We start from the raw sequence: 56,583 nt of genomic DNA, 5'->3' as shown, positions 1-56,583 counted from the left end.
CGCTGACCCTCACCGGCGGCTGCGGCGGCATGGGCGGCGCCCAGCCGCTCGCCGTCACCCTGAACGACGGCGCCTGCCTGATTGTCGACGTCGACGAGACCCGGCTGCGCCGCCGGGAAAGCAAGCGCTACCTCGACGAGGTCGAAACCGACCTCGACGCCGCCATCGCCAAGGTCCTGAAGGCGAAGGAGGAGCGCCGCGGCTGGTCCGTCGGGTACGTCGGCAACGCCGCCACCGTGTTCCCGGAGATCCTGCGCCGCCACAAGGCCGGCGAGCTGACCGTGGACATCGTCACGGACCAGACCTCCGCCCACGACCCGCTGTCCTACCTGCCCGAGGGCATCACCGTCGCCGAATGGCAGGCCGAGGCCGCGGCGGACCCGGAAGGCTTCACCAAGAAGGCCCAGGCCTCGATGGCCAGGCACGTCCAGGCCATGGTGGAGTTCCAGGACGCCGGCGCCGAGGTGTTCGACTACGGCAACTCCATCCGCGACGAGGCCCGCAAGGGCGGCTACGACCGCGCGTTCGAGTTCCCCGGCTTCGTCCCGGCCTACATCCGGCCGCTGTTCTGCGAGGGCCTTGGCCCGTTCCGCTGGGTGGCGCTCTCCGGGGACCCCGAGGACATCGCCGTCACGGATGCGGCGATCAAGGAGCTGTTCCCGGAGAACAAGCACCTGCACCGCTGGATCGACGCCGCCGGGGAGCGCGTCGAGTTCGAGGGCCTGCCGGCGCGGATCTGCTGGCTGGGCTACGGCGAACGGGCCAAGGCCGGCCTGCTGTTCAACCGGCTCGTCGCCGAGGGCAAGGTCAAGGCGCCCATCGTGATCGGCCGCGACCACCTGGACTCCGGCTCCGTCGCCTCCCCGTACCGCCGTGACGCGGCGACGTTGATCTCACCTGGGTCTCGATCCACCACGGCGGCGGGGTCGGCATCGGCCGGTCCATCCACGCCGGCCAGGTCTCCGTCGCCGACGGCACCGAGCTCGCCGCGCAGAAACTCGAGCGGCTGCTCACCAACGACCCCGGCATGGGCGTGATCCGCCACGCCGACGCCGGCTACGACCGCGCCGTCGAGGTCGCCAAGGAACGCGGCGTCCGCATCCCGATGCAGGAGACAAACTAACTAACCACCATCGCGACCGTGCCCAACCAGATCCCCTACCCAACTAGGTCGCAGTAGGTGTCGTTATGGGACGCGAAAACGACATCAACTGCGACCTAGTTGGGGAGGGCGGGTTCGGCAGGCTCGATCGCCAGCAGAACCGGTTCGCTGGGCATTTCGAAGGAAGCACAATTGATTGAAATTGATGGCACCAACCTCAGCCTGGTCGACATAGCCGCTGTCGCCTCCGGGGCCGAGGAGGTTCGGCTTGCTCCCGAGGCGCGGAGCAGAATGGAAGCTTCCCGGCAAGCTGCCCGGGAGACTGCGCGTAGGCGGCCGGTCTACGGGCGGTCGACCGGCGTCGGCGCCAACCGTTCAATCGTCCTTCCACAGAACCGCACCGGCGGGCAGGCGAGTCCACACGGACTTAACCTGCTCCGCAGCCATGCCGCGGATGCCGGAGCAACACTCGGGCGGGAAGTTGTTCGGGGCATGCTGGTGGTCCGGCTCTCACAGCTGGCGGCGGGAGCCGCCGGCATCGACCCGGCCATAGCTGAAGCGCTGGTGCATATGCTCAACGACGACACTATTCCCGAGGTCCGGGAGTTCGGCGGCATCGGCACGGCGGACCTCCCGGCGCTGGCCGGAACTGCCCTGACTCTGCTGGGGGAGCGGCGCCCCATGGGGGGAAAGCAGCTCCGTACAAGGCTCAGCGACTGGGACACCGCGGACGCCCTGCCCTTCATCAGTTCCAATGCCCTGACCATCGCGCGGGCCGCACTGTCCCATCAGGTGCTTGAACGGCTGCTGCATAACGCCGCAACGATCAGCGCGATGTCGTTCACGGCATTGTCCGGAAACCCTGAGGCTTTCAGCCCGGCCGTGGCCGCCGCGGCCGACACGGAAGCAGTCTCCGAAGCAGCGGACACACTGCGGTCCCTCGTGGAGGGACACGGCACCCCAGCACGAATCCAGGACCCCTACTGCCTGCGGACACTGCCCCAGGTGCTCGGTTCCCAGTCCGAGGAGCTGTCATTGCTGGGGAAACTCCTTGCCCGGCTCGTCGTGTCCGGGCACGAGAACCCGATGGTCCACCGATCCCCGGCAGACGGCACCAGCGACGTGTCGCATCACGGTCTGTTTCAGATGACTAATCTGGCGCGGCGACTGGATGCACTCGAGCTGGCCCTCGGTTCGGCCTGCGCAACCAATCTCCGCCGGATAGATCTCCTCTGCGACCCGGTTTATACAGGACTGAACAGGTTTCTTGCCGCCGACGATGCCGGACAATCGGGCGTCATGATGCTCGAATACGTCGCCGCAGCAGCCGCCAGCCGCATCCGGGCCAATTCACATCCCTCGAGTCTGCAGACCGTCGTTCTTTCCCTGGGCGCCGAGGAGGACGCCAGCTTTGCCAGCGAGGCTGCCGCCCGGCTTGAGTCCACTGTGCAGGCGCTCCCGACAATCCTCGCAGTTGAGCTCATCTGCGCCGTGCGTGCCCTCCGGCTGCAAGGGCACAACGCGGAAGACTTCAAAAGCCTGCGACTCCGCCGGATGATGGCCGCGGGGAGCGAACTGGACAGCGATACCGGTGACCGTGACCTTCGTGACGATCTCGACCTCGGCAGTGAAATCACCCTCAGAGATTTCACTGGCTGACATCTTTCGGTGAGCTCGTCGCGGAGAACAGGGCCATTAGCCAAGCTCGGGGATAAGTTCTGCTTCCTCATTTTTGGTGAGACCGGCACGGCGCGGCTTCTCGATGCCCGTGCTTTCTTCCCATTCCAGCGTGTCACGAAGTGTTTCTTCGAGCGGGCGCAGCACCAGCCCTGCGCCCTTCGCCCGCATGTTCGAGCGCGCGTTCATGCCCTGCCACTCCGGATCACTCAGCCACAGGGGCAGGGACTTCGGGCCGGCCCATTCCTGGACACCATGCCGATGAAGCCACTCAGCGTCGGCTACGGCGAGCTGTCCTTGGTGGCCGGCCACTTCCCGGGCCGCAGCTATGTGCTCGGCGAAGGAGTGTTTCTCTCCGGTGGCGTTGTAGACGCCGCTCAGCTGCCCTTCGCAGTTCTGAACAAGCCAGGCAGCGAGGTCCCGGACATCAATGACCTGCACGGGAAGCGACGGTGCATTAGGCACGAGCACCGTTCCGTCTTCAACCGAGGGGTTGGCAAACCGCATCGGCCAGTACCCGGTGCGGCCGAAGATGTCTCCAGGGCCCCCGATGAGTCCCACCCGGGCGATCATGCACCGCTCGGCACCGAGTCCCTCGAGGACGGCTTTCTCGCACGCAGCCTTCGCCTCACCGTACGTCTCCATGGTCTCCATGACCTCGGACTCGAGGGGAGGCAACAGCGGGGCATCCTCGTCCTGTCCCAGCGGGCCGTGGTTCGCGTAGACGCTCACCGAGGACACGAACACGTAGTAGTCAGCTGACCGCAGGTCCCGCACCGCACGCTTCACGTGGCCAGGTTGGCGGGACACGTCCAAAACCGCGTCCCAGTGCACGGCGGACACGGCCTCGAGGCCGTGGTCGGCGTCCCGGTCCGACTGAATATGCGACGCACCGTCAGGAATCGGCCCTGACAGTCCTCTGGTCACGCACGTCACTTGATGGCCGCGTCCGACCGCCTGGCGGGCAACCTCGTGACCAAGCCAGGCCGTGCCTCCGAGGACGAGAAGTTTCATACCGACATAGAACCAAAGAACCGCTCCCGAACACAGGCATTCCCCGCAGAGCGGATCCGTAAACCTCCGAACGGCGGACGGTGTCACGGATGTCCAAGGTGCCGACGGTCTCCGTCAGGACCCAGAGGGCCGTTTGTGCCCGGGCCCGGCGATGGGCACTAGACTTGATCTGATGTCTGAGCAGCCCGCCCCCAGCCCCACTTCCGGTTCACCCCTTCCTGCCGAAATAGCCTCGGCCCTCAAGAGGGACGGCGCCGGACTGGTCGCCGCCATCGTGCAGCAGTTCGACACCCATGAGGTGCTCATGCTGGGCTGGATGGACGACGAAGCCCTAAACCGCACCATGACCAGCGGACGGGTCACCTTTTACTCCCGCTCCCGCCAGGAGTACTGGCGCAAGGGGGACACGTCCGGCCACGTGCAGTGGGTGAAGTCCGTGGCTCTCGACTGCGACGGCGACGCCCTCCTGGTGCGGGTCGACCAGGTCGGCGCGGCCTGCCACACCGGAACGCGAACATGCTTCGACGGCAGGGCCCTGGACGTCGTGGCCGGACCGGCAGAATAGCCCGGGTGGCGGAGGCCACCAAGGCGGACGGGGAGCACCGGGCCGGCCCCCGCCGCCAATGATCAGGCACCCCGCCTGCGAACCCAGGAACCATCCCAGAACAGACGGAGAACCAATAGCCATGCAGGACCTAGGAATCATCAGCCCAGGCCTCGAAGAATTCCGTGAACTCGCCGGGCACAGCCGTGTCATCCCCGTCAGGCTCAAAGTGCTGGCGGACGCCGAAACGCCGATCGGCCTGTACCGGAAACTGGCGCAGGGCCAGCCGGGCACGTTCCTCATGGAGTCCGCGGCAGTCGGCGGCGCCTGGTCCCGGTATTCCTTCATTGGTTCCCGTTCCCGGGCCACGCTGACCACCAAAGACGGCCAGGCCCACTGGCTCGGCGAGCCGCCTGCGGGCGTTCCGGTTGACGGAAACCCGGTGGATGCCATCCGCGACACGATCGATGCCCTGCGCACCGACCGGTTCGACGACCTGCCGCCCTTCACGTCCGGCCTCGTTGGCTTCCTCGGCTGGGAAACAGTCCGCCACTGGGAGAAACTCACCAGCCCGCCCGAGGACGACCTGCAGCTTCCCGAAATGGCACTGAACCTCGTCACGGACATGGCCGTCCACGACAACATGGACGGCACCGTCCTGCTCATCGCCAACGCCATCAACTTCGACAACAGCTCCGAGCGGGTGGATGACGCCTGGCATGACGCTGTCCGCCGCGTCAAGGAACTCCTCGCGCGCATCAGCACTCCCGTGACCCAGCCGGTGTCCGTGCTGGAACCTGCCGCCCTTGATTTTGCCGCCAGCGTTCAGGAACGGTGGGATGAAACCGACTACCTGGCTGCCCTCGACCGGGGCAAGGAAGCGATCGTGGACGGGGAAGTCTTCCAGGTGGTCATTTCCCGCCGCTTCGAGATGGAGTGCGGCGCCTCCCCGCTGGACGTCTACCGGGTGCTCCGCAACACCAACCCGAGCCCGTATATGTACATCTTCAGCCTGGAAGATGCGGCCGGGCGCGAATACTCGATCGTCGGATCGTCACCCGAGGCCCTCGTAACCGTCACAGGCGAGGACGTCATCACCCACCCCATCGCCGGCTCCCGGCCCCGCGGCAAGACCGTGGATGCGGACAAGGCCCTCGCCGAAGAACTCCTCGCGGACCAGAAGGAACGCGCCGAACACCTGATGCTGGTGGACCTGTCGCGGAACGATCTTTCCAAGGTTTGCGTGGCGGGCTCCGTTGACGTCACACAGTTCATGGAGGTCGAGCGGTTCAGCCACATCATGCACCTCGTGTCCACGGTGGTGGGCCGCCTGGCCCCCTCGGCGAAGGCCTACGACGTCCTGAAGGCCACCTTCCCGGCAGGAACGCTGTCCGGCGCGCCGAAACCCCGCGCGCTGCGCCTCCTCGACGAGCTCGAGCCGCACCGCCGCGGAATCTACGGCGGCGTGGTGGGCTACCTGGACTTCGCCGGTGACATGGACATGGCCATCGCCATCCGCTCCGCGCTGCTGCGGGAAGGACGGGCCTACGTCCAGGCCGGCGGCGGCATAGTGGCGGACTCGGTCAAAACCGCTGAGGCGCAGGAAACCGTCAACAAGGCGGCGGCACCGCTCCGGGCCGTCCACACCGCGGGCTCGCTGCACAACATCACACCGGAGTCCGTCACCGAGGCCGGATCAACCGGGACAGCATCAACCGGGACAGGGCCAACCGGGACAGCACCCGCCGGGGCAGAATCCTGATGGCGGTTCCAGCAAGTTCCGGCGCGCAGGCCAAGGCCCGCAGCGCCCCGGCCTGGGCCCGCAAGTCTACGCTGGTCCTGCTCATCGCCGTGATGGCGCTGGCGGTCTTCGGCACCACCACCCAGACCTGGATGACCGTCAACCTGGACCCCCAGCAGCTGGGCCAGGCCGCCACGGGCCAGGGCGGACTCCAAGTCCAGGGCAGCAAGGCCGCCACCACGGTAACTGCCCTGGCCCTCGTTGCCCTCGCCGGCGGCCTCGCCGCGTCCATCGCCGGCAAGATTGCGCGCTGGATCATCACGGCCATCATCGTTCTGGCGGCAGCGGGCATCATCACCGCCGCCGCGACCGTCCTCGCGGATCCGCTGGCGGCCGCGCAGGGATCCATCGCCGCGGCCACCGGGATCACCGGGAGCAGCGCTGACGTGAGTGTCACGGCGTTTCCGGTCCTCGCCGTCGTCGCCGGTTCCTTGCTGGCCCTTTGCGGACTGCTGGTGATCCCGGCGGGACGGTACTGGAAGACCCGGACCAAGTACGACGCCGTCGCGCACGGGGGCGCTGCCGCGCAGTCCGGCCCCGTGGACGAGATCGACAGCTGGGACCGGCTCTCCCGCGGCGACGACCCCACCTGAGCAGTAGCGTCACGGAGGCGCGCGCCTGCCGGCGATGCCGAAGGCCGCGCCAAAAAATGGCAGAATGTAAGCAGTATTGATCCTGAGGAGATTCACATGAGCAAAGCCACTGTTTCCGGTACCAAGCCCGCGGCGGCCCCCAAGACCCACCACGGCATCGACCACAGCATCGACCTGGGCCACGGCAACAGCCCGGCGGCCTGGACCTGCGTGATCGTCATGCTGATCGGCGCCCTCATCGCCTCCATCGCCTTCGTCATCGCCAACACCCCCATCTTCGTGGCAGGCGCGGCTGTCATGGTTCTCGGCCTGCTGGCCGGCTACATCATGCGCAAAGCAGGCTACGGCGTGGGCGGCAGCAAGCTGAAGAACGTCGGCCATTAACCGTGACGGTGCTCGATGACATCAATGCCGGTGTCAGGGAGGACATGGAGGCCCGGAAGCGTCTCGTGTCCCTCGCGGAACTGAAGGACCGCGCGCTGGCAGCGGCTCCGGCCCGTGACGCCTGGGCTGCCCTCGACGGCCCGTCCACCACGCGCGAGCACCTCAAGGTCATCGCCGAGATCAAGCGTCGCAGCCCGTCCAAGGGCGACCTCGCGAACATCGTTGACCCGGCCTCGCTGGCCCAGCAGTACGCCGACGGCGGCGCCGCCGTCATCAGCGTGCTCACGGAGCAGCGCCGCTTCAACGGTTCGCTCGCTGACCTGGACGCGGTCCGGGCCCGGGTGGACGTCCCGCTGCTCCGCAAGGATTTCACGCTGGATGACTACCAGATCTGGGAAGCCCGCGCCCACGGCGCGGACCTCATCCTGCTGATCGTGGCGGCCCTGTCCGACCAGCAGCTGCGCGAATTCAGTGCCCTCAGCCGAGAACTCGGCATGAACGTGCTTGTGGAGACGCACACGCCGGAAGAAGTAGAGCGTGCCGTGGCTGCCGAAGCCCGGATCATCGGCGTCAACGTGCGCAACCTCAAGACGCTCGACGTCGACCGCTCCGTTTTTGACTCACTCGCCGGAAGCATTCCGGCCGGCGCAGTTGTGGTGGCCGAGTCCGGCGTCAGGGGAGCCGACGACGTCGCGCACTACGCGGCGCACGGCGCCAACGCCATCCTCGTGGGGGAGGCGCTCGTCAGCGACGCCACGCCGCGGGAACGCATTGCGGAATTCACCGCGGCCGGGGCGGCAGCGATCGCCGCCCGGGTCTGAGCTCCGCCCAACCGTGGCACCATCCCCTCCGCATAGATTCGCGGCGGGATGGTGCATGACATCAATTAGTGAAAAGTGAACAGGATGGTGAGACTGATGGCCGAAGCGCCAACAGCCGGCTCTGACGAAGGTTCGGTGGATGCATTCCTGCAGGGAGGCACATCGCTGCGCCACGCTCCGGGACCCTACTTCGGCTCCTACGGGGGCCGATGGATGCCTGAATCACTGATCGCGGCCCTGGACGAGCTCGAAGACACCTTTGAAAAAGCCAAGGCCGATCCCGAGTTCATCGCGCAGATCGCCGATCTCAACAAGAACTACTCCGGCAGGCCCTCGCTCCTGACCGAGGCGAAGCGTTTCGCCGAGTACGCCGGGGGAGTCCGGGTCTTCCTCAAGCGTGAAGACCTCAACCACACCGGCTCGCACAAGATCAACAACGTGCTGGGCCAGGCCCTCCTGGCCAAGCGCATGGGCAAGACGCGTGTCATCGCCGAAACCGGCGCCGGCCAGCACGGCGTGGCAAGCGCCACCGCGGCCGCACTGCTCGGACTCGAATGCGTCGTCTACATGGGCGCCGAAGACTGCCGCCGCCAGGCCCTGAACGTGGCCCGGATGGAGCTGCTGGGGGCAACCGTCGTGCCGGTGACCAACGGCTCGCAGACCCTTAAAGACGCCATCAACGAGGCGCTCCGCGACTGGGTGGCGAACGTCGGAAACACCCATTACCTGCTGGGCACGGCCGCCGGCGCGCACCCCTTCCCGGCCATGGTCCGCTACTTCCACGAGGTCATTGGCGAGGAAGCCCGCGAGCAGATCCTCGAGCAGACCGGCCGCCTGCCGGACGCTGTCTGTGCGTGCATCGGCGGCGGCTCCAACGCCATCGGCATCTTCCACGGCTTCCTCGATGACCCCTCGGTCAGGATCTACGGCTTCGAGGCCGGCGGCGACGGCGTGGACACCGGCCGCCACGCGGCCACCATCACGCTCGGCAAGCCCGGCGTGCTGCACGGCGCCCGCTCGTACCTCATGCAGGACGACGACGGCCAGACCATCGAATCCCACTCCATCTCGGCAGGGCTGGACTACCCCGGCGTCGGGCCGGAGCACTCCTACCTCGCCGACATCGGACGGGTCAGCTACGAGCCCATCACGGACAGCGAAGCCATGGAGGCCTTCCGGCTCCTGTGCCGCACCGAGGGCATCATTCCGGCCATCGAGTCCTCCCACGCCCTCGCTGGCGCGATCAAGGTGGGGCACCGGCTGGCGGCCGAAGCGGGCGCCGAAGGCAAGGCATCGGACAAGATCGTGATCGTCAACCTCTCCGGCCGTGGCGACAAGGACGTGGCAACAGCCGCCGAGTGGTTTGACCTCCTGGACAAGGACTCCGCCGAGGCAGCCATCGGCAAGGAAGGGGAACAGCTGTGAGCACCGCGCAGATGACCAGCAAATCGGCCATTGCCATTGAAAAGGCCCGTGCAGAGGGGCGTGCGGCCCTGATCGGCTACCTGCCCGCCGGATACCCCAGCGTAGAGGACACCATCGCCGCGGGCATCGCCCTCGCGCGCAACGGTGCGGACCTCATCGAGATCGGCATTCCCTACTCTGACCCGGTCATGGACGGTCCGGTCATCCAGGCCGCCACCACCGAGGCGCTGGCAAAGGGCTTCTCCGTCCGCCAGGTCTTCGACGTCGTTGCCGGAATAACGGCCGAGACAGACGCCGCCGTCCTGGTCATGACCTACTGGAACCCCGTGATCCGGATGGGCGTGGATGAATTCTCGCGGCGCCTGGCCGAAGCCGGGGGAGCAGGCCTCATCACCCCCGACCTCATTCCGGATGAGGCCGCCGAGTGGATGGACGCGTCGGATAAGTACGGGCTGGACCGGGTGTTCCTCGTGGCGCCGTCATCATCGCCCGAGCGCATGCGGCGGACCGTCGAGGCCAGCCGCGGCTTTGTGTATGCCGTCTCCATCATGGGCGTCACCGGCGCCCGCTCCACGGTGAGCGCGGCGGCCAAGGGCGTGGTGGCAGCGGCCAAGGACGCCGGCGCGGAGCGTGTGTGCGTGGGCCTCGGAGTGTCCAACGCGGACCAGGTGGCGGAAATCGCCGCCTACGCCGACGGCGTGATCGTGGGAACCGCCCTCGTGTCCGCCATACGGGACGGCGGAGTGGACGCCGTGGCCAGCCTCACCAAAGACCTCAGTGCCGGACTGACCAGGAAGTAACCTCCAACATGCAGACGTTCCTCACCGCGGCCGCCATGGTCCCCGCGAGCATTCCGAGCCCGGACTGGTCCGGCTTCGACATTCCGCTGCCGTGGGGTTCGCTGCGCATCCATGCCTATGCCCTGTGCATTCTTGCCGGGATCGTCGTCGGCCTTTGGCTGACGTCGGTCCGCTGGGCCAAGCGCGGAACACCGGAGGGCAGCGTCTGGGACATCGTCATCTGGGCCATCCCGTTCGGCATCATCGGCGGCCGGCTCTACCACGTGTTTTCCTCCCCGGACGCGTACTTTGGTCCGGGATTCGACGGCACAGGCGACCTGTCCCTGATCCCGCAGATCCAGCGCGGCGGCCTCGGAATCTGGGGTGCCGTGGTGCTCGGTGCCTTCGGCGCCTGGATCGGCTGCCGGCGCGCAGGCGTCAAACTCACGGCTTTCCTGGACGCCGCGGCGCCCGGACTGCTGCTCGCCCAGGCGGTGGGCCGCTGGGGGAACTACTTCAACCAGGAACTGTTCGGCGGCCCCACCACCCTGCCCTGGGGGCTTCAGGTGGACGCCGACAACGCGAACTTCCCCCAAGGCTTCCCGGCCGACACGCTGTTCCACCCCACGTTCCTGTACGAATCCCTGTGGAACCTCGTGGGCGTGCTCATCCTGCTGGCCCTGGACCGCAGGTTCCACTTCCGCCGCGGCCGGCTCTTCTGCGTCTACGCGATGTACTACACGCTGGGCCGGGTGTGGATCGAGGCCATGCGCATCGACGACGCGGAGCAGATCAGCCTCTTCGGCATCACCACGCGCCTCAACGTCTGGACCAGCATTTTCGTGTTCGTCGGGGCTTTGGCCGTGTTCATCGTGCTGGGCCGCCGCAAGGGCGGCAATCCGGAGGACCCCTACCTCCCGGGCCGCGCGCCGGCTGCCGAGGCTGAGCCCGCCGCCGCCGCTGCCGCCGTTGCCGCCGTCGACAAGGACAAAACGGCCGACGACGGCGACAAGGCACCTGCCGCCGTCGGCGACGCCTCCCCGTCGAAGGGCGACGCTGACCGGGATGCCCTGCCGGCCGGCACTGCACAAGACACCGCAAAAGCCGGCACCGCACAGGACACCGCAACGGACACCGCAGAAGACATCAAGGAATCCGACGCCGGCGCGCCCGTCCCGGCCGGACGGCGCGCGGCCCGCGCCGCGGCTGTTCCGGCTGCCGCTCCTGCCGACGAACCCGTCCGTGATGCGGACCCTGTTGTCTCAGATAGTGAATCGCGTGATAATCTGCCTGATAACCAAAGCGGTTCCAGGCGCTCTTCTGCCCCAACGGAAGCAGTGCCGGCATCCACCGGCGGCACCGCGTCCGCCATGGAAGCGGACACCGGAAAATCCGGTACCAAAGCCACCGGAACCGCGCCGGAGGCTGACGGCACACGCTAGCTCAGCACCGGCAACCAGGGCAGCCAGAGCCACCGCTTGGAGCGCCCAACACCACAGCGTCGTGGCACAAGGGCCAACACCGGGCAGCATAGAGCTGCTGTCCGGTCAAGCCTGGGCCGGGAGCCTGCGTAACTGTTAGTTCAGCAGGCCTCCCTGCCCTACAATTTCCACTAAGTAACACTTTGTTGTGCCCATCACAGCGGCGCTCTGAGTGGGGCCAACGTTGTCCCTTCCATACGCACGATCAGGAGGAAGGACGTCTCCCATGACCCAAACTCTTCACAGCCCCAGCTGGTCCGAACCGAACCAGCCGGACGCCGCCATGTCACCGTTCAAGCGGTTCGCGGCGCTCCCCGAGGCAGCCGGGCTCTACAACCCGGAGCAGGAGAAGGACGCCTGCGGTCTTGCGATCATCGCCACCCTGCGCGGCGAACCCGGGTACGACATTGTCGATGCCGCCCTCACCGCCCTGCGCAACCTCGAGCACCGCGGTGCCGTGGGTGCCGACGAGGGAACGGGCGACGGCGCCGGCCTGCTGATGCAGGTGCCGGACGAGTTCTTCCGTGCCGTCACCGAATTCGAACTCCCGGCGCCCGGGCAGTACGTTGTGGGCACCGCCTTCCTCCCCGCCGAGCAGCGTGAAGCCGATGCCGCGAAGGCAGGCATCGAAGGCCTCGCCGCCGACGAGGGCCTCACCGTCCTCGGCTGGCGCGAGGTGCCCGTCGTGGCCGACCTCGTCGGTGCCATGGCCCGCGCCTGCATGCCGTACTTCTCGCAGCCGTTCTTTGCCTCGTCCACCGGAGAGCAGCTGGAACGCAACGAGCTCGACTCCCGGGCCTGGCGGATCCGCAAGCGCGCGCAGAACAAGTACGGCGTCTACTTCCCGTCGCTGTCGTCGAGGACCATCGTCTACAAGGGCATGCTGACCACGGCCCAGCTGGAGCCGTTCTACCCGGACCTCTCCGACAAGCGCTTCAAGACCAAGCTGGCGATCGTCCACTCGCGCTTCTCCACCAACACCTTCCCGTCCTGGCCCCTGGCGCAGCCGTTCCGCACCATCGCCCACAACGGCGAAATCAACACGGTCAAGGGCAACCGGAACTGGATGCGCGCCCGCCAGTCACAGCTCGCCAACCCGCTACTGGGCGATTCCCCCGAGGAGCTGTACCCCATCTGCACCCCGGGCGCTTCCGATTCGGCGTCCTTCGATGAAGTTGCCGAACTGCTCTGGCTGTCCGGCCGCCCCATCACGCACTCGATCATGATGATGATCCCCGAGGCCTGGGAAAACCACGCCACGATGGATCCTGCCCGCAAGGCATTCTACGAATACCACTCCCTGCTGATGGAACCGTGGGACGGCCCTGCGGCCGTGTCGTTCACCGACGGCAGCCTGGTCGGCGCCACCCTGGACCGTAACGGTCTGCGCCCGGGTCGCTACTGGATCACCGAAGACGGCCTCGTCGTCTTCGCCTCCGAGGTGGGCGTCATCGACGTCGAACCCTCCAAGGTGGTCAAGAAAGGCCGTGTGTCGCCCGGCAAGATGTTCCTCGTGGACACCGAGGCGGGCCGGATCATCGACGACGAAGAGGTCAAGGCCGAGGTCGCCGCGGCGAACCCATGGGCCGAGTGGCTCAAGGACAACCTGATCGACCTCAACGAGCTGCCGGAACGCGAGCACGTGGTGCACACGGCCGCGTCCGTGAACATCCGCCAGCGGACCTTCGGCTACACCACCGAGGAACTCAAGATCCTGCTGGGCCCGATGGCCCGCACCGGTGCCGAGCCGCTGGGCGCCATGGGCTCCGACACCCCGGTGGCCGTGCTGTCCAAACGCCCGCGGCTGCTCTTTGACTACTTTGTGCAGTCCTTCGCGCAGGTGACCAACCCGCCGCTGGATGCCATCCGCGAAGAGCTGGTCACATCCCTGATGTGTGCGATCGGCCCCAACGGAAACCTGCTTGACACCAAGCAGGTCCGGCAGCCGCAGATTTCGCTGCCGTTCCCGGTGATCAACAACGACCAGCTGGCGAAGATCGCCAACATCGAGGACGCCGACGGCACCAGGGTGGCCATGAAGGTCCGCGGCCTCTACCGCCCCGAAGGCGGCGAGAACGCCCTCCGCGCCCGGCTGACCGAGATCTGCGAGCAGGTTTCCGGCGCCATCAACCGCGGCGTGCAGTATGTTGTGCTGTCCGACCGCGACTCCAACGCCCAGTGGGCGCCCATTCCTTCGCTGCTGCTGGTCAGCGCCGTGCACCACCACCTGCTGCGCAGCGCCAACCGCACCAAGACCGCCCTCGTGGTCGAGGCCGGGGATGTCCGCGAGACGCACCACGTGGCCGTCCTGATCGGCTACGGCGCGTCCGCCGTCAACCCCTACCTGGCCATGGAATCCGTGGAGCAGCTCATCGCCGCCGGCGATGTCGTCGGCGTCACCCCGCAGGACGGCGTCTACAACCTGATCAAGGGCCTCGGCAAGGGCGTCCTGAAGATCATGTCCAAGATGGGCATCTCCACCGTGGCGTCCTACACCGGCGCGCAGACCTTCGAAGCGCTTGGCCTCGGCCAGGAGCTCGTGGATGAATTCTTCGCCGGCACGCACTCCCAGCTGGGCGGCGTGGGGCTGGACGTCATAGCGGCCGAAGTTTCTGCCCGGCACCAGATGGCCTACCCCGAAGGCGGCATCGAACAGCCGCACCGCCCGCTCCTGGGCGGCGGCGAGTACCAGTGGCGCCGCGACGGCGAGCCGCACCTCTTCAACCCGGAGACTGTCTTCCGGCTGCAGCACGCCACGCGTGAGCGCCGTTACGACATCTTCAAGGCCTACACCAAGGGCGTGGACGACCAGTCCGAGAACCTGATGACCCTGCGCGGGCTCCTCAGGTTCAAGGACGGCCTGCGTCCCGCCGTGCCGCTCGAGGAAGTGGAGCCGGTCTCCAGCATCGTCAAGCGGTTCTCCACGGGGGCCATGAGCTACGGCTCCATCTCCAAGGAAGCCCACGAGACGCTCGCGATCGCCATGAACCGGCTGGGCGGCAAGTCCAACACCGGTGAGGGCGGCGAGGACGTGGACCGCCTCCTGGATCCGGAGCGCCGTTCTGCCGTCAAGCAGATCGCCTCCGGCCGGTTCGGCGTCACCAGCCTGTACCTGACCAACGCTGACGACATCCAGATCAAGATGGCCCAGGGCGCCAAGCCCGGCGAGGGCGGCCAGCTGATGGCCCAGAAGGTCTACCCCTGGGTTGCCCGCACGCGCCACTCGACGCCCGGCGTCGGACTGATCTCGCCGCCCCCGCACCACGACATCTACTCCATCGAGGACCTCGCGCAGCTGATCTACGATGCCAAGCGCGCCAATCCTTCGGCCAGGGTGCACGTGAAGCTCGTCTCCGAGGTGGGCATCGGCACAGTTGCCGCCGGTGTGACCAAGGCGAAGGCCGACGTCGTGCTCGTTTCCGGGCACGACGGCGGAACCGGCGCCTCGCCGCTGAACTCGCTCAAGCACGCCGGCGTCCCGTGGGAGCTGGGGCTCGCAGAGACCCAGCAGACGCTCATGCTTAACGGCCTGCGCGACCGCGTGGTGGTGCAGGTGGACGGCCAGCTCAAGACCGGCCGCGACGTCGTCATTGCCGCCCTGCTCGGTGGCGAGGAATTCGGCTTCGCCACGGCCCCGCTGGTGGTTGAAGGCTGCATCATGATGCGCGTCTGCCACCTGGACACCTGCCCTGTCGGCGTCGCCACGCAGAACCCCGAACTGCGGGCCCGCTTCACCGGCAAGCCCGAGTTCGTGGTCAACTTCTTCGAATTCCTGGCCGAGGAAGTCCGCGAAATCCTCGCGGAACTTGGCTTCCGGAGCATCGAGGAAGCGATCGGCCACGCGGAAGCGCTCGACACCCGCGAAGCGATCAACCACTGGAAGGCCGAAGGCCTGGACCTCGACCCCATCCTGCACGGGCTGGAGTTCGACGACGACGCCCCGCTGCGCAACCTGACCGGTCAGAACCACGAGCTGGACAAGCACTTCGACCAGCGGCTCATCACCATGGCCGCCGAGGCGCTGACCGACCGCAGCCCGGTGAAGATCGCCGTCGACGTCATCAACACGGACCGCTCCGTCGGCACCATGCTGGGCCACGTCGTGACCAAGACGTTCAGCACGGACGTGCTGGCGACGGACACGATCGACATCACGCTGACCGGCACCGCAGGCCAGTCGCTGGGCGCCTTCCTGCCCGCCGGCATCACGCTGCGGATGTACGGCGACTCCAACGACTACGTGGGCAAGGGCCTCTCCGGCGGCCGCATCATCGTCCGCCCGGACCGCACCAACGTGTTCCAGGCCGAGAGCAACGTGATCGCCGGAAACGTGATCGGTTACGGTGCCACCAGCGGCGAGATGTTCCTGCGCGGCCAGGTGGGCGAACGCTTCCTGGTCCGCAACTCCGGCGCCACGGCGGTTGTCGAGGGTATCGGCGACCACGGCTGCGAGTACATGACCGGCGGCCAGACGCTCATCATCGGCCGGACCGGACGCAACTTCGGTGCGGGCATGTCCGGCGGAACGGCCTACGTGCTGGACCTGCGGACCACCCGCGTGAACAAGCAGGCGCTGGAATCCGGCGAACTCCAGCTCCAGGAGCTGGATGCTGAGGACCGCGACATCGTCCACGGCCTGCTGGTCAAGCATGTCGAGGAAACCGAATCCCAGCTGGCCGAGCGGCTGCTCGAGAACTTCGATGACACCGCTGCCCGCATAACCAAGGTGCTGCCGCGCGATTATGCGGCCGTCCTGCAAACCCGTCTGAGCGCCATCGAAGAGGGCCTGGACCCCGACGGCGAAGAAGTTTGGTCTCGAATCCTGGAGGTGACCGGTGGCTGATCCACGCGGATTTCTGAAAGTACGTCAGCGTGAAACCCAGCCACGCCGCCCCGTTCCGGTCCGCATCATGGACTGGAAGGAAGTCTACGAGGCCCAGGAAAAGGGTGTCCTCAAGAGCCAGGCCGGACGCTGCATGGACTGCGGCGTACCGTTCTGCCACCAGGGCTGCCCGCTCGGGAACCTGATCCCCGAGTGGAACGACCTCATGTGGCGGGACAAGGGCGAGGAAGCGATTGAGCGGCTGCATGCCACCAACAACTTCCCCGAATGGACCGGCCGCCTGTGCCCGGCACCGTGCGAGGCGTCCTGCGTGCTGGGCATCAACCAGCCCGCCGTGACCATCAAGCAGGTTGAGGTGTCCATCATCGATGAGGCGTTCGACAACGGCTGGGTCAACCCGTTGCCGCCCGCGCGCCTGACCGGCAAGACGGTCGCCGTCGTGGGTTCCGGCCCCGCAGGCCTGGCCGTTGCCCAGCAGCTGACCCGTGTGGGACACACCGTGGCCGTGTACGAGCGCGACGACAAGATCGGCGGCCTGCTGCGCTACGGCATCCCCGACTTCAAGATGGAAAAAGAGCAGGTGGACCGGCGGCTCGAGCAGATGAAGGCTGAAGGCACCCGCTTCCGCACCGGCGTTGCCGTCGGCACGGACGTGACGTGGGAGCAGCTGCGCCGGCGCTACGACGCCGTCGTGATCGCCACCGGCGCCACCGTTCCGCGTGACCTGCCGATCCCGGGCCGCGAGCTTGACGGCGTGCACTTCGCGATGGACTACCTCGTACCGGCGAACCGCGTAGTGGCGGGGGAGACGGTCGAGAACCAGATCCACGCCAAGGGCAAGCACGTGGTGATCCTAGGCGGCGGCGACACCGGTGCTGACTGCCTCGGCACCGCGCACCGCCACGGTGCGGCATCCGTGACCACCTTGGCCATCGGCAAGCAGCCTCCCGTCGAGCGCGCCGGCCACCAGCCGTGGCCGACGTTCCCCACGCTCTTTGAGATGGCCAGCGCCCACGAAGAGGGCGGTGAACGCACCTACCTCGCCTCGACCGTTGAGTTCGTCGGCGAAAACGGCAAGCTCACCGGCGTCAAGGTTGCCGAGACCGAATTCGTTGACGGCAAGCGCCTCCCCAAGGCCGGCACGGAGCGGATCATTCCCGCCGACCTGGTGTTCCTGTCCCTGGGCTTCACCGGAGCCGAACCGGCCGGAATCGCCGAGCAGGTCAGCGCTGAGTTCGACGGGCGCGGAAACGTGGCCCGCGACGGCTACTACATGACCAACACCGAAGGCGTGTTCGTTGCGGGTGACGCCGGACGCGGCCAGTCGCTCATCGTGTGGGCCATTGCCGAAGGGCGGGCCGCCGCCGCGGCGGTGGACAAGTTCCTGATGGGAAGCACGATTCTTCCCGCTCCCGTGGCCCCGACGGATCGGGCGATCGCCGTCCTGTAGCGCAGCCTGGAGGTTAAATTCACCTCCGCGACAACTTAACCAATGCAAGAGACCAATAGGGTAGGTATATGAGACGCGCAAAAATTGTGGCCACCTTCGGACCGGCGATTGCCAGCTATGAAAACACCCTCGCGGTGTTGGAAGCAGGCGTTGACGTTGCCCGGATGAACATGAGCCACGGCGATTACTCCGTGCACGACAACACCTATGAGAACGTCCGCAAGGCCGCCACGGATCTCGGCAAGGCCGTCGCGATCATGGCCGACCTGCAGGGACCGAAGATCCGGCTCGGCCGCTTCGTGGACGGCCCGCACGAGCTCGCGGTCGGTGACATCTTCACGATCACCACCGAGGACGTGCCCGGCACCAAGGAGATCTGCTCCACGACGCTCAAGAGCCTCACCGACGACGTCAACGTGGGCGACGCCCTGCTGATCGACGACGGCAAGGTTGCCCTGCGCGCCATCGAGGTGGACGACGTCAAGGTCGTCGCCCAGGTGACCGTGGGCGGCATGGTGTCCAACAACAAGGGCATCAACCTCCCGGGCGTTGCTGTCAACGTTCCGGCCCTGAGCGAGAAGGATGAGGACGACCTCCGCTGGGCGATCCGCCGCGGCGTGGACCTCGTTGCCCTGTCCTTCGTCCGCGACGCCAGCGACATCAAGCGCGTCCACGAGATCATGGACGAAGAAGGCCGCCGCGTTCCGGTGATCGCCAAGATCGAGAAGCCGCAGGCCGTGGAGCAGCTCCACGAGATCATCGACGCGTTCGACGCGATCATGGTGGCCCGTGGCGACCTCGGCGTTGAGCTTCCGCTGGAGGAAGTGCCGATCGTGCAGAAGCGCGCCATTGAACTGGCACGCCGCTGGGCCAAGCCGGTCATCGTGGCCACGCAGGTGCTCGAGTCCATGATCGACAACCCGCGCCCCACCCGCGCGGAAGCCTCCGACTGCGCCAACGCCGTGCTCGACGGCGCCGATGCAGTCATGCTGTCCGGCGAGACCAGCGTGGGCAAGTACCCGATCGAGACGGTCAAGGTCATGGCCAGGATCATCGAGTCCACCGAGGAGCACGGCCTGGAGCGCGTCCCCCCGCTGGGCACCAAGCCCAAGACCCGCGGTGGCGCCATCACCCGTGCTGCCGTCGAGATCGCGGACCAGCTGGAGGCCAAGTACATCTGTACGTTCACGCAGTCCGGTGACTCGGCACGCCGCCTGTCCCGCCTCCGCCCGATCAAGCCGGTCTTCGCGTTCACCCCGGTGGAGCACGTGTGGAACCAGCTGGCACTGACCTGGGGCATCCAGCCGGTGCTCGTGCCCATGGTGGGCCACACGGACGAAATGACCGCGCAGGTAGACCGCAGCCTGCTGGACATGGGGCTCGTGGAAGACGGTGACCTTGTGGTCATCGCTGCCGGTTCCCCTCCCGGAAAGGCCGGTTCCACCAACTCGCTGAAGGTGCACAAGGTGGGCGACCTCGCCGACACTTCGCGCCTGGGCGAGGCAGGGGAGAAGAAGGAAAAGCTCGGCCCGTGGCCGGAAAAGAAGAAGAAGAACTAGGCTTCAGCCCCTGCTGAGTAGCTGAGACCAAAGGGAGGATCCCCGCCGATTGGCGGGGATCCTCCCTTTTTTGGCTTTTTGGCTGTAACAAAAAGGAGGATCCCCGCCGCGTGGCGGGGATCCTCCTCTGTCTTTTTGGCGCTAGTTGACCTGGTTGATGATGGTCTCGGCCACTTCGCGCATGCTCAGGCGGCGGTCCATGGAGGTCTTCTGGATCCAGCGGAAGGCTTCCGGCTCCGTCAGGCCCATCTTGGTGGTGAGCAGGCTCTTGGCGCGCTCAACGAGCTTGCGGGTGGCGAACTGCTCCTGCAGGTCCGTGACCTCGTTTTCGAGGGCCTTGATCTCCTCGTGGCGGGACAGGGCGATCTCCAGGGCGGGGATCAGGTCCGCGGGGGTGAAGGGCTTGACGACGTACGCCATGGCGCCGGCGTCGCGGGCGCGCTCCACGAGTTCCTTCTGGCTGAAGGCGGTCAGCAGCACCACGGGGGCGATGCGGGCCTTGACGATCTTCTCGGCGGCGGTGATGCCGTCCATGACGGGCATCTTGACGTCCATGAGGACGAGGTCCGGCTTGAGCTCCTCGGCCAGCTGGACGGCCTTCTCGCCGTTGTCCGCCTCGCCGATGACGTCATAGCCCTCGCCGCGCAGGATTTCGATGATGTCGAGGCGGATGAGGGTTTCGTCTTCGGCCACAATGACGCGGCGCGCCGGCTGGGACGTGGTGTTTGACTCCGTCGGTTCTGACACGGGATCTCCTTGAAAAGGTACGGCGGGAACATCACTATCTTAGGTGCGCCCGCGGCTGTACTTGGATCTGCATGGCTTCGTGCGGCGTCACTGGCGCGATTCTGGAATTTAGCCTATCTGCATGTAGAGTAAATCCGCGCACTGGAAGTGGCTGCGTTGCTCACAATCACGTTGTGGGCCTACGATTGTTACTCCGTGTACTCCGCGCCCGAGTGGCGGAATTGGCAGACGCGCCGCACTCAAAATGCGGTATCGAAAGGTGTGTGGGTTCGAGTCCCACCTCGGGCACAGTGTTTCCGCAGGTCAGGGGCCTATTAGGCCTCTGGCTGTTGACAAAAAGCCCAAAAGTGTTGACACGGGCCTAGCATTTTTATGTGGCAAGTATCCGCAAGCGCGTGAAAAAGGACGGTACGTCGTCCTTCATGGTGCTCTGGCGTGACCCGAAGAGCCGCGAGCAACAGGGCCTCACGGTTGCCACCGAAGCCGAAGCTGAGACGCTTAGGCGCTTGCTGGATGCTAACGGGCAATCGTTCGAAATCGCCCAGCACGCAATCCTCACCAATCAGGCGAGAGTGCCGACTGTTGCCGACGTCATCCAAGAGCACATCGATCTACTGGTTCGCCCGTCGAGCGGAACCACCAGGACCTATCAGGTAATGCTCGATCTCCATGTGCGGAACGTCATCGGTCACATCCCCGTGGACAAGCTCGACTATCGCCACATCATGCATTGGGTAAAGTCGATGCGGGCGAAGGGCCGTTCACCGAAGACGATCCACAACGTGCACGGATTGATCTCGGCGGCCATGAATACCGCCGAAATGCTTGGTTACGTCCCCCGCAACCCTTGTCGTGGTGTGCAGCTGCCGCCCATCGAAAAGGCTGAGGATGAAGCCATGTTCCTCACCCATGCGGAGTTCAGCCTGATCATGGAGGGCATGGGGGAGCGATATAAAGCCTTCACGAACTTCCTTGTCATGACGGGAACGCGATTCGGTGAGGCAACAGCCCTCACCGTCGCCGACGTCGACCTGCTATCAAAGCCGCCGACGGCGCGGATAAATAAGGCCTGGAAGCGGGATAGTCGCTCTCAGTTCTACATCGGAGCCACCAAGACCGGGGCAGGCAAACGGACCATCGGACTCAACCCAGCCCTTGTGGAGCTACTTATTCCGCTTGTGGCCAGCCGCCCGGGGAAAGAGCTTGTATTCACCACGCCCAAGGGTCAGCGGATCATCCATAAGTTGTACTGGCATCACTACTGGGTGCCAGCCGTGCGCACAGCCCAAGTCAATGGCCTCCAGAAAAATCCCCGAATCCACGATCTTCGCCACACGCACGCCTCTTGGTTGATCCAGGATGGGGTTCCGCTGTTCACGATCTCGCGGCGGCTTGGTCATACTTCCACGCGGACGACAGAGCAGGTCTACGGACACTTGATGCCGGAAGCCCTGCAGGCGGGTGCGGACGCGACGGAGCGCTCGATTTCGGGGTTTGTTCGCTAACGGATCCTGCCGCGGCACTGAGCTATCTGCGGCTGGGTCAGGTGACCGGTGCGAGTCGCACTCTCGCGCGAGTGCCAATGAGCCGTTCCTTCGGAGCCGTCTTTGGACTGGCGGGGACGGCCAGCGCTGTGTCGCCGGGGAGAATCTCACTCAGCCGGGCGATTTCCATGATGTGCTCGGAAGTGAAGATGATTTTTCCTTTTCCCCAGCAGGCGTGGGGAAATCGCCCGCTGGCGGCGCCGTCTCGTAGCCATGCCTCAGTGCACTTCATCAGGGCAGCTGCCTCGGCCGGCTCGAAGAATTCAAGATCCATCGGAACTCACTAATTTCTCGACTGCTTTGGCAGTTCATGATGGTTGACCCAGCAGGGAACATGACTCAGCTGTAAGGGGACTGCCGCACTGCCCGAAGAGGAAGCCCTCGAATCTCTGGTTGACTCACCCTCTGGACATGTCCAGAGCATGGGAGTTCAATGGAGGTCAAGTGGTTGCCACTTGCCGAACCCGGCGATGATGAGGTCGTTGGACGCCGGCTTGATTTTGGAATGACATAGGCATTGCTGGGGATGCTCATGGAAAATCGTTCAAAGGTCGTAGGAACAACGCCGGCGGAACGCGCCGCACATGCTTTCAAGGCGCTGCTGCTACCCACACATCTAACTCTTGGGCGCCTTGTTGAAGTTGTCGAGCGCATCCGTTGCCGGCGCATTGAGATTGAAGTTTCAGGTGCGCTCAATGGTGGGTCAGTCTGTGGGCTGTGGCTGTCGACCGACACGGCTGAGATCATCTTGCACGCCGCGACGCCGTCAGCGCTTCACAGGCAACAATTCGTACTTCATGAGCTAGGGCACATGGTTCTCCGCCACGATGAGTTGGTACTACCCGCGGATTACGCCGGCGTCCTCTTTCCTAACCTGTCCAGTGACCTCGTTACCCGAGTCCTTGGGCGAAGCAGCTTTGTTAACCATGTTGAGGCCGCAGCGGAAAGCCTGGCAGACCTATTCGCAGCCGCGATCCGGGAAAGCACCATCGAACCACGATCGTTCGAACGGATTTTCGGATGATCCAGCTCCTGGCGGCCTCCCTAATCTGGGGTCTCGTGCTTTGCCTGTTGCCGGGACTCCGATGGCGCGCTGATCACAGCATTTTGGTGGCAGCTGTAACCATCGCGACTGCTCTCACGCTGAACATCGACCAGGTCTACGTTGCCGGAGACGCCTTGGTTGGTAGTCGTAACGTGCTGGATCTGCTCGCGAACATCTTGATGGTTGTCGGCATATATTTCCTGTCAAGGGCGATTCTTCGTGCTGCCGACCCCGAAGAGATTCCGTCGCGGCGGGATCACTTCGGCCTTGCTATTTTGGGACTCGTGATTGTGGGCCTCATCGTCTGTTTCAGCGCTGTCGCTGCCCCATACTCATCCACGAGTTTCATGAAGGACTTTGGAGATCAGTGGTCCGCTGCCGTCTATTCCGCAGTTCAATTTGGCTACATTGGAATCGTCGTAGGCATCACGGGCTACACGTGCTTTAGGTTCCGGGGCAATATGTCCAGGCCCTACTTCCGCATAGCGTTCACTCTTATCGGTGTGGGCTGTTCACTAGCTGTGATCTTAGTTTTGGCCGTCTTGGGAATGGACGTTCTCCACCTGCACGGGGATTTGGTAGGGATGAGAGCCCTTTCACTTGTTTACGATGCTGCCCTCGTCGGAGCGATGGCCTTCCTATGTGCGGGACTCGCCCTGCCACCCACGGCTCGTCGGATTTCCCGCAGGAGGGAATCGAAGACGGAAGCCACCTTGGTCGGTCGCCTTACCGAGGTCTGGGAAAAGACGACGGATCAGAGGCGGGAGGTCCGGCTCGTTTCCTCCGCCGAAATTGTCGATCGGCCTGACTCAGCCAGACGGCGCCTCCATAGGATGCTGGTCGAAATCCAGGATGCCCTCCTTATCGATCCTGAGCTCTTGAAGGTATTGGATGATCGTGACCACCAAGTGCTCAACCGAGTGGAGCAGTATCTGGCCGTACCTCCTTCGCGGACGGAAGATGGAACGGGTCCCCACACTGTCGGAAGGGGGAGCACGCTTCATGACAGAATCAGACGCCAATTCTTCGGACACGCCCCAAGCAAAACTCGCTCGGAAGCTGAACCTACTGCTTGACCTTTTCGAGGCGAAAGGGTCGGAGCTCCTTACCTATCAACAGATCAGTCATCAGATGGCGCAACGCGGAACGCCTTTGTCACGCTCGCGCTGGGCATACATGCGGAGCGGGGATGGCTCGCTGGCCACTGATGAAGCGCTCTTGCGGAATCTCGCTGAATTTTTCGGCGTCGACTCCGAGTACCTGCTGGATGATTCCAGCGACGTTCCCAGACTCGTTGATGCCCAGCTTGAGTTGCTGCGTAGTTTGCGTGAAGCTCGTGTGCGGAACTTTGCCGCGCGGCAGCTGCAGGGTATCTCCCCTGATACCCTCTTACGGCTTCGCAAGGTGATTGATGAACGGCTCGGAGGTGGAGACCAAGGTGGCGACGATAACGGGCGTTCGTAGGGTCATTGGTGGGCTGGCGACGGCGGCCGCCCTCGGGGGCGCCACAGCATGTCTTGCTGCGGTATATTTTGCGCGGCAAGTGGTCGTGCCCAAGACTTTCCGCAAAGAGGATCTTCCCATCCGACGGGTTTTTCGAGATGCCGACGGCTCATCACTCATCGACCTGCCTACTTCACCGCAGACAACCGCGCCAGGGCGTTACAGCCTATGGTTTGCTAAGGGCTCCGGCCATGCCTGCATAGGTCCGATCACCGGGATGAATGCTGAAGCCGGCACAGTCTCACGAGTTGTGGAGCGGGTCGACGCTGGCGATTTGACGACCGCCCGGGCAGGAATCTGGAGCGGGTATGTATTCTCGAAGCCTGACCAACTTGGCCTGCCGTATTCAGAGGTTGAGATTCCAGTTGAGCATGGCGCCGCTCCGGCGTGGAAGTTTGCGCCCACCAAGATTACGGCCACTTCGGACATCTGGGCAATACACATCCATGGGATGGGGGGAACCAGGGCCGGGGCTCTCCGCGGAGTTCCAGTTGCCAATCGGCTGGGATGCACGTCGCTGGTCGTCTCATTTCGAAATGACCGTGAGGCGCCTGCAGCGGCCGACGCCCGGTACATGCTGGGTCAAACCGAATGGCGCGACGTCGAAGCTGCGGTGAGGTACGCCGTCGGCGAAGGAGCGCGGCAGATTGTGCTTTTCGGCTGGTCGCTGGGTGGATCCATCGCTCTGCGGTTGGATGATTTGTCGGCCCACTCCGGCTACGTCTCTGGACTTGTTCTCGATGCTCCTGTCATGGACTGGACTAGGACATTGATCTCGAATGCTCGGGCAACCGGACTGCCGGCTCCGATCGCGTCTCTGGGGTTAGGTCTTATGCGGACCAAGACATTCCGGTGGGTCACAGGGCTTGCGGAGCCACTCGATTTTCAGTCATCAGATTGGGTTGGCCGGGCGTCTGAGCTCAACAAGCCAGTTCTGATATTGCACGGAATGGGTGATCTTTCTACGCCCTTCGAAGTTTCGCAGCTCACGGCAAAACTTCGTCCGGACCTAATTCATCTCGTGCCCTTTGAAGTAGAGGGGCACTCTCAGGAATGGAACGTCGATGCTGAGAAGTGGGAGAGTGCGGTCGCTGACTGGCTCTTGGGTCTGGGCCTGGGAGCAGTGACCACGGAATTGGATGACGTCGGAGAGCTGACGAGCGCTGTGGCGGAGTTCTAATCCATTGGCATCGACGAACCCGTCGTATTGACCTCGCCCGCAAACACAGCCGCCATGGCTTGGAGCTGTCCGCGAACCTGTTCAGGGCAAGCCTCGAATCTCCTTGCAGATGCGGGTACCACGAGTCCAACCGAATGAAGTAGAGCTAGGTGCCGCCGGACGGCTGAATGCGATGCACCGAGTTGGGAAGCGATCTCGCCACACGTTGACGAGCCGTTCCTTAGAAGGAAGCGGAGGATTTGGCTTCGCGTTCGGTTCATCAAGATGTTCGACATGGAGACCACAGCTTGAGTAAGGATGAAGAGTAAGCCAGCTGCTGTAGACGGGTCTACAGCAGAAGGCTACTCCTCCTAGCTCCCGGTGGGAAGGTTCCGGTCTGCATGTGGCAGCGATTGCCCCTCTGGATGACTCGCGGAATACTGGGGGCAAGGAGAAGCGGGCTGAACCCGACCTGTTTCGGCCAACGCGAAGGGATGGGCGATGCTTGGTGACGATGCTGGCCTTGACGGGACATTCGCCCCTCAAGCGCGTCTCGCCCGTCGTCTGAATCTGTTGCTGGACGTCGTTGTTGCCGAACGGGGAGCGCCGGTCACCTTTCGGGAGATTCAGGCAGAATTGGCGAGTAGGGGGGTCAAGCTCTCTCGCGCCCGCTGGTTCTACATGAAGGACGGCAGGGGGCGACTAGTCAGTGATCCGGCACTTCTCACTGCACTTTGCGACATCTTCAACGTGGATGCCTCGTATCTCCTGCTCGGCAAGGACGCCGACCTGCCTGAACGCATTGATTCGCAGCTTGAGTTCGTCAAGTCGCTTCGGGCGGCTCGTGTGAAGTCCTTCGCTGTTCGAACTCTAGGAGATGTCTCTCCGGAAACACTGCGCGCCATCTCCGAGTACCTCAACAGGGACATCAGCCTTCACCCTGGCGGCGAACAGGCAGCAGCTAGCGCTCCAGCAGATACCGAAGATGGGCGTCAAGGAGCTCCTTGATCCGCACAGCGTTAGCTGAGTAGCGCGGCGAGCGGCCGTGACGACGGCCAACTTCGACATCGACGACGATCGCGCCTGCTTCCTCCAGTGCGAGCAGGTGCTTGGCGACACTGGGCTCACCTGCGCTGACGGCAGCAACGATGTCGCCCCGCGTCGCGGGGCCATGCGTTGAAAGATAGCGAAGGATCTCGTTCCGCGATCTGTTGCCAAACGTCGCCACGGCAGCCTCGACGTCGGGCGACCATGCGTCGTCCTGAGGCTGCGTGATACGTGGCATGGAACCATTGTTGCGGAACCGCACCGGAAAAGTAAGAACAGCACTCTTGACGATACTTTAATTATCTTCGACAATACTTTTCATAAGAGATTGCCATTGTGGTTGAAGTGCAATGTTGAGGCCACGTCTGAGGCGCCGAGTGCTGGGGCCGGAGTTGTCGGAAACTGTCAGTTGAAACGGTGAAGACCATGCGCGTCGAAACCAAGGCGAATCACGCCGAGCGGAATCAATCAAAGTCAACCAGCGTCGACGTCTCCCTGCAGCGTCCGCCGTCGTCTGAAGAAATCACGATATCTGTGGACCAGATGATGGTGGCCGTCGAGGGGGTGCGCCGGTATGTCATCTCGCATTTGTCGCGGATTGGCCGCACATGCGACGTCGATGATGTCATGCAGGACGTTAGGGTGGCCGTTTGGGATGGGGTGTCCCGAGGTCGTTATCGACCGTTGCCGGGCGTGCGGTTTGCGGCCTGGGTGCAGGGCGTTGCAATCAATGTCTGTGCTGCACACATCCGTCGAGAGCTGACACATCAGACACTCCCGCTGATCCTCGACCCGGCGAACGCGGAGGACTCAGCGTCGTTCGACGCCTTGGCCGTTTTAGTGGTGGATCGGTACGAGGATCGAAGCGCTGAAAAGGTACTCGACCAACATTCGGCTCAGGTCTTGCTGGGTCTAACACGCGCCTCTGTTTCCGCACCCATTTGGGGACTTGCGGTGGACAGTCTTTCAGGACCGCGCAAGTACGGACCGCCGTCGCCTCAAGATCGGCGCCGCTGGAATGCGGTAACCGTGGTGCGCCAGACCGCGAAGACGATCAACAAAGCACTGGATGTCGAGCCTGGAACCATCCGAAATCTACAGGAGCTGTGTCGGTGCGCGGTCGACTGCCTGCCTAGTCCGCTTCTGCGTGGGGTGGCCGAAACTATTGTGCGTCCTGATGTACGCGGGCCAGAGAGACACAAGGCCATAGCTGCTTTAGCCATTGAGCTTGGCGTTACAGAACGCTACGTTGCGGTCCAGATTGGCTGCGCCCGTAGGCTCTATCAGACTGCGTGGCGGACTCTCCGGGGGGCAATGAAAAGTCGCTGAGTCATGCACTCAGCCCGCATGCCCGCCATGAACTGGGTGAGGGAGGCGAGAATGTTACGGTCCAGAGAATCTGGGTGGCGAGGTCAGAATCGCGGCCGCCGCTTGTGGCTCGTTTTTGCAATCCTGGCAGCTGCCGTTGCCACCGTGCTGCTTGTCTTGCCTGGGTCGCCGCGACCTCCGTCAACGAGTACGACGGCGGATCCGGCAACATCGCCGCAGGCACCTTCCACTGGCCATCCGCCGTCGTCCGCACCGTCTGTTTCAACGACCTCGACTAAGGCCCCAGCCGCCGAGGGAACGACTGGAGTTCCGCACACCACGAACTATCGGACGCTGGCAACAGCCGCGGCTCAGGCCATTTACACCTGGGACACACGAACGTCGTCGTACTCGGAGGTCTATGGCCGCCTCCGTAGCTGGTGGGACGTCCTGCCGGACGGTTCGAATCCGTTGGCCGTTCTTGCCCATGAATTTGAAGCCACAGGCATCAACGCCGGAGCCTTTGCGTCCTTGGCCGGGCAGAAGGCCTTCCGAACGGCCACGGCTGAATCCATGACCTGTGATGAGGAGTTGGCCGAGGTGCGAGAGCGCCCGGCACCCTGGCTGGGTCTTCACGTCTGCACCGTCGCTCTGAGAGTCGTGGATCAGACGGCCAACGCCCGCAACGCCTTCATGGCGGCTGTCAGCGTCATCGTCAATTGTCCGCCGGCAGCAAATGCCCCGCCCGACCGTTGCACGATGGCCGGGTTCTACGCGACCCCAAGCAGGATCGTGTACTGATGCCGTTCCCGGCAAGTGTTTGTGGCCGTGGCCAAGCGTCGTACCCTGCTGCGCGCCGCGACCGCCGTCGCCATGGTCGTGGCACTGATGTTCGGCGTGGTTTTCTGCGCCTTTGTTACCGTGTTAGTCGCTAAGCCGTCGAGCTCCGACTCCGTCTGCACATCCGCTATACCTGCGGACAATCGTTCGGCGGATCGCAGTGCGGGTGCTCTGGAAATCCACACTGGCAGCTCGGAACCGGTCTGGCTCACTTCAGACCAGATCGCAGTAGCCAAGGGCTACATTTCGGTCGGGAAGCAACTGGGAGTACCGCAAGAAGCCTTGATTATCGCCATCATGATGGCTCTTCAGGAATCCAGCCTCAGAGTCCTAGCTAACTCGAATGTCCCGGCCTCGTTCCAGTTCTCACACGACGGCGTCGGAAGCGATCATGACTCACTTGGGACTGCCCAGCAGCGCCCGGCAGCCGGCTGGGGGAGCGTCGAGGAGCTGATGGACCCTGACTACAACGCCCGTGCCTTCTATGGCGGGCCATCGGGTCCTAATCGCGGCAGTCCTCGGGGGTTACTCGATGTATCGGGGTGGCAGTCCATGGACAAAGGCCAGGCCGCTCAGGCTGTCCAGGTGTCGGCTTTTCCCGAGCTGTACGCGCGATGGGAGTCTCAGGCCACAGCCATAGTCGATTCACTCGAGGGTGTCACCGCGCCGGCCATGTGCAACGATTCGCCGATGGAGGCGGCACAGCCGGTAGCACCGGCGAGCCTGCCTCAGATCCGCAAGGATATCTTGCGCTTTACCCAAGCGGGCGTCGGCGGGACGTACATTTGGGGTGGAACAGCGTACAAAGCTTGGGACTGCTCCGGATATGTCCAGTGGATCTACAGGCAGGTCGGAATCAACCTTCCGCGCGTCGAACAGTGGAGAGTCGGGCACCGAACGGACAGTCCGCAGCCAGGTGACTTGGTTGTCCAGAATCCGCAGGGGCCGGACACCTGGGGGCATGTCGGTATTTACGCGGGAGACGGCATGATGTACAGCGCGCTGAATCCTGCTCTGGGGACCTTGCTGCACCCCGTCGATTGGAACCCAGGCAGCGCCTATTTCGATTTGCTGACATCGTCGATTGCGCAGTGAGCTGACTAGGACGATTCCCAAGCTGGTCAGCGACATGAGTACGCGAGTCGCCGTCTTGCGAGACGGTTACCGACCGGATGAAATGTTATCCCTAGAGCCAGCGGCTACCCTCCCAGGCTTCCGCCGCCACCCTCTTGATGTGCGGGGCTTCAATCCATTCGCACTTGTATTCGTTGCCTTCTATCCACTCCACGAGGCCGTAGTAGCGCGTGTAGGCCAGGGCGCGGCCGTAGATGATGTCGATCTGGACTAGCGGCTGCTGCCCTATGGGGAAGAAAACAACCGGTGTATCGTCGTCGGCTGGAGTTCTGGATTCAGCCTCGGTGCGGGCCATCATTCTCATGAAACCGCTGGGATCGAACTTGTTCACACTTCCAATGATGCACCCAGAGGAGACAAAATTCGAATATGTGTTCGAATGATCGCTTGCACGCTCGTTACCGGCCACTGAGCCTAGAACAACTTGCTCAGCAAGGAGGACGTAGTGCCCAGCGCCGGTGCCCGCTGTACGGATTCGTTTGCCACGCGGGTTGCGCCGATCCTCTGGCATGATCCGATTCCGCGTCGCCTACCGCCTCGGCGTATGTGGCTCAGTACCAATTTCCGAGTCGGTCATGTCGCCCAGCTCCACCGGGCACCATGAAGTCGTGAGCTCAAACTGCTCATTCCACTGGAACACGACGGATGGAGCACCAGATGTTTCTGGCAGCGGTAGATCCTGGGATCACACCCAACGCGAACTTTCCTTTCCTTGAATCCCTAAAGCAGATCGGAGGAGGGATCCTAGTCGGCGCATTCATTGTGATCGCAATAGTGGCGATCATTGGCGCGGCGATGCTCTTGGCCGGCAAGCTGAGCCAATCGTCACGCCTCGCCTCTGGCGGCGGCGTGATCTTGCTTTGGACCGGCCCGGTGGCCGCGATCCTGGGCGGCATCAACGGCTACATCCTTTGGTCCCAGACTGCGTTTCCGCTCGGATTCTAGGTTTCAAGGGTCATGCCAGTTCAGTGCGACCTCAATGGCTGGTGGCCGCCCGGATGCGGGCTCGTCTCGCAAGCCAACGACGGGGTCGAGGGCGCCATCACATCCATCTTCGCGAATGTCCTTCAGAACATTGCCTCTTGGATGTGGGCGTTCATTACCGGCGCTTTCAGCGCGTCGAACGTTGACGATTCGCAGTGGACATCGATTCGTGGCCTGACGAACTGGTGGGTAATTGTGATGATGACTCCACTGGTAGTTGTGATGATCCTCCAACTGCTCTCTGGCCTGATCAGCCAGCAGCCCCGTCGCCTGGTGAGGGCGCTGGTGGGCGGTGCCGCTGCGATCCCGATGGTGGCCGTTGCCATATACCTGGTTCGTCAGCTCACCAGCGTCAGCGACTCCGCGTCGACGGCACTTCTCAATTCCATGGGGAAGGATCCCTATGTCGTGTTCATGCGGCTCTTTGGATTTGAGCGTGCACCTGCTGGCTCTGACAGGGAGTGGAACGTCATCTCGTTGGCGCCCGGTACCCAAGGCGGAGCCGCAGGTGCGGTGGTCGTCACCGCGATGGCCGTCACCGTTGTGTGGATCCTGGCATTCATTCTCATGTGCTCGATGATCTTCCGATCGTTCGCACTGGTCGTTCTTGCCGCCGTCGCCCCCGTAGCCCTAATGCTCATGCCATGGGAGAAAACGAAGGCATGGGCAAGGCGGTGGTGCGAGATTGTCGTTGCGCTGCTGCTCGCGAAACCGCTCGCTGCGACCGTGCTGGCAGTGGCAATCAAGCTCTTTGCAGATTCGACGTCGTTCGCAGGACTGGCTGCCGGCACTGTTGGGATGGTGCTAGCTTGTGGTGCGCCCCTGATGGCCCTGAGGCTCGTGAGCTTCGCCGGCGGTGAGCTGGCGGCCGCCGCACAAACTGCCGGCGGCGGGCACGTCCTGTCGCGAAGCAGCAGTATTGCTGCCCGGCAGATAAGTCGCCAGACGGGCGGTCGGCTTACGCTGGCCTCGTTGATGGGGCGTTCCTCTATGGCTCAGCCGATTCCATCGAGCCGTGCACAGTTTCCAACGCGAACGCTGCCACCTGGTATGCCACTGCCAGGGTCCACGAAGGCTACGACGCCGTCGCTGCAGTCCAGTGGAGCTGATCCTGCCTTCGACGGCGGCGGTTCAACTTCCGGTATGCCCTCTCCTCAGCCGCGGCAGACTCCTCGTTACGGCAACGGATCTGCAGATGGCCACTCACGGCCAGCAACAAAAGTGGCCGCGGCGGCGAGTCCAACGAACCCGGCTCTAGATACCGGACGGCCGAAGCCGACACACGTGCCGGATCAAAGGAATTCTGAGTTGACCATCCCCGCGACGCCAGGGCCTCCGGTCCACACGCAACCAAGTGTTGAACCCCCATCAGGTGGTAAGCCCCATGTCTGAAAGTTCACGGACGCTCGAAGCAGTCAAGTTTCCCCGGTACGAACGTCGCGGTTTGTTCATGGGGCAGAAGTGGTACCAGTTGCTGCTGCTCGCAGCCGGCGTTATTACCGCCAGTGTGGCGTCTGCCACCGGTGGGCCAGGGGGCCTGTTCACGTCCGGACCCACATGGCTGTCGCTGATACTCCTCGGTCTCCTGCAGTATTCGCGGATCCCTTACCCGGTCTGGGCGAGCCAGATCATCCTGTTTCTCTACCGGTCGGCAGTCAGACAGACTCGGTTCCTGGCACGCCCCGAAAGCGCACTTCTTGCCGGGCGGCTCGTGCTGCCGGGCGGGCTGGGAAATCTGGAGCTTCGGCGTACAGCTAAAGGCGAGTGCTTCCTCGTGGATCCCCATGGCAGGGAAGCGATAGCGGTGCTGCGGTGCAGCACAAGGTCCTTTGCGCTCCTCGACGCCGATGACAAGGCCTGGGCTGTACAAGCATGGTCGCGCGTGCAGGCGGGTATGGCACAGAGATCAAGCATTGCGAGAATCGCCGTCCAGGACTACACGGTTCCCTACCCTTCGACGGCCCTGCGTGACTTCTACGACCGCAACGTCCCACGGAGGGCCGATGCCGTTAGCGGGCTGACGTGGGGTGAACGGGCGTATCAGGACTTGATAGCCGCCGCCGGTTCCGCCATGAGCCACGAGCTGCTGGTCGCAGTTGTCGTGGACACGGCAAAGGCCCGGCGTCGAATCAGGGAATCAGGTGGCGGCATGGCAGGTCTCGAGCGAGTGCTGCGACTGGAAGTCGAGGCAATGACCACTGCTCTGGGAACGCACAGCGTGAAGGTAGATGAGTGGCTCCCTGAGGACGGCATCCTCGACGTCGTTCGCGGTGCTTTTGATCCGGCCGCGGTTGCAGGGCTGGGCAGGGAAGCGAGGACAGTCTTCCCAACAGCCGTGTCAGCACGCCCACCGGATTCCGATCCCGAACCGCCCGGCCTGGCCGCGGGGCCAATGGCGATCGAGGAACGCTGGACGTATTTACAGACCGACTCGGGCTTTCATCAAACTTTCTGGATTGCAGAGTGGCCGCGGCAAAAAGTGTTCCCCGGATTCCTCCATCCGCTGATCTATGTGGGCGACTTCCGCCATACCGTGACCCAAGTGATCCGAAGCGTGCCCACAGTGGAGGCTCTGAGGGACATCCGCTCCGCCCAGGAGGCTCATGAAACTAGACGCCGGATCAACACGCGCTTCGACAGGCCACTCACGCGCGAGCAAAGAGCCGAGGAAGAGGAAGTGGCTCAAAGAGAGGAAGAGATCGTGGCCGGACACGGCGATGTGCGCCCGGCTGCCTACGTGACCATATCGGCTGCCACACTCGACGACCTGGCGCGGCACCGGCAGGAACTGGAATCAGCCGCCGCAGGAGCCTTCGTTGAACTGCGTCTGCTGGCCGGGCAGCAATGGGCGGCTTTCGTCGCCGGGGGACTTCCATTCGGAAGGGGATTGCGATGACGCGAACTAGCCACTCAATTCGATACATGCCGTCAGGTAACCGCCAGCAGCGGAAGGAGGGACGTCGGCAAGACGTCACCACCGACCGTCAACGGTGGGTGTCAGCCGGGTATCGGCTCGCAGAACTAGTCAAAGAACGGCTGGATAGGCCGCGGCTTAGCGGTGACTGGGGGAGTCGGGCGCCGAATACGTTGCGCGGCCCACACCGTCTGCGGCCGGCGCCACACCGTGCTTCGACGATGACGTTTGCAGCAGCGTATCCGTTCATCACCGAATCAGGTCTGGGGCACGAAGGCACGTATATCGGGACCGACGTCTTCGGCTCTGGAGCCTTCTCCTATGATCCGTGGATTTTGTACGACAAGGGCGTTATTAGCGGCCCATCGATCGTTGTCATCGGGACGGTCGGCACGGGTAAGTCCATGTGTGGAAAGTCATTGGTGGCCCGATCGATCACGCTGGGGCGTAAAGCAGCAGTCGCTTCTGACCCCAAAGGCGAATGGGCCGCCGTTGCCAACGCAGTTGGCGGCAAAGTCATCTCGGTGGGCCCCGGACGTTCCGCACGCGTCAACCCTCTGGATGCCGGACCCAGACCCAGTGCCCTGACCGAAACACAATGGCAAGCTGTGGTGCGTCAACGACGCCGTCATTTGCTGGTGGCCTTAGTCTCCCTCATGCGGCAGGGCACGCCGCTGCGTCCGGTCGAGCACACCGCCTTGGACATGGCGCTAATGGAGACTGTTGCCCAGAATTCGAACCCAACGCTGCCCATGGTCCTGGACCACGTACTGAACCCGTCGAAGGAGACAATAGGGCTTGTCGGCAAAGATGGCGGTCTGGCCGTCGGCCACTCATTGCGGCGCACCGTCTCCGGCGACTTGGAGGGCATGTTTGACGCTCCCTCGACCGTAGCCTTCGATGCAGACGCGCCCATGATGGTGATGGATACGTCGGCCCTGATCGGTGCGTCCGAACAGGCCCTGTCCCTCGCCGCGGCGTGCGGCGCCACCTGGCTCGAGGCGGCGGTTACCAATCCCGACGGCGGCAAGCGGCTCGTGGTTTACGACGAAGGCTGGCGCATGCTGGCCGACCCTTACATGCTGGCCAAAATGAGCGAGCAATGGCGGTTGGCGCGCACTTACGGGATCGCGAATCTGCTCATCATGCACAAGGTGGCGGACCTCAACGAGATTGGCGATAGCACTAGCGGGCATCGCCAAAAGGCCCTTGGTTTGCTTACCGAGGCAGACACCCGGATCATCTACCGGCAAAAGCACGACGCCATGCGCCTTACCAAAGATGCCCTCGGGCTAACCGCGGCCGAGTGCGAGCATGTGGAGAACCTCCCCAAAGGAGTCGGGCTCTGGAAAGTCGGGAACCGGTCCTTCATCGTTGCCAATCGGGTCACGACGGATGAGCTGGAAGTTTTCGGCACCGACGCGCGGATGGTTCCATGAGCGCGCGGGCAGCAAGCAACAATCCGCTGGTTAGCGCCGGACTCATCGCCGCAGCGGGTTACGTGTGTCTCTGCTTTCTTATTCAAGGCGCGGCCCACGCCCTGGTGGCCTGGCGCTGCGGAGGTAGTCCGCCGTCGCCGTTTAATCCGGCAGCCGCCGTCGGGCTCCTCGCCGGCCGCACTGACTGGATCATCCGCGAACCGCCTGGTTGCTCGATTGGGATCGGCAGTGTCTGGTGGGTTGTTGGTCCGGTGCTTCTGCTGCTCGTTGCGCTCGCAGTGGGCGCCGTTTTGTTCTGGCGGACGTGGAAGCAATCGGGTGCCTGGCTGCGCCTGGACATCCTGAACCGGGACGGCGTCGCCCGACGCACGGAGATACTGCGTGACTTCGGTGCCAGGGCAGTCAAGCGGCGAGGAAAGTTCACCAGGCCTGGGCTGACAAAGCCCACTATCCAGGATGTGTCATGGACGCTCGGCCGCTCCCGCGGCGTCACAGTTCATGTCTCCACCGAGGAGTCCATGGTCATCCAGGGCGCGCCCCGTTCCGGTAAAGGCCTCTACGTGGTCATCAATGCCATCCTCGACGCGCCCGGGGCTGTGGTTACGACGTCGACGCGTGCGGACAACCTGGTTGTCACCATGGGAGCCCGCGCCACCGGCGGAAGACCGGTGACCGTGTTCGATCCGCAGGGAATGTCCGGATTGCCCTCCACCCTACGGTGGTCTCCCGTCCGCGGCTGTGAGGACCCGGACATCGCGACCCGACGGGCGCTGGTCATCACAGCAGACACCGAAATGAAGGGCGAGAACGCGGCGTGGCAAAAGCGCTCGCTGATAGTCCTGCAGTGCCTGCTTCATGCTGCGGCGTTGTCTGGAGAAGGCGTCCGCGCCTTTCGTCGCTGGTCCTCCAGCCCGGTACTGGCGCGGGAAGCTTTGGACGTGCTCGGTCGTCATCAGGCCGCCCTGGGGTGGCAGGCGGACTTGATGGGGATCCTGGAGGATGATCCCCGGAACACGTCCAATTCCTGGATTGGGGTCTCGGCCGCGGTAGCGCCTCTCTCCTCACCCAAAGTGCTGGCTGCCTTGAACCCCCAGGACGAATCCGAGGAGTTTGACCCCAAGACATTCATCCGGGACCGAGGGACCCTGTATCTGATCGGCACTCGGGCGGGAGCCGCTGCCGCTGGGCCATATCTTTCCGCTCTGATCGACGACATCGACAACGCAGCCCGTGAAATGGCCTTTGTGTCGCCGGGGGGACGGCTTGATCCGCCCTTGTCACTCATCCTCGACGAGATTGCCAACTTGGCTCCTTGGCCAGGCCTGCCTGTCGCCCTCTCTGATGGTGGCGGTATCGGCATCTCCACCCTTGTTGTCTTACAGTCCCTCTCTCAGGCGCGCAGCGGGTGGTCCATTGATGAGGCAGCCACGATCTGGGACTCGGCCATTATCAAGGTGATCTTCGGCGGCGGTTCCGACGAGCGCGACCTTCGCTCTCTTGCCGGGCTGCTGGGGGAGCGGAGCCTGACTCTGAATACCCGGTCCTGGTCGGCTCAGGGCCGCCAAGACGGCGAGCAGATCCGGGAGAGTCCTGTCATCCGGTTGGATGAGATCCGCCGGCTGCCGGTAGGCACAGCGCTCATGCTCGGGCGCCGCACCAGGCCGATCCTCTTGGATCTGCGCGAATGGCACAAGCGCAAAGATGCGGCAGAACTTGGTCGCTCCAAGGCGGAGCTCGAACGCGCGTTAATTGCCGGCCACAGATTGCGTCAGGAAATCACGAAAGAGCTGGAATGATGCACAGCTACGACGACGGCGAACAGTTTGAAATCCCGTCAGTTGGAGAGAACGACGACGAGCTGACTGCGCAGCTTTTCCGATCTGCATTCAGACCTCCCGGCGGCGCGTCCGGTGTCACGTATCGCTGGCGGGACATGGACCCGCAGCAGGCGGAAAGCGCCTGGCGTGCATTGGGCGCGTGGGTCAGGTGGTTCGTTGCCACGTACCAGCTCACGACGTCGGTGGTACCCGAATGTTGGTGGCGGCATCCCGAGATTGTGGCCGAGCTTTATGCGCTGCAAAGGGCAGAATTGGCGTCGTATGCCGCTGACGATCCAGGCTTCGGGCCGTTGGCCTTTCACGAAAGGCTCCCGCACGCCGTCGAACGTCTCCGGATCCACACCCGGACCGCCGGCTGCGTCGGCCTGCAGGCACACAAGGAACCCGCGCTGAGAATCCTGACGTCGGAGGACCCGGCGTTTCTCGAGTGGCAGGTGGAACACCACCAAGTCGTCGCCGATTTCTGAAGTCATGCTGTTCTGCCGTCGCAAGACATGAATAAGCATCTGCAACCTAATCTGGCGGACCCCAAGAAGCACGAAGGGTGGCTGTCGTGGCCCCTGCAACCGAAGACAAATCTCTTTCCGCGGCGACTGACGCTGCGCCGCACCTCCACGCGCCCGGCAATTCGCGCATGACGCCCGAGGAACGGATTACAGCACTCACGGACGGACTCCACACGATTCTGGCAAAGGCAGTTGAGTCGCCGGCACACTGGCAGGTGCTCCTTGATGCCTCGGCCACTTTGTGGCGGTACTCGGGTGGCAACGTCGCCTTGCTGATGATGCAGATGGCCCAACGCGGCACGGAAGAGCCCACGCTAGTAGCCGGGTACAAGGAGTGGGAACGTCACGGGCGTACCGTCCTGCGCGGGGAGCACGCGCTGTGGGTGATTGCGCCTCGGACTGCGCGGATGAATGAGATTACTCTGCCCGACGGTACGCGGCAGCGCATACCGGTTGGCCAGAGAGTCCCGGCCAATGCGGTCGAAGACGGCAAGAAGACTGTAATTACCGGCTGGCGCGGCCAGGCTGTTTTCGACGTGTCTCAAACCGAGGGAACTCCACTGTTGGTGCCACGGGCCGGGGCCGAGTCTGCGCCAGATGCATCGGAGCTCTGGCATTCCCTCGCGGAAGTCGCGAGGAGGCACGGGTTCGATCTTAACGTGACCAATGCCCAGTACGGGCTGACCAGTGGATTCACGGACTTCGCCAGCCGGAGTGTCCAAGTTGGAGCGTGGTTGAACGACGAGGAGCGCGCCGCAGTCCTTGCCCACGAGCTGGGGCACGTTCTGCTCCACGGACCGAACGACGACGTGGGCCGGCTCTACGGTAGCAGCGCCGACCATCGTGGCCTGGCGGAAGTTGAGGCCGAGTCCGTTGCCTACACCGTGCTTCGGGCCCACGGAATTGACCGCGGCCCGCAGTCTGCCTCGTACTTGGCCGGATGGGCTGACGCCGTCATTGGGGCGGAGTCCGATGCCCGGGCCCAAGATGCCGGCAGCAAACTTCCAGCGTCGCGCGTGGACATTGCCAAGTCGGTCCTAGGTCGCGTCACCGCAGCTTCCAAAGGCATCCTCGAAATCACCCATCCACCTGGATTTGGAGGGAAGATCGCTGCCGCTGATGCAGACCCGCGGGTCAGCCAGCCGGCGGCGTATGCAGGAGTGGAAGGGCCGGCTACATCGGCTGACGGACCTGTGATGGCCGGACCCTGAAAGTGGCGGCTTTTATCTGTTCGACGGGAGAGTCCCGTTGGCTATAGAAAGGACAGGAATTATGAGCACCAAAATCCCGATCAGCATCGCTGGCAACCTCGTCGCCAACCCCGAACTCACATACGGGGAATCCGGTGTGCCCCATGCGAAGCTTCGAGTCGCCGTGAACCAGCGCATCCAGGGTCCGGACGGTAGCTGGCATGATGGCGAACCGGTCTTCCACAATGTCTCTGCCTTCCGGGCATTGGCAGAGAACGCTGCGAATTCATTGAAGAAGGGGGACCCCGTCACCGTTGCCGGCGAGCTTGAATTCCGCGGGTACGAGAAGGATGGGGAGCGGCGCGAGGCGCGACGCATCGTTGCGGACACGATCGGACCGGATCTGCGGTTTGGTACTGCCGCTTATCAGCGGTCGTCGCACACTGCGGTCGCTGGGGCTGATGCTCAGGTTGAGGCTGGCGTCCAGGCATCAGCTGCGGTGGAGGTGGTGTCTGCGCCGGCCTACAGCGTTTCGACGAAGAACCCGGTGGTGGTGCCCCCTTTCGCGCCGGCGCAGGGGAATGAGATGACCTTCTGAACGGCGCTTCTTACCGACATCGTGATCGTGCTCGACCCATGACGTTCTCACGAGAGACTCCATGAGGAGAGTTTTCGTCAGAACGTCATCGGCTCCGAGGGCGGAGGTCCGCGCTGCAAAGCACGCGCCTAATTCTTGCTGGCATAGCTGGAGGTCTTCTGGCCGGATTAGATTGCCTGTCTAACGTTGCCCCGTATCCCCAGGTTAAGGTTCGGGGGAAAAGCAAGGCCCCGCTTTTGGGCGGGGCCTTGCTTGGTGCTACTCAGAGGTCACGATGGCAGGTGCCGGTCTCTGGCTGGTAGGCCTTCGTGAACGGATGAGGATGGTCAGGAGAACCCCAGGAGAACTGTTGTTCGTCATCGTCTGGAAGGTCCGCGGAAGGGCCCTCCCGGAACGCGGTTACTGTCCGCCCCGTCCCGCGCGATTCCTCGCCGGTACGTCCAGAACATACCGCTGTCCCGGTTTGGGAGTGGGCGGCAGGGGTTCATTGATCACAACGGTGCGCTGCTGTCCCGTATCCCCTCCGCGAGGGCCAACGATGGAGTAAAGGCCCGATGCCGGAGCATCCTGCCCGGGTTTGAGTGAGTCGGTCAAAGCGGTCTCCTCCTCAGGAGATAGTTTGGCCTCGACTCTCCGAGGGACACGCCGGTGACTTGCGCCGGACGGTCCCGTTGGATGTAAGCTCGTGTAATCCCAGCCAAGGATACGAAGAGCCTCAGTCGATAGCCCCGAACCTCAGGAACGGGATTGTCCCTGGGGCTTTCTTCATGCCCCGAAGGACTAATGTCGATACTACATGTAGTGCACGACCCCCGGCGGGACCCCAAGATGATGTATTACAAGTATGTCATTTAATGCACCTTTAATCCACAGGCACGGTCTCTCAAAATGTCCGGAATTCCGGCTTTTTCGAGGACGAAATCCACACCCTGTGGAGTACTTAGCCACAATTAAACGCCAGCGTGTCGTCTCAAAGACGGCGTGTCGCGGGTGCCATTTGATCCCTCAAAGGCACCCTTCAGGAGACGAAAAGGGTGCCTCGAGGAATCGTAATATTCCTAACTAGTGGCGCTAATCACACGGCGCTGAGTGGCAATCCAATTCACCACAATGTTGTAACGGGTTCCGATATTCGCATTATCGGAGGTCTGCATCTTTAGGGTGAGCTGAGCTTCCGTTGTGCCGTTGACGTAGAACGTCGGAAGGGATGCGCGGCCCGCCACGTTGGCGGCGTCCTGGACCGTAATGACGGGAGGCAGGGTAAGGCCAACTGGAAGCATGACTGTCTGGGTTACGGAGGCCACGCCGGCACCGATGCCTTGCATTCCCTGACCGGCATCGATTTTATAACGGAGCTTGCTCAATGCGGCTTCTACGGACCCCGCCTGAGGCTGCATGACAAGAGGGATAGCTACTCACTTGTTCGGCGGCGGCGGCGAACTCACCGCGGTCGGCCCATGGTCATTCGAGCTCCCGCTGGTAGATACCGACTTCCTGATGAGCGTCAGCCGTAGCGACGGCGTCACCACTAATCTCTCGGAGATCGATGACACCATTATCGTCCTGGAGTGCGACACGCCGCAGACGAACGGGACGCTGGGCAACGAGCGCCAGTAGGCAGTTGACGAGTGCGCGTTTCACGGGTTGGCGACAGCAAGTAGCTTGCGGTCGCACCGTGGGCGGCCCGCGCGAGTGAAGCCCCGTAGATGACGGCTGATGGGACCAGGCATTGAGGCGAAGGCCCACAGTGGCGCCGTCATGGTTCAAATCCTTCCGGAACAATGGCTACGATGACAGTCGTCTCATCGTCCTTCTGTTCAACTGGGGAAAAATGAATACTTCACGGATTGTCCTTGGAACCGCGCTTCTGGCTCTCGCCCTCGTTTCGTGTTCCTCGCCGCAGCCCCAGGCGGCGCCCAACGTGTCCGTTGCCCCCGCGGGGAGTCCAAGCCCTACGCCGACGCCGACTGCCACGCGCAACGAAAACGACCGCGGGCAGCTCATCAAGAAGATCGGCGAAGCGGCGACGCTCATGACCGACCCAGAAAGTGATGTCCCGACGATGACTTTCAAGGTCACGTCAATCAAGCCGATCACGTGTGATGCACCGTACGCGACGCCACCGAAGGGGACCGCCCTTGCGGTGTCCCTTCAGGTTGCCACCACAGCCAAGTTCTCCGGGCCGCTGTCGGTCAATTCGCAGCCGGGCCTGATCAGCTTCGGGCCGCACTACTGGAAAGGCTATGCCGCCAACGGCACCCGGATGAACGCTATCGACTCCTCAATTGACCACAGCTGCCTCGCCGACGACACCCAGCTCCTGCCCGACTACATCGGCAAAGGAGAAAAGCTGAACGGCCTAGTCATTTTGGACGTCACCACTCCCGCCGGAGAAGTCGCTTTCGACCCAGATGGATCCGGCGGATGGGTGTGGAAGTACCCGGCGTAACTACCCGCAGAGCGCAGGGCCGGGTCCCAGCCGCCCGTATGATCGCCCAAACTTTCTCTAGTCCGCGCGGGCTGACCTGCCACGTTCCGCTGGTGTTGGCTGTACCGGGCGTAGATGCCCATGTCCAGTACCGCTGCCTGCCAAACCCAGTGTTCCGGCTGCGAAACGCGGCGGAGGGGTACCATCTCCAGTGTTCGCAAGGGAGCGGCTGATGCGGTGAACATCATCTGCACCGTCAACTGCTGGTAGACGACAACAGAGCAAGTAGCTGTCCTCATCTCATGTTAAGGCCGTGCTTTCCGAAGTGGCCGGGCCGCTTTGTTGGTGCCCAGGCAAGACATCTCGGGGCTTGGATGTAGTAGGTTTGCGGCCATGGTGCGCCTGGCCCCACTTGGTCGGGGTCTGGCGAAATCAGTAAGACGGATCCGGGCCAGATAGGTTCTGGCAGAGCTTCGATCCATGCTTGCTGTACGTGGTTGAAGCGATTCCAATTGATGGTGATCCAGGATCCGGTTGGCTCGAGGGCATCGACGCTGACCACGGTGACTTCCGTCGTCGTACGGTGGGTTCGCTTCGCGTCGTCGAATTGGTTCCACTTTTCCCTAGCCGCAGTCATCCATGCCGTATGCCGGCGCGAGCGGACCAACCAGACCCAGCCCAGAACAACGACCGCCACGAGCGCGGCAAGATCTCCAAGCAAGAAGGGGCCGCTCAAAGGCGAACTCGTAGCAATGGCGACAGCAAAATAGGCAACAAAAATCAAGACCGCCGCGCTGGCCAGAGTCAGAGCGGGTGTCGCAACCTTCGGTTTGATGACTGGATTTGAGTTCATAGGCTGCCCTGTCGCCCTCAGTTTAGAGCTGCCAACCGACATTGATAAGGCCGGCTTCCGGGGCGAGCGGCTCGTCAATCCACATTTCAGGCTGCCGCTGGGTGACGGACGACACGGCGAGCTGGTCAATGAAGCTGTGAATGCTATCGAACTGCGATTGCTTTTCCCATTCGTATTCCGCCGGGACGGGTCCCAACGGAACCGGCGAATCTTCGATGCCCCAGCTGTCCCTATAGATAGCAGCCAGGCGAATCACCCGGGTTGCGTCGTCCGGATGGACGTCAGGGTCCAGCATCTCGAGGAGGTTCTGTTTCCATTCGCCATCCGCCATCAGCGCCTCGATAGTGACTTGGCCTGCCCTTTGCTGCACCCGCTCCTTTACTTGGGAGATCATGTCGGCGAGGTCGGTACGGTCGGTGTGGATGGCCTCAGCCAGTGGGTCAGGCGCGTCGGAGCGCATCTGGGGCAAGAACCTACGGAGCCGGGAGTGAAGGACCGCCACGGGATCTCGCGAAGCCTTCGGGGTTGCCAATGCATCTGCTGCGAGCCGTTGGGCGCTATGACGGCTGGTGGATGCCGACCTGCGCCAAGCTGCGACAGCCGCACCCCACGCTGGAGATTGTTGGAACTCGCCAACTCTTCCGGGTGCGTGACTTTCGAGGAACGCGGTCAGATCTTCGGCGGCTGCGATTTGGGCAAGATAGTCGAACTCCGCGCTGAGCCGTTCCAAGCTGTCTCGTTTGGAAAGTTCCGCTTCGCGGACCTCGTGGGCAGTCCGTTCGGCTCCCTCGGCGGCCAGGACCTCGCTCAAAATTTCCCGCCATGACGATTGCAGGGAGGGATCCAAAGGCTCGTGTTCAAGCGGATCGCTCTCGCCGACATACGCGTAGTTGCCGACACGTCCGCGCGTCATACTCACGTACAGAAGTTCACGGGTAAGCCGGCCAGGCGTTACGACAGTGTGGCCGGTATCCACGGTGATGCCCTGAGAGCGGTGGGCAGTCGTCGCATATCCCAGCTCGACGGAGGACTCAACATAGGCGCGGTCCAGGGTGACGGCAACGCCGGTATCCCGGCGGATTGCACAAAGGGATCCGTCGCGACTCCGTGTACGGACGACGTCGAGCATGGTTCCGTTCCGGATATAGGCGCCGTTGCCATCAGTGACGGACCGGTCATTGCGGCGAGCAATGATGATGTCCCCTCGGCCGGCACGCAGACCGTCACTCAGGGCTACTGTCTGTTCTGCATCGACGGTCCCTTGGACTACGCGGTCTGCCTGGGCACGTTCATTGAGCATGCCGACAGTGTCATTGTCGGGGGCAATGAGGACGGACGTCTTTCCGGCGAGAACATCGGTATGCCAGTTCAGATAGGCCTCGTCGACCATGTCGAGATAGGATCCGTGCCGAATCCGTTGGTGTAGGTCATAGTCGGCGATGGCAGCAAAGTCGCCAGCGCGCAGTTTCAGAGAGCTGCGTTGTTCCCAGGCCTGCTCGAACCGCCAAATGGTGCTTAGCCGGGCCGTTTTTCCTTGGCGATCGAGCCAGCCGAGGATCCCTCCGGCATCAACGGCGTCCAGTTGGGCTGGATCACCCACGAGAAGGACTTTGGCACCAGCGTCTTTGGCCTGGCGTACAAGTGCGGACAGCTGAAGCGTGGACACCATGGACGCTTCGTCGACGACGATGAGCTGGTTGGGGTGGAACTGCCACTTGTCCTGCTCTGCAGCCAGCCAGGCGGCCCGTTGCACCAAACGGGTTGCTCGCGGGCTGGTCGCAGCCGCGTTGTCACGGAGGCGTTGCTCCGCATCGAAAAACTGGAGCGCCCGGTTGCCGGCTCCCTGACCGACGGCTTCATATAGCCACTTGGTAACGTTCTCCGTGGTCATTGCCAGCTCGCGGCCAAGAACCTCTGCGCTCGCGGCTGCCGGTGCCAGCCCAATCACGCTGTCACTTCCGAATTCTGCTTCCCAAGCAGCCTTGACCGCGCTGAGCGCGGTGGTCTTGCCGGTGCCCGCGGGCCCGACGATGGCGTCAAGCCGATTGCCGGTTACCAAGACCTTGGCTGCAGCCGCGCGTTGGTCGTTGTGGAGCTCAAGGCTGCCGCGGTGTTTGTAGTTGGCGAGTGAGTCCATAGCGACGGCGTCGCGCACGGCCGGACCGCCGTCGTCGTTCCTGGCTTCCATGATGGCGTCCTCACTGGCGAGGATCGCCGCGTCAGTGTAGAGGCGGGACCCATGGAAGTCGAAGATGCTTTTGTTCGCGTAGCGGAGGTCAGGCTGCGCATCGGCGGGCACACCGTAGCGGTAGGTGTTCAAGGGGACGGATTGGGCTTCGGCTGCGGAGGCGACGGCGTCGATCAGAGCGTTGCGGTCCTCTGGCGTACGGCAGCGGATTTCGGCGCAGACACGTTCAGCTTCTGCCAGCAGGTTCCACCGGTTCCAAGTCGCCCGCTTGGTGGCGACGCGCTCGCGGGTAAGGGACGCGACGGCACCGATCCAGGTCGCGGTGAAGTCGCATGCCCGGAACGGGCTGGCGTGCGAGCGTCGGATGGTCGACGCGAGAACCAGGTCCGGTTCAAATCCCTTGGCGACGGCGCGCTCCTGCCACTGAGCGGAGAGCTCGTGGAGCGGCGCGATCGCTTCCGCTTTAGGAGTGCGCGTCGAGAGTGTTGCCTGCTGTCGGAGCTTGACGGTAGTCGTTGCACTTGGTGGGGTACCGCGCTCCCGGGTCCATTCGGCCACGAGACGGTCGGTTTCGAGGTCGATGAGACGGGAGCGGTTGGAGAATTCGCGGATCAGTGCGTCGTCGACGCCGGTGAGCTGTTGGCTGGGATTGCGTGTCTTCGTGGCCGGTGTGCGGATGTCCGTATCAGTGCCGAGCTGGCGTTGGAGAGCATCGAAGAGTAGGCCGTTGTAGTGCTCGCTGGCCGCAACAGTCGCCTTGTAGAGGGTCCGGGAATCCAGCGTGACCCAAGCGCCGTCGCTGATGCGCTGGACGCGGTTGGCAATGACCAGATGCGTGTGGAGTTGTGGATCTCCGGCGCGCGACTCCCAGTGGTCAAAGGCTGCGGCGATGGCGCCACGGGTGCCGAGATGGGCGACGCCGTTTCGCCCTGCGCGAGTGTGGATGACAAAGTCCTCGAGCCATTTCAGGGTTGCCTCAGCGGCTTCATGGTGGGTCTGCAAGATTTGGTCCTGAACGGCGCGGGGGCTGATCGCCCAGAGGACCGACACGGACTTTGGGACGCTGAAGGTCAGGTCGAAACCGGCGACGGCTTGGCGGGTGGATGCCTGGCCCTGGCTGTTTTGGACGAGCGTCGGCTGGCCATGGGGCCGGCCGAGATGGGTGCCCGTGTCTGGATGGACGGCGAGGTCGAAAATGGCTTTGGCGTCGGTTTCCGTGACCGCGTCCCCGATTGTGCGGTTGATGCCGTCGAGGCCGGAGCCGACCCAGCGACCCGGAGGCGTTCCCGATTTCATGTAGTACGTGGTGGCATCCGGGGGAGCGATGGTCAGGTCGTCCATCATGGTGGTCTTGAACAGGTATTTCAGGCCGGCCTGCGCAGACAGCCGGGCGATGGACATGGTCATAGCCGTCGTGCTCCGGCTGGGCGCCTGGAAGGTATCCACCCTCGACGGCGGAGAAGGTCTCTCGTTGTGGCGTCCAGTGGGAGGCCTTTTGCTTGTGCGAGGGCGACGAGTCTGGCAGCGACGTGGGCAAGATCCTGGACATTGATTCGCTGAGCCCGTTTCAGGCGAGCGACTTCCGCTTGGAGGAGGTTTACGCGTGCCTGTTGCTCGGTGTTCTCTGCCTCGAGGCGGTCAAGATCCGACGACTGGGCTCGCAGCCTTGTTGATAGAGCATCGATGGTCTGTTGGCAGCGCTTAGTTGTCGCATCGAGTTGTTCTCTCGTGGCGCGTAGTTCCGCGGTGGATTCGGCAGCGCGCTCAGCATTTGAAGCGGTTGGACTTTCGGCGCTGGAGTTTTCTTTGCCTCGGAGGGACTTTGCCCGAGTCCGATTCCGACGGCGGCGGTCGCGCTGCCTGTCGGCGCAGCGAGTCGAACAGAACCGCTGCGTCTTGCGAGACGGTTCGAAGCCCACTTGGCATTCCTCGCAAATCTTCCTGATCACGATCGTTCATCAACGCCACTTCCGACCGCAACATGACCGGCCGTGAGTCCCATCTCACGGTGGCGACCTTGGATGCCAGAGGTGTGAAGGGTTGGGGACGCTCCGAGCCGTTGAGGCTGCTGCGGAGTCGAACGGCTATTGGACGAGGCGCTAAGCGACAGATGTGGCGGCCATTACAACCGGCGGTGAATCGGGCGATGGATGTAGCTGTGGGCCTTAGCCGGGCTAATATGAGCGGCTGCGTGGTTAGCCGCTTTGGGGTGGCCCCCACGGAATTCATGCCAGGTCCGCAAACGGTATGTTCAGCTGATGCGACAGGGCATTCAAACTCGGAAGCACCGGCGCATAGGCGACCGCTGGTTGAACGGCCGTACGGGCGTTGGCGGGTTGAGCCGGCAGAGGCTGTACCCGCCCTCGTTGTGGTGCCGGTGCGAACCATGTCGGCGCGGTATCTGTCAGACGATGAGCGGGTGTTCATTGCCGCACCATGGAGCACATGAAGGCGGTTCCGAGGCCCAGGCCCATGACCTCCCCTGCTGCTGCATCGATATTGCCTGCGTTGCATAATCCTCGCATATCAGGGGGCAATGCGGCAGTCTGAGTGAAGACAAGCCCGCCATACCATCGTGATCTGCTTATTGAAGACTCGTCCTCGCCCGCTTCGAGAAGCTAGTAGATGCGGTTTGCGGTCACTGTGGAATCGAATGCCCTGTTCGCGCCCTGGCCTAAGACTTTCGTGACCCTACTGTTCGCATCGAACGTCACATCCACTGCGACGAGGTCGTTGTCACGGCAAGTCATCTCCCCGCTCAACTCGGATCCTGAACCGGATGAATACCCAGCTGTAGTCAGCCTGCACCCCTCTAAAGCGAACATCACACCCTTGTAGTGGAACGAAACACTTGGGGATACGATCTCCATGGCCGTGCCGTTGCCGCCGCGACTGAGTGCGGATACTAGTTTGGTGGCAAGCTGGGACTGAATGTTGTTGACGGGTGAGAGCTCGGGAACTGTCGGGACCGGCTGGCGTGCCATCGTCGTCGGGGTCACTTGGTGGTGGGGCGGGAACTGCTGGCCGGAGCTAGGAAAACAGCCGCTGCCACCAGGGCGACCGCCGCTGCGAGAGGCCCGCCCACTGCCATCGCCGCGATCCGCCATATCGGAGTGGGCCTCTCCCCAAACGGTGCCGCTATTGATGACTGCTTGCGCCTGCTCCTGCTGGGCAATGAGGAGGAAACGGCCCCGCCTGGAGTAAGTGGGGATGTCGGGGCCGGGTACCCTTCCCGTGCTGGGGCCACTGCAGGGAGCTGCGGCGCGCCAAGTCGTGCCTCCTGTGCGTAGTCGGACTGGATGCTGCTGATGGCTTCGGCATATCGGAGAACCGCCATGGTGCGTGCCGCGGCGCATCGGTTATAGGCAGCGGCGATGTCAGGAGTCAGGGTGGCCAGAATGGCGGAGTAGCCGCGATCCAGTGCGGCCAGCTCTGCGTTGCGGCGGGCGACGGATTCCTTGAGCCGCTCCGCGAATTCGGCGTGCAGCGCGGCAGGGTCGTTCTCGGTCATTTCTCCCCCATATGCTTTGTCTTTAGCGTCGATGGTAGCTGCCGAAAGCCAATTCAGCGGTTTGTCGGATTGGTTCCGGTGGACCGCTCTCCAGCCTCGATAGTCAAAGCCACCGACATCATGCGCTCCATCCTGTGCCGGCAGCTTCCTCCCAGGTCTCCAGAGACGGTGACGGCAAAGGAACTCCAGAGCTTCTAAACCCACCCGGCCACGTCTCCTGCGCATTTTTTTGTGCAGGAGACTTCTGAACCAAATGAAGCTTTGTGCAGGGACTTCGGACACCAAAATGTCTACGCCCGCCTGCACAACTGCCGTATTTGCAGGGCAACAGGTACTGGACCCACGACTAAAAGCTACTGGCTGTAGGTGACGTCTAACGTCGACCAACTCTTGGTTGACTCGTGATGCTCCGCGCCGGTGGGCTTCCCCTAGAATTAGAATTCTTCGGCGCCGCGCCATCGCATGGCCGGCGCCCAAACGATGGGGGAAGCAGCATGTCATCGAGCTTGTCGGTACCAATCGAACCGCTAGTTGGTCTCGACCTAGGCGAGGGCTGGACCATCGAGGAGGCGCTTCCCAGACCTATCGGAGCAACCGGAGGCAACTTCTCGCTCGGTTACCTAGCAAAGAACACTGATGGCCGGAAGGGATTCGTCAAGGTCATCAACTACGAAGGGATTTTCCGGAGCCCAGACCCTACACGCTTTATGCAGGAGATCACCGAGGCGTACAACTTCGAGCGTGAACTCGTCCAGAAATGCACCTCTCGTCGCCTATCTCGCGTGGTAGCGGCCTACCACCACAACAGTCTTCCCGCACCGCCAACCCACTCTTTTCCTGTCAGTTTCATCATCTTTGAACGGGCAGACGGCGATATCCGAGGCCTGCTTGACGACGTTGGAGATCTCGAGCTTGCCGTCCGACTAAGAATGGTTCACAACGCAGCGAATGGAATCGCTCAGCTCCATTCGATACAGGTGGCGCATCAGGACATCAAGCCCAGCAACCTGCTGGTCTTCAATCCTCTCCCTGATCTTGGCCGCACTGCCAAGATCGGGGATCTCGGCCGCGCGACAGACCAACAAAGGTCTGCGATTCACGATGGCTATGTCATAGCGGGGGATCCTTCCTACGCCCCGCCCGAGCAGTGCTTCGGCGAGATACCCACTTCCTTCGAGCAACGTCGACTTGCATGCGACATCTACCAGCTCGGCAGTCTCCTGACGTTCGTACTCAGCGACGTAACGATGAACGCGCTCCTACATACGTTCCTTGACCCAACCCATTCACCACAGAACTGGCGCGGCTCCTACAAGGATGCGCTTCCGTATGTACAAGCTGCGCACGCGACTGCCTTGGATGCCTTGGGGAACGACCTCCGGTACTCGATGAAGGACGACATGAAGGACGAATTGATCAAGTTGATCTCTTGCCTTACTGACCCAGATCTGGAACAACGGGGGCATCACGCGAGCCGCAAGGCTAATCAGCCTTATGCTTTGAACCGCATCGTGTCTCAGCTGGATTTGCTGGCCCACATGGCCGAAGTCCGCTACTCGGGAGCCGCAGCAGCGTGACGGCATCTCAAGGAATGGACGAGCGAAGTCTCGTGCCGCGTTGGCGCCCCTTCCGGGTGTCGGCGGCCCTTGGCGAACTCGCATCTAACTCTTTACCCAGTCGGCCATCCAGACGTCTCCCGGACATGGAGGCCCTTTACGCATTCAATGCAGCACCGACCCTGCACAGGGCGGCTGACGCGCTAGGCCTCGCATTCAGCCTTGACGACCCCGCACCCTTGCGGCCCGTCGTTGAGTTCATAGAGTCCACCAACACAAATTCTTTGCTGGCTGCGGCGGCGGCCCAAGTCAGACGGCACTTGGAGCAAATCCCCATGACCGGAGACGAAACGTGGTTCCGGGTTGAAGATCGCAACGCCGCCGTTGGCAGTATTAGAGACGAGCTTCGGAGAAGGCCCCACAACCCCACTAAGTGGGTGGATCTCGCTCTCGCGCAGACACTTCTAGGTCAACCCGGCAAAGCCAAAAGGTCCTTGTCGACGGCGTTGACTCTGGCTCCCCTCAACCGATTCGTTCTGAGATCAGCCGTCCGCTTCTTCATGCACATCGAGGACCCTGAAGCGGCGCAATACGCCTTAAAAAATGCGAAAGGGTCGTCGGATCCGTGGATCCTTGCAGCAGAGATCGCGAGCGACGAAGCTGCCGGGAGCGCTCCGTCCTCCATGAAGGAAGCCCTTTTGGTCCTCGCCTCAGGGAATTTCTCCGCGTGGGAACTCAGCGAGCTCGCTTGCACTGTCGCTCACGCGGAGTTTAACGGCGGCCGCGACAAGAGGGCACGAAAGTTCCTGAATCAGGCCCGCCCGCAACCGACGGAAAACGCTGCTGCGCAAATAGCCTTTGAATCCCAACGGGGAGGCTTCACTATCAGACCGGTTAAAGAGCCCGAACGCAGATTTGAAGCAGAAGCCATTGAAGCACGTTGGCGGAAGGACTGGTCTGCGGCAATGGACTCCGGACTCAAGTGGCAAAACGACCAGCCATTCGCAGTGGAACCGGCCACTTTCCTCTCATACGTAGCAGCCGTTGGCGCGGAACGGTATGACATCGCGGAACAGGCAGCGCGAACTGGCAGGCTCGCCAATCCCCAGGACGCGACAATTGCCAATAACCTTGCCTTCGCCCTAGCCAACCAAGACAAGTACGAGGAGGCCGCGGCCATCCTCGCTGACTGTCCGTCTCCCCAAGATGCTCAGGAATCGGCCGTCTACTCAGCGACCCGCGGCCTGGTGGCATTTAGGGGCGGCTCGGTGGAAGCAGGTCGCGAAGGTTACAGGCAAGCTGTCCAGTCGTGCCTCGATCTCGGACTGCCGGATAAGGCTGCGCTTGCAGCCAGCTTCTGGGCCAGAGAAGAAGTCCGTGCCAAAACGCCTAGTGCAATTGAAATAGTCAACACGGCCGCTAGGCTTGCCGGCCATGCCCCCAGCTCCGATGCAGAGGTGGTTTTGGCTCGGCTTTCAGAAGCAATTTCCTACACCGGTGAGGCGAGGCCGATCGCGGCAAAACGTGAGGGGACCGAGCCGCCAGGTCGCCCTTGACGTCCGGTGTAGGCAACTGAGCACAACATCGGCAGGGATGCTCCCGTTGGCCGGCGGCTCCTGAGGCTCGCCAAGGGGTCATCGCCACGAATACGAGATCCCCGGTTCGCTGCCGTCATTCTTCTGGATCCAGGTCATGAAATCGGCGAGGGACATGAAACTGTAGTAGTCGTAATACCGTGGTGGCGTCGCTCCATCAGTGCCGATCCGTTCGGAGAGAATCCGCCCTTCATTCAGGCCAGCAGCTGCGTCCCGGGCAGCTTGGTGCTGTTTACCGACGCGTTTGGGATTTGCCCGCGGCTCCGGGGGACGGGAACCCGGCCTGGTCTGATTTTCGGTCATTATTTCCCCTCCTGAGCCTGCACTTCTTCCATGCCGTGGCGGTATCCAGAACATGACCTCGCTCGAACAGCCCGTTGAGCACGGTCCGGATGCACAGGTCCCTCAGGGCCCTTCAAGTCCTTGAGGCCGGTAAGCGGTGTTCTTGTCTGTGCTCCAGCCGGCGATTATTCCGCAGCCGATCATTCGGTCGCTGAGTCTGGCGAGCCGGTATTCAGGGTCGGCTTCGAGCGCGAGCTGGAGGAATTGGTGGGCTTTGCTTCCACGGCCTTCCCACCAGTTGATGTACGCGAGGGCAGTGAGCAGTGGGGCAGCGCGATGGTCGTTGGTTCTGGTGTAGGCATGGAGCAATAGTTGCTGGGCCCATTCGACGCGTAACCACTGCGGCTTGCCCTGTGTTTGGGCAAAGAGGACTTGTTCGGCTGGTTCCTTGATGCCCGGGATTTCTGCGATGAGATGGTCGCGGATGCCTGCGAACTGGAAGTTGGCGATCAGACTGATGATCTGGTCGTCGGTCGGGTAGGTTTTGGTGTCCAGCATGCTTGCCCAGAGTTTTCGGGCCTGGTCGATCGCCTCGTCGCCGGGCAGGGCCCGGATTGTCTCCATGTGGTTCTTGACGGCGGCACCTTGGGTTGCGTTTTTTGTCGGGGCGGGCAACGTGATCCGGTCAGTTTCTTCGACGCTGCTGCCGCGGTAGATGAATTCGGCGTTGATTGCGTTGGTCTGGGTAGCGGTCAGGGGGATCGCGGCGTTGCTCCGGGGGTCGCCGTCGTATTGGGTGCATGTCTGGTCCCCGACGAGCAGCCCGTCGCTGATGGTGATGCCGCGCTCGGCCAGGACGCCGGTCAGGGCGGCGATGATCGCTGCGCGGGGTTTCGGCTGGCCGGCCTCCCAGGGTGTCGAGGTGTAGAGGGCGAAGAGGACGCTCGTGGCGTTCGGATCGTGGGTGAGATAGCCGGCGACGGTTCGTGCGTAGCCCAGCTCGCCGCCGTCGTGCCGGGGGAGGTCCACGCGCAGGGTGGCCCCGATGCGGTTGGTGTCGACGGTGATGCAGACCAGGCTCTCGTGCGGCCAGAAGCCGAGGCTGTGTCCGATGAAGCTGAGCAAGTCTGCGGGGGATTTGATGGTGAGCGTTTCCATGGTCCTGCTTCTTTGACCTGTTTCTTGGCCTGACTGTGGTCGTTGGGATGTGGGTGCCGTTCTGATAGGGGCAATCACCGCTGGGTAGGAGGGTCCGGAGTGCAACTTGGGGAACCGGCCGCCATCAAAAGTTTGGTGAGGAGATAAGCGACGGAGGAGCGCCGAACGAAACTTTTGATTTGCGGCCGGCGCAGGGCGCCCTGGTTGCGCGGAGGGCCCGCCCAGCGATGATGGAATATCAGAATGACAAACAGCGATGATGCTTCTGGTCATTCATAGACCTGCCGGGCAGGGGCAGCATGACGCAGGTGGAGTTGTCTAAAGCTGCAGCGGAAGCGCGCAGTCTGAGGGCCGGGAGAGGTCACGATGGCTTCTGGCAGGTTCAGTCACGGCGTCGACATCCTTGTTACGCCGCCCATGCAGGACTCGCCGGGCCAGGCACACCAAGTAGCGGTCCAGCGCCACTGTCGCGCTGTGGGGTTAGAAAGTTCTGACAACACTGTTGTGAGACAACTCAGGCGACCATGAGAAGCTGATCAAATACGCTCGGAACTCCGCCAGATGCAGGAGACGGACCGTCAGATTTTGGATGTGCTGGCAGCGGGTGTCAAGCGTCCTCGACCTTGAACGCAGCCCCTTCTGTGAGCACCGAACCTGAGTCACGTCGCACTATTGACGTTCCTCAAATTCGAAAGTATTTTCTAGTAAGGATTCCGATTCTTGATTGGGCCGTGGCCCGACTAACAACGCGAGAACGATAGGGAGCCGACGAATGGCTTCAACAATCCAATTCATCAGGTGGTAGTGCGATCCTATGATCCTGAGGGTAGGGGAACAGCCGCCGTTGCTACGCAGCGTGCGGATGCGATCCGACAGCTAGCCGCTGCAAAGCGATCTATCCGTAACCGTAGTCACGTGGTGCATTCGGCCATCGATATTTGGGCCCGCTTCACGCGCTGCCGATAAGGCCGACCTCGCAGAGTATACCGAGATTTCACTCGCAGCTGCATACGGACCCTTCAGGACTGTTGGTGAGGCCTCGGCGTTGAATCGTGTCGGCGTCGGCTGCCCCCGACCGGCCGTCGGGCAGCCAGTAGCTGACGACTGAAACACTGGCCAGGACCAACTCGAATAGTTCCGCAGAGCTTCTATGGAGCCGATGTCAATGCCTACTGAATCTTCCCCCAATGATCCGACCCTCACGGAAAAGGACCGGGATGATTTCCTCTCTGATTATTACGAGCACCTTGCAGCAGATGATGCCCAGGACAATAGTGCACAAATCCTGGAGAGAAGGGCGCTGTCCCACTACGCATTGGCTCGAACGCGTCCTGTCGGGACCGCGCTCGTTGGGCTATTCAGCGAATCCAGACGCAGCGTCGTAATGGTCGTGACGGACGATATGCCCTTCCTCGTTGATTCGGTGGCGGGCGAACTGCTACGTCAAAATGCTGTCATTCGATTCGTGGTGCACCCGGTTCTGACCGTGAGCAGACAGCTTGACACGGATCGGATCCTTTCCGTCGGGCGTCTGCCTGCTTCCGGCGAGTCCTTGCCAGCGGCGGATGCTGGGAGTCGGTTGGTGGTTGAGTCATGGATAGCCATCGAAATCAATCGCATCAGTGATACGCAGCAACAGGAGACCCTTCTGGCTGGGTTGCGTCGCGTACTTGCACATGTTCGTGAGGCTGTAGAAGACGGGCCGCGGATGCGGGCTCGGATGAAACGCTTTGCCGACACGCTCTCAGACGTCACGAATGTTGGAATCCTGACAAATATTGAGCAGGCCAAGAAACTTCTTCGCTGGCTGACGGCGGGAAATTTCATCTTCCTGGGCTACCGGGAGTATGACCTGGTTGTGTTGGAAGGGGAAACTGTTCTTGCGGCCAAAGATGAGACCGGGATGGGGATGCTCCGCGTAATTCGACCGAAGTGGAGAGTGCAGCACCTGACCGCATCCGGGCAGCAAAAAGCCCGGGAGAAGCGCCTATTCGTCATCACCAAGGGCGAAACGCGTTCCACCGTTCATCGCACGGAGTATCTGGACTATATTGGCGTCAAAACGTTCGACCCTGAGGGAAATGTCAGCGGCGAAGGGCAGTTTATCGGCCTGTTTGCGCGTAGCGCGTACACGGATTCCCTCCTGCATATCCCCATGCTCCGAGACAAAGCTGAAGCAGTCATACGCGAGTCCGGATTCCCTCCAGGCTCGCAGTCCCGCAAGGACTTGCTGGACATCCTCGAAACCTACCCACGCGATGAATTGTTCCAGATCGAGGTGCCCGATCTGCTTGTTACCGCGCTCGGGATCCTTCACCTTCAAGAGCACCGCCGTACGCGGCTATTCCTGCGTCCGGATGTCTATGGTCGCTTCATGACCGCGATGGTCTTCCTGCCACGGGACCGGTACAACACCAGTGTGAGGCAGCGCATTGAGGAAGAATTAAAACGAACGTTTCAGGGCGAGTCCGTCGAATTCGAAGTGCGCCTCACGCAGTCGGCTTTTGCCCGACTGTTCTTCCGCATCTGGCTTCCCCGCGGCAAACAAGTTAGCCATGTGGATGCTTTGGCCCTAGAGCGACGCTTGGTCACCGCGGTGCGTTCCTGGTCCGAAGGCGTGTCTGACATTCTGCACGCGGAGTTCGATTTAGAACAGGCCCAACGGTTGACCGAGCGCTGGGCTGATGCATTCCCGATGGCCTACCGCGTGGTCTTCGACGTGGAAAATGCTCTCGAGGACATCAATCGGTTTGAGGCACGTGCCCAAGCGCTCGAGATGGATGTCGCAGGTGACATTTCGCCACGAACTCTGTTCGTTTACCTGCCGGTTGCCCAACAGGATGTTCCGCATGAAGATTCTCGACTTAAGCTGTATCTGACAGAACCGAAGAGTCTGGCCCAGATCATCCCGGTCTTCCAGAACTTGGGCATCGAGGTGCTGGACGAGCGTCCGTTTGATATCTCCACAGCAGACGGACGCAGATTCTTCCTTTACGACCTGGGCCTAAAGTACCCAGAGGGGGTCGATCCCTTGGCCACCGGACCGCTTTTGGCGGACGCCTTTGAAGCGGCATCGTCCGGGCTAAGTGAATCCGACAGCCTAGACCGCCTTGTGCTAACGACAAGGATGGCGTGGCAACAGGTGGCGGTTCTTCGCAGTTATGCCAAATACATGCGCCAGATTGGGATGCCTAGTTCGTACGAACTTATCTCCGATACGCTGCTGGGCGTGCCACAGCTCACGCATTCTCTGGTTCGCCTGTTCGAGGTCCGGTTCGATCCCGCAATGGGAGCACGGCAACGTGAGGATCGTTTGGCGTCGATCCGGGTCGAAGTGAAAATGGGGTTGGACTCCATTGCGACATTGGACGCTGACCGGGTGCTGAGGGCTTTCCACAATCTGATCGAATCGAGCCTCCGGACAAATTACTTTCAAAACAAGTCATACCTAAGCATCAAATTCGATTCGGCTGCTGTCGAAGGGCTTCCACTCCCACGGCCGTCATACGAAATATGGGTCTACTCTCCCAGGGTAGAAGGAGTCCACCTTCGCTTCGGCAAGATTGCCCGCGGCGGGCTGCGGTGGTCCGAGAGACGGGAGGACTTCCGGACGGAAATTCTAGGTCTTGTCAAGGCACAGACGGTGAAGAATGCCGTCATAGTTCCCACCGGCGCTAAGGGCGGATTCTTTGCCAAACGTCTGCCCCCCGCATCCGATAGAAAGGCGTGGCTAGCTGAGGGCC

44 protein-coding genes, 1 tRNA gene and 2 pseudogenes (1 of these 47 cut by a window edge) are annotated in these 56,583 nt (G+C 62.7%); 36 read left to right on the top strand and 11 right to left on the bottom strand.

The genetic code is table 11. The features are described 5' to 3' along the window. Together ASG92_RS06060 and ASG92_RS06055 are read left to right on the top strand one after the other, a co-directional pair. Nucleotides 1–1,123, top strand: a pseudogene (locus tag ASG92_RS06060) (urocanate hydratase); the annotation flags it as partial. A 171-nt stretch (nt 1,124–1,294) separates the two neighbouring features. Beyond that, nucleotides 1,295–2,761 carry an aromatic amino acid lyase gene (locus tag ASG92_RS06055; RefSeq protein WP_056625893.1) on the top strand — a complete coding sequence of 489 codons (1,467 nt, stop codon included), beginning with the start codon at nt 1,295–1,297 and terminating at the stop codon, nt 2,759–2,761. A 36-nt stretch (nt 2,762–2,797) separates the two neighbouring features. Here the strand turns inward: ASG92_RS06055 and ASG92_RS06050 are convergent, their stop codons facing one another. Next, nucleotides 2,798–3,793, bottom strand: coding sequence for an NAD-dependent epimerase/dehydratase family protein (locus ASG92_RS06050; RefSeq protein ID WP_056625890.1), 996 nt, complete (start codon nt 3,791–3,793; stop codon nt 2,798–2,800). A gap of 172 nt (nt 3,794–3,965) precedes the next feature. Here ASG92_RS06050 and hisI point away from each other — a divergent pair, with 172 nt between their 5' ends. The 11 genes and pseudogenes from hisI to pyk all read left to right on the top strand — a co-directional run bounded on the left by hisI (nt 3,966) and on the right by pyk (nt 19,473). Then, nucleotides 3,966–4,358: a phosphoribosyl-AMP cyclohydrolase gene (gene hisI, locus ASG92_RS06045; RefSeq protein ID WP_056625885.1), complete on the top strand. Its 393-nt coding sequence runs from the start codon at nt 3,966–3,968 to the stop codon at nt 4,356–4,358. Nucleotides 4,359–4,479: 121 nt separating this feature from the next. Then, nucleotides 4,480–6,099 (top strand): anthranilate synthase component I, encoded by a 1,620-nt coding sequence (locus ASG92_RS06040; RefSeq protein ID WP_056625883.1) that lies wholly within the window; start codon nt 4,480–4,482, stop codon nt 6,097–6,099. Beyond that, nucleotides 6,099–6,731: a Trp biosynthesis-associated membrane protein gene (locus ASG92_RS06035; protein WP_056625879.1), complete on the top strand. Its 633-nt coding sequence runs from the start codon at nt 6,099–6,101 to the stop codon at nt 6,729–6,731. Before ASG92_RS06040 ends, ASG92_RS06035 begins: the two co-directional genes overlap by 1 nt. A gap of 96 nt (nt 6,732–6,827) precedes the next feature. Beyond that, the gene (locus ASG92_RS06030) at nt 6,828–7,115 is read left to right on the top strand and encodes an HGxxPAAW family protein (RefSeq protein WP_056625876.1); all 288 of its coding nucleotides are present in this window, start codon (nt 6,828–6,830) and stop codon (nt 7,113–7,115) included. A 2-nt stretch (nt 7,116–7,117) separates the two neighbouring features. Next, nucleotides 7,118–7,936: an indole-3-glycerol phosphate synthase TrpC gene (gene trpC, locus ASG92_RS06025; RefSeq protein ID WP_082579339.1), complete on the top strand. Its 819-nt coding sequence runs from the start codon at nt 7,118–7,120 to the stop codon at nt 7,934–7,936. A 96-nt stretch (nt 7,937–8,032) separates the two neighbouring features. After that, the gene (gene trpB / locus ASG92_RS06020; RefSeq protein ID WP_056625873.1) at nt 8,033–9,361 is read left to right on the top strand and encodes a tryptophan synthase subunit beta; all 1,329 of its coding nucleotides are present in this window, start codon (nt 8,033–8,035) and stop codon (nt 9,359–9,361) included. A gap of 11 nt (nt 9,362–9,372) precedes the next feature. Beyond that, nucleotides 9,373–10,161, top strand: coding sequence for a tryptophan synthase subunit alpha (gene trpA, locus ASG92_RS06015; protein WP_056626059.1), 789 nt, complete (start codon nt 9,373–9,375; stop codon nt 10,159–10,161). 8 nt (nt 10,162–10,169) lie between these two features. After that, nucleotides 10,170–11,072: pseudogene (gene lgt / locus ASG92_RS30395) on the top strand (prolipoprotein diacylglyceryl transferase); the annotation flags it as partial. Between the two features lie 775 nt (nt 11,073–11,847). Beyond that, nucleotides 11,848–16,464, top strand: coding sequence for a glutamate synthase large subunit (gene gltB / locus ASG92_RS06005; RefSeq protein ID WP_056625867.1), 4,617 nt, complete (start codon nt 11,848–11,850; stop codon nt 16,462–16,464). Beyond that, entirely contained in the window at nt 16,457–17,914 is a 1,458-nt protein-coding gene (locus ASG92_RS06000; protein ID WP_056625863.1) for a glutamate synthase subunit beta, read from the top strand. The genes gltB and ASG92_RS06000 overlap by 8 nt, the downstream gene beginning before the upstream one ends. A 68-nt stretch (nt 17,915–17,982) precedes the next feature. Continuing rightward, the gene (gene pyk / locus ASG92_RS05995) at nt 17,983–19,473 is read left to right on the top strand and encodes a pyruvate kinase (protein ID WP_056625861.1); all 1,491 of its coding nucleotides are present in this window, start codon (nt 17,983–17,985) and stop codon (nt 19,471–19,473) included. Nucleotides 19,474–19,614: 141 nt separating this feature from the next. Here pyk and ASG92_RS05990 read toward each other — a convergent pair whose 3' ends face one another. Further along, nucleotides 19,615–20,220 (bottom strand): response regulator, encoded by a 606-nt coding sequence (locus tag ASG92_RS05990; protein WP_056625858.1) that lies wholly within the window; start codon nt 20,218–20,220, stop codon nt 19,615–19,617. Between the two features lie 206 nt (nt 20,221–20,426). On the opposite strand from ASG92_RS05990, the gene ASG92_RS05985 reads away from it, so the two are divergent. After that, a tRNA-Leu gene (locus tag ASG92_RS05985) sits at nt 20,427–20,508 on the top strand. A gap of 86 nt (nt 20,509–20,594) precedes the next feature. Beyond that, the gene (locus tag ASG92_RS05980; protein WP_056625855.1) at nt 20,595–21,725 is read left to right on the top strand and encodes a site-specific integrase; all 1,131 of its coding nucleotides are present in this window, start codon (nt 20,595–20,597) and stop codon (nt 21,723–21,725) included. 37 nt (nt 21,726–21,762) lie between these two features. On the opposite strand, the gene ASG92_RS05975 is transcribed toward ASG92_RS05980, so the two are convergent. Continuing rightward, nucleotides 21,763–22,038 (bottom strand): hypothetical protein, encoded by a 276-nt coding sequence (locus ASG92_RS05975; protein ID WP_056625852.1) that lies wholly within the window; start codon nt 22,036–22,038, stop codon nt 21,763–21,765. Between the two features lie 258 nt (nt 22,039–22,296). Here ASG92_RS05975 and ASG92_RS05970 point away from each other — a divergent pair, with 258 nt between their 5' ends. From ASG92_RS05970 to ASG92_RS05950, 5 genes are all read left to right on the top strand, one after another. Further along, nucleotides 22,297–22,788, top strand: a complete 492-nt coding sequence (locus tag ASG92_RS05970) for a hypothetical protein (RefSeq protein WP_157372127.1) — start codon at nt 22,297–22,299, stop codon at nt 22,786–22,788. 86 nt (nt 22,789–22,874) lie between these two features. Then, on the top strand, nt 22,875–23,885 hold the full coding sequence (locus ASG92_RS05965; RefSeq protein ID WP_157372126.1) for a hypothetical protein: 1,011 nt from the start codon (nt 22,875–22,877) through the stop codon (nt 23,883–23,885). Continuing rightward, nucleotides 23,812–24,273, top strand: coding sequence for a hypothetical protein (locus ASG92_RS28150; protein ID WP_157372125.1), 462 nt, complete (start codon nt 23,812–23,814; stop codon nt 24,271–24,273). The genes ASG92_RS05965 and ASG92_RS28150 overlap by 74 nt, the downstream gene beginning before the upstream one ends. Continuing rightward, a complete protein-coding gene (locus ASG92_RS05955; RefSeq protein ID WP_082579338.1) occupies nt 24,221–25,492 on the top strand; it encodes an alpha/beta fold hydrolase in 1,272 nt (423 codons plus the stop codon). The genes ASG92_RS28150 and ASG92_RS05955 overlap by 53 nt, the downstream gene beginning before the upstream one ends. A gap of 480 nt (nt 25,493–25,972) precedes the next feature. Continuing rightward, a complete protein-coding gene (locus ASG92_RS05950) occupies nt 25,973–26,479 on the top strand; it encodes a hypothetical protein (RefSeq protein ID WP_056625830.1) in 507 nt (168 codons plus the stop codon). On the opposite strand, the gene ASG92_RS27165 is transcribed toward ASG92_RS05950, so the two are convergent. Continuing rightward, nucleotides 26,433–26,756, bottom strand: a complete 324-nt coding sequence (locus tag ASG92_RS27165) for a helix-turn-helix transcriptional regulator (protein WP_157372123.1) — start codon at nt 26,754–26,756, stop codon at nt 26,433–26,435. The genes ASG92_RS05950 and ASG92_RS27165 overlap by 47 nt on opposite strands. Before the next feature lie 188 nt (nt 26,757–26,944). Here ASG92_RS27165 and ASG92_RS05945 point away from each other — a divergent pair, with 188 nt between their 5' ends. The 3 genes from ASG92_RS05945 (at nt 26,945) to ASG92_RS29585 (ending at nt 29,761) form a co-directional block, all read left to right on the top strand. Next, nucleotides 26,945–27,847, top strand: a complete 903-nt coding sequence (locus tag ASG92_RS05945) for a sigma factor (protein WP_157372122.1) — start codon at nt 26,945–26,947, stop codon at nt 27,845–27,847. Nucleotides 27,848–28,297: 450 nt separating this feature from the next. Further along, the gene (locus ASG92_RS05940) at nt 28,298–28,627 is read left to right on the top strand and encodes a hypothetical protein (protein WP_056625824.1); all 330 of its coding nucleotides are present in this window, start codon (nt 28,298–28,300) and stop codon (nt 28,625–28,627) included. 27 nt (nt 28,628–28,654) lie between these two features. Next, a complete protein-coding gene (locus tag ASG92_RS29585) occupies nt 28,655–29,761 on the top strand; it encodes a C40 family peptidase (protein ID WP_157372121.1) in 1,107 nt (368 codons plus the stop codon). A 91-nt stretch (nt 29,762–29,852) separates the two neighbouring features. Here the strand turns inward: ASG92_RS29585 and ASG92_RS05930 are convergent, their stop codons facing one another. Then, on the bottom strand, nt 29,853–30,131 hold the full coding sequence (locus tag ASG92_RS05930; protein ID WP_056625820.1) for a hypothetical protein: 279 nt from the start codon (nt 30,129–30,131) through the stop codon (nt 29,853–29,855). Between the two features lie 326 nt (nt 30,132–30,457). On the opposite strand from ASG92_RS05930, the gene ASG92_RS05925 reads away from it, so the two are divergent. From ASG92_RS05925 to ASG92_RS05890, 8 genes are all read left to right on the top strand, one after another. Then, nucleotides 30,458–30,745 carry a hypothetical protein gene (locus ASG92_RS05925; protein ID WP_157372120.1) on the top strand — a complete coding sequence of 96 codons (288 nt, stop codon included), beginning with the start codon at nt 30,458–30,460 and terminating at the stop codon, nt 30,743–30,745. Nucleotides 30,746–30,757: 12 nt separating this feature from the next. Next, entirely contained in the window at nt 30,758–32,176 is a 1,419-nt protein-coding gene (locus tag ASG92_RS05920; RefSeq protein ID WP_056625814.1) for a type IV secretion system protein, read from the top strand. Then, complete coding sequence (locus tag ASG92_RS05915; RefSeq protein ID WP_157372119.1) at nt 32,169–33,680, top strand: SCO6880 family protein; 1,512 nt, start codon at nt 32,169–32,171, stop codon at nt 33,678–33,680. Before ASG92_RS05920 ends, ASG92_RS05915 begins: the two co-directional genes overlap by 8 nt. A 239-nt stretch (nt 33,681–33,919) precedes the next feature. Then, nucleotides 33,920–35,137 (top strand): ATP-binding protein, encoded by a 1,218-nt coding sequence (locus ASG92_RS05910; protein ID WP_157372118.1) that lies wholly within the window; start codon nt 33,920–33,922, stop codon nt 35,135–35,137. Continuing rightward, nucleotides 35,134–36,933: a type IV secretory system conjugative DNA transfer family protein gene (locus ASG92_RS05905; RefSeq protein WP_056625806.1), complete on the top strand. Its 1,800-nt coding sequence runs from the start codon at nt 35,134–35,136 to the stop codon at nt 36,931–36,933. Before ASG92_RS05910 ends, ASG92_RS05905 begins: the two co-directional genes overlap by 4 nt. Then, the gene (locus ASG92_RS05900; RefSeq protein WP_056625804.1) at nt 36,930–37,442 is read left to right on the top strand and encodes a hypothetical protein; all 513 of its coding nucleotides are present in this window, start codon (nt 36,930–36,932) and stop codon (nt 37,440–37,442) included. The genes ASG92_RS05905 and ASG92_RS05900 overlap by 4 nt, the downstream gene beginning before the upstream one ends. An 86-nt stretch (nt 37,443–37,528) precedes the next feature. After that, nucleotides 37,529–38,692, top strand: coding sequence for an ArdC-like ssDNA-binding domain-containing protein (locus ASG92_RS05895; RefSeq protein WP_157372117.1), 1,164 nt, complete (start codon nt 37,529–37,531; stop codon nt 38,690–38,692). A gap of 61 nt (nt 38,693–38,753) precedes the next feature. Further along, the gene (locus ASG92_RS05890) at nt 38,754–39,269 is read left to right on the top strand and encodes a single-stranded DNA-binding protein (RefSeq protein WP_056625795.1); all 516 of its coding nucleotides are present in this window, start codon (nt 38,754–38,756) and stop codon (nt 39,267–39,269) included. Between the two features lie 1,058 nt (nt 39,270–40,327). Here the strand turns inward: ASG92_RS05890 and ASG92_RS05885 are convergent. Next, complete coding sequence (locus ASG92_RS05885; protein ID WP_157372116.1) at nt 40,328–40,633, bottom strand: hypothetical protein; 306 nt, start codon at nt 40,631–40,633, stop codon at nt 40,328–40,330. 31 nt (nt 40,634–40,664) lie between these two features. On the opposite strand from ASG92_RS05885, the gene ASG92_RS05880 reads away from it, so the two are divergent. Both ASG92_RS05880 and ASG92_RS05875 read left to right on the top strand, forming a co-directional pair. Further along, nucleotides 40,665–40,886, top strand: a complete 222-nt coding sequence (locus ASG92_RS05880; protein WP_056625790.1) for a hypothetical protein — start codon at nt 40,665–40,667, stop codon at nt 40,884–40,886. 304 nt (nt 40,887–41,190) lie between these two features. Next, on the top strand, nt 41,191–41,718 hold the full coding sequence (locus tag ASG92_RS05875) for a hypothetical protein (protein ID WP_157372115.1): 528 nt from the start codon (nt 41,191–41,193) through the stop codon (nt 41,716–41,718). A 274-nt stretch (nt 41,719–41,992) separates the two neighbouring features. On the opposite strand, the gene ASG92_RS28145 is transcribed toward ASG92_RS05875, so the two are convergent. The 3 genes from ASG92_RS28145 to ASG92_RS05865 form a co-directional block, all read right to left on the bottom strand. Beyond that, nucleotides 41,993–42,550: a hypothetical protein gene (locus tag ASG92_RS28145; protein WP_157372114.1), complete on the bottom strand. Its 558-nt coding sequence runs from the start codon at nt 42,548–42,550 to the stop codon at nt 41,993–41,995. 22 nt (nt 42,551–42,572) lie between these two features. Then, nucleotides 42,573–46,139: a MobF family relaxase gene (gene mobF, locus ASG92_RS05870; protein WP_240987027.1), complete on the bottom strand. Its 3,567-nt coding sequence runs from the start codon at nt 46,137–46,139 to the stop codon at nt 42,573–42,575. Between the two features lie 1,594 nt (nt 46,140–47,733). Next, on the bottom strand, nt 47,734–48,249 hold the full coding sequence (locus ASG92_RS05865; protein WP_056625782.1) for a hypothetical protein: 516 nt from the start codon (nt 48,247–48,249) through the stop codon (nt 47,734–47,736). A 494-nt stretch (nt 48,250–48,743) separates the two neighbouring features. On the opposite strand from ASG92_RS05865, the gene ASG92_RS05860 reads away from it, so the two are divergent. Together ASG92_RS05860 and ASG92_RS05855 are read left to right on the top strand one after the other, a co-directional pair. Next, nucleotides 48,744–49,826 (top strand): protein kinase, encoded by a 1,083-nt coding sequence (locus ASG92_RS05860; protein WP_056625779.1) that lies wholly within the window; start codon nt 48,744–48,746, stop codon nt 49,824–49,826. 125 nt (nt 49,827–49,951) lie between these two features. After that, complete coding sequence (locus ASG92_RS05855; RefSeq protein WP_056625775.1) at nt 49,952–51,361, top strand: hypothetical protein; 1,410 nt, start codon at nt 49,952–49,954, stop codon at nt 51,359–51,361. A gap of 78 nt (nt 51,362–51,439) precedes the next feature. Here ASG92_RS05855 and ASG92_RS05850 read toward each other — a convergent pair whose 3' ends face one another. Together ASG92_RS05850 and ASG92_RS05845 are read right to left on the bottom strand one after the other, a co-directional pair. Beyond that, on the bottom strand, nt 51,440–51,703 hold the full coding sequence (locus ASG92_RS05850; protein ID WP_056625772.1) for a hypothetical protein: 264 nt from the start codon (nt 51,701–51,703) through the stop codon (nt 51,440–51,442). 102 nt (nt 51,704–51,805) lie between these two features. Further along, nucleotides 51,806–52,840 carry a DUF4192 domain-containing protein gene (locus ASG92_RS05845; RefSeq protein WP_240987026.1) on the bottom strand — a complete coding sequence of 345 codons (1,035 nt, stop codon included), beginning with the start codon at nt 52,838–52,840 and terminating at the stop codon, nt 51,806–51,808. Between the two features lie 1,165 nt (nt 52,841–54,005). Between ASG92_RS05845 and ASG92_RS05840 the strand changes: the two genes are divergently transcribed. Continuing rightward, nucleotides 54,006–56,583: the 5' portion of an NAD-glutamate dehydrogenase gene (locus ASG92_RS05840; RefSeq protein ID WP_056625765.1), read on the top strand. The gene runs 2,258 nt beyond the window's last position; the window shows 2,578 of its 4,836 coding nt (coding positions 1–2,578); its start codon is at nt 54,006–54,008; its stop codon lies off the right edge, out of view.

Origin of the sequence: Arthrobacter sp. Soil736 (assembly GCF_001428005.1) — a bacterium.
Classification (GTDB): Bacteria; Actinomycetota; Actinomycetes; order Actinomycetales; family Micrococcaceae; genus Arthrobacter.
This window is presented reverse-complemented; position numbering and strand designations above follow the sequence as displayed.

Bases quoted from the DNA above. Each gene is read 5' to 3' on its own strand.
- ASG92_RS06050 (WP_056625890.1), bottom strand. From the start codon at position 3,793: ATGAAACTTCTCGTCCTCGGAGGCACGGCCTGGCTTGGTCACGAGGTT.
- hisI (WP_056625885.1), top strand. From the start codon at position 3,966: ATGTCTGAGCAGCCCGCCCCCAGCCCCACTTCCGGTTCACCCCTTCCT.
- ASG92_RS06040 (WP_056625883.1), top strand. From the start codon at position 4,480: ATGCAGGACCTAGGAATCATCAGCCCAGGCCTCGAAGAATTCCGTGAA.
- ASG92_RS06035 (WP_056625879.1), top strand. From the start codon at position 6,099: ATGGCGGTTCCAGCAAGTTCCGGCGCGCAGGCCAAGGCCCGCAGCGCC.
- ASG92_RS06030 (WP_056625876.1), top strand. From the start codon at position 6,828: ATGAGCAAAGCCACTGTTTCCGGTACCAAGCCCGCGGCGGCCCCCAAG.
- trpB (WP_056625873.1), top strand. From the start codon at position 8,033: ATGGCCGAAGCGCCAACAGCCGGCTCTGACGAAGGTTCGGTGGATGCA.
- trpA (WP_056626059.1), top strand. From the start codon at position 9,373: ATGACCAGCAAATCGGCCATTGCCATTGAAAAGGCCCGTGCAGAGGGG.
- gltB (WP_056625867.1), top strand. From the start codon at position 11,848: ATGACCCAAACTCTTCACAGCCCCAGCTGGTCCGAACCGAACCAGCCG.
- pyk (WP_056625861.1), top strand. From the start codon at position 17,983: ATGAGACGCGCAAAAATTGTGGCCACCTTCGGACCGGCGATTGCCAGC.
- ASG92_RS05975 (WP_056625852.1), bottom strand. From the start codon at position 22,038: ATGGATCTTGAATTCTTCGAGCCGGCCGAGGCAGCTGCCCTGATGAAG.
- ASG92_RS05970 (WP_157372127.1), top strand. From the start codon at position 22,297: ATGGAAAATCGTTCAAAGGTCGTAGGAACAACGCCGGCGGAACGCGCC.
- ASG92_RS28150 (WP_157372125.1), top strand. From the start codon at position 23,812: ATGACAGAATCAGACGCCAATTCTTCGGACACGCCCCAAGCAAAACTC.
- ASG92_RS05955 (WP_082579338.1), top strand. From the start codon at position 24,221: ATGAACGGCTCGGAGGTGGAGACCAAGGTGGCGACGATAACGGGCGTT.
- ASG92_RS05950 (WP_056625830.1), top strand. From the start codon at position 25,973: ATGCTTGGTGACGATGCTGGCCTTGACGGGACATTCGCCCCTCAAGCG.
- ASG92_RS27165 (WP_157372123.1), bottom strand. From the start codon at position 26,756: ATGCCACGTATCACGCAGCCTCAGGACGACGCATGGTCGCCCGACGTC.
- ASG92_RS05945 (WP_157372122.1), top strand. From the start codon at position 26,945: ATGCGCGTCGAAACCAAGGCGAATCACGCCGAGCGGAATCAATCAAAG.
- ASG92_RS05925 (WP_157372120.1), top strand. From the start codon at position 30,458: ATGTTTCTGGCAGCGGTAGATCCTGGGATCACACCCAACGCGAACTTT.
- ASG92_RS05920 (WP_056625814.1), top strand. From the start codon at position 30,758: ATGCCAGTTCAGTGCGACCTCAATGGCTGGTGGCCGCCCGGATGCGGG.
- ASG92_RS05915 (WP_157372119.1), top strand. From the start codon at position 32,169: ATGTCTGAAAGTTCACGGACGCTCGAAGCAGTCAAGTTTCCCCGGTAC.
- ASG92_RS05910 (WP_157372118.1), top strand. From the start codon at position 33,920: ATGACGTTTGCAGCAGCGTATCCGTTCATCACCGAATCAGGTCTGGGG.
- ASG92_RS05905 (WP_056625806.1), top strand. From the start codon at position 35,134: ATGAGCGCGCGGGCAGCAAGCAACAATCCGCTGGTTAGCGCCGGACTC.
- ASG92_RS05900 (WP_056625804.1), top strand. From the start codon at position 36,930: ATGATGCACAGCTACGACGACGGCGAACAGTTTGAAATCCCGTCAGTT.
- ASG92_RS05890 (WP_056625795.1), top strand. From the start codon at position 38,754: ATGAGCACCAAAATCCCGATCAGCATCGCTGGCAACCTCGTCGCCAAC.
- ASG92_RS05880 (WP_056625790.1), top strand. From the start codon at position 40,665: ATGACAAGAGGGATAGCTACTCACTTGTTCGGCGGCGGCGGCGAACTC.
- ASG92_RS28145 (WP_157372114.1), bottom strand. From the start codon at position 42,550: ATGAACTCAAATCCAGTCATCAAACCGAAGGTTGCGACACCCGCTCTG.
- mobF (WP_240987027.1), bottom strand. From the start codon at position 46,139: ATGTCCATCGCCCGGCTGTCTGCGCAGGCCGGCCTGAAATACCTGTTC.
- ASG92_RS05865 (WP_056625782.1), bottom strand. From the start codon at position 48,249: ATGACCGAGAACGACCCTGCCGCGCTGCACGCCGAATTCGCGGAGCGG.
- ASG92_RS05860 (WP_056625779.1), top strand. From the start codon at position 48,744: ATGTCATCGAGCTTGTCGGTACCAATCGAACCGCTAGTTGGTCTCGAC.
- ASG92_RS05855 (WP_056625775.1), top strand. From the start codon at position 49,952: ATGGAGGCCCTTTACGCATTCAATGCAGCACCGACCCTGCACAGGGCG.
- ASG92_RS05850 (WP_056625772.1), bottom strand. From the start codon at position 51,703: ATGACCGAAAATCAGACCAGGCCGGGTTCCCGTCCCCCGGAGCCGCGG.
- ASG92_RS05845 (WP_240987026.1), bottom strand. From the start codon at position 52,840: ATGGAAACGCTCACCATCAAATCCCCCGCAGACTTGCTCAGCTTCATC.